Source organism: Actinotignum saccati (genome assembly GCF_051265055.1).
Taxonomy (GTDB): domain Bacteria; phylum Actinomycetota; class Actinomycetes; order Actinomycetales; family Actinomycetaceae; genus Actinotignum.
Map to the genome: position 1 here is coordinate 230,687 of NZ_JBOZCC010000001.1, position 56,985 is coordinate 287,671.

At 62.8% G+C, this 56,985-nt stretch carries 48 protein-coding genes, 3 tRNA genes and 1 other RNA gene (2 of these 52 only partly in view); 33 read left to right on the plus strand and 19 right to left on the minus strand.

From position 1 onward, the window contains the following. The 10 genes from ACRQEC_RS00925 to ACRQEC_RS00970 form a co-directional block, all read left to right on the plus strand. On the plus strand, positions 1-242 hold the 3' end of the coding sequence (locus ACRQEC_RS00925; protein ID WP_284889589.1) for an SDR family oxidoreductase. The gene continues 547 nt to the left of window position 1, outside the view; the window shows 242 of its 789 coding nt (coding positions 548-789); its start codon lies off the left edge, out of view; the stop codon is at positions 240-242. A 50-nt stretch (positions 243-292) separates the two neighbouring features. Further along, positions 293-1,078 (plus strand): amidohydrolase family protein, encoded by a 786-nt coding sequence (locus tag ACRQEC_RS00930; protein ID WP_284889588.1) that lies wholly within the window; start codon positions 293-295, stop codon positions 1,076-1,078. Positions 1,079-1,169: 91 nt separating this feature from the next. Further along, a tRNA-Ile gene (locus tag ACRQEC_RS00935) sits at positions 1,170-1,243 on the plus strand. A gap of 100 nt (positions 1,244-1,343) precedes the next feature. Next, positions 1,344-2,627, plus strand: a complete 1,284-nt coding sequence (locus ACRQEC_RS00940) for an enolase C-terminal domain-like protein (protein WP_284889586.1) — start codon at positions 1,344-1,346, stop codon at positions 2,625-2,627. Positions 2,628-2,766: 139 nt separating this feature from the next. Beyond that, positions 2,767-3,654, plus strand: coding sequence for a methyltransferase domain-containing protein (locus ACRQEC_RS00945; RefSeq protein ID WP_306471109.1), 888 nt, complete (start codon positions 2,767-2,769; stop codon positions 3,652-3,654). Between the two features lie 11 nt (positions 3,655-3,665). Beyond that, a complete protein-coding gene (locus tag ACRQEC_RS00950; protein WP_284889585.1) occupies positions 3,666-4,007 on the plus strand; it encodes a cupin domain-containing protein in 342 nt (113 codons plus the stop codon). Between the two features lie 9 nt (positions 4,008-4,016). Continuing rightward, positions 4,017-4,295 (plus strand): hypothetical protein, encoded by a 279-nt coding sequence (locus ACRQEC_RS00955; protein ID WP_284889584.1) that lies wholly within the window; start codon positions 4,017-4,019, stop codon positions 4,293-4,295. 150 nt (positions 4,296-4,445) lie between these two features. Beyond that, positions 4,446-4,517: transfer RNA gene (locus ACRQEC_RS00960), tRNA-Asn, on the plus strand. 136 nt (positions 4,518-4,653) lie between these two features. Then, complete coding sequence (gene def, locus ACRQEC_RS00965; RefSeq protein ID WP_284889583.1) at positions 4,654-5,166, plus strand: peptide deformylase; 513 nt, start codon at positions 4,654-4,656, stop codon at positions 5,164-5,166. A 55-nt stretch (positions 5,167-5,221) separates the two neighbouring features. Further along, positions 5,222-5,728: a DUF3145 domain-containing protein gene (locus tag ACRQEC_RS00970; RefSeq protein WP_026428785.1), complete on the plus strand. Its 507-nt coding sequence runs from the start codon at positions 5,222-5,224 to the stop codon at positions 5,726-5,728. 18 nt (positions 5,729-5,746) lie between these two features. Here the strand turns inward: ACRQEC_RS00970 and ACRQEC_RS00975 are convergent, their stop codons facing one another. Beyond that, entirely contained in the window at positions 5,747-6,196 is a 450-nt protein-coding gene (locus ACRQEC_RS00975) for a phosphopantetheine-binding protein (protein WP_284889582.1), read from the minus strand. 34 nt (positions 6,197-6,230) lie between these two features. Between ACRQEC_RS00975 and ACRQEC_RS00980 the strand changes: the two genes are divergently transcribed. The 4 genes from ACRQEC_RS00980 (at position 6,231) to ACRQEC_RS00995 (ending at position 8,811) form a co-directional block, all read left to right on the plus strand. Continuing rightward, entirely contained in the window at positions 6,231-6,845 is a 615-nt protein-coding gene (locus tag ACRQEC_RS00980; protein ID WP_284889581.1) for a hypothetical protein, read from the plus strand. A gap of 48 nt (positions 6,846-6,893) precedes the next feature. Continuing rightward, positions 6,894-7,508, plus strand: coding sequence for an L-threonylcarbamoyladenylate synthase (locus ACRQEC_RS00985; protein ID WP_284889580.1), 615 nt, complete (start codon positions 6,894-6,896; stop codon positions 7,506-7,508). Further along, on the plus strand, positions 7,505-8,167 hold the full coding sequence (locus ACRQEC_RS00990; protein WP_087070654.1) for an HAD hydrolase-like protein: 663 nt from the start codon (positions 7,505-7,507) through the stop codon (positions 8,165-8,167). Before ACRQEC_RS00985 ends, ACRQEC_RS00990 begins: the two co-directional genes overlap by 4 nt. A 176-nt stretch (positions 8,168-8,343) precedes the next feature. After that, on the plus strand, positions 8,344-8,811 hold the full coding sequence (locus ACRQEC_RS00995) for a hypothetical protein (protein ID WP_284889579.1): 468 nt from the start codon (positions 8,344-8,346) through the stop codon (positions 8,809-8,811). Positions 8,812-8,903: 92 nt separating this feature from the next. Here the strand turns inward: ACRQEC_RS00995 and ACRQEC_RS01000 are convergent, their stop codons facing one another. The 3 genes from ACRQEC_RS01000 to aceE all read right to left on the minus strand — a co-directional run bounded on the left by ACRQEC_RS01000 (position 8,904) and on the right by aceE (position 15,504). After that, a complete protein-coding gene (locus tag ACRQEC_RS01000) occupies positions 8,904-10,691 on the minus strand; it encodes an ABC transporter ATP-binding protein (RefSeq protein ID WP_284889578.1) in 1,788 nt (595 codons plus the stop codon). Then, a complete protein-coding gene (locus ACRQEC_RS01005; RefSeq protein ID WP_284889576.1) occupies positions 10,688-12,622 on the minus strand; it encodes an ABC transporter ATP-binding protein in 1,935 nt (644 codons plus the stop codon). Before ACRQEC_RS01005 ends, ACRQEC_RS01000 begins: the two co-directional genes overlap by 4 nt. 146 nt (positions 12,623-12,768) lie before the next feature. Next, complete coding sequence (gene aceE / locus ACRQEC_RS01010; protein WP_284889748.1) at positions 12,769-15,504, minus strand: pyruvate dehydrogenase (acetyl-transferring), homodimeric type; 2,736 nt, start codon at positions 15,502-15,504, stop codon at positions 12,769-12,771. A 337-nt stretch (positions 15,505-15,841) separates the two neighbouring features. On the opposite strand from aceE, the gene ACRQEC_RS01015 reads away from it, so the two are divergent. Then, positions 15,842-16,240 (plus strand): DUF3052 family protein, encoded by a 399-nt coding sequence (locus ACRQEC_RS01015; protein ID WP_026428793.1) that lies wholly within the window; start codon positions 15,842-15,844, stop codon positions 16,238-16,240. 88 nt (positions 16,241-16,328) lie between these two features. Continuing rightward, positions 16,329-16,402 (plus strand) — tRNA-Val (locus ACRQEC_RS01020). 97 nt (positions 16,403-16,499) lie between these two features. Here the strand turns inward: ACRQEC_RS01020 and ACRQEC_RS01025 are convergent. Beyond that, entirely contained in the window at positions 16,500-17,339 is an 840-nt protein-coding gene (locus ACRQEC_RS01025; protein ID WP_284889575.1) for an aldo/keto reductase, read from the minus strand. Positions 17,340-17,647: 308 nt separating this feature from the next. Here ACRQEC_RS01025 and ACRQEC_RS01030 point away from each other — a divergent pair, with 308 nt between their 5' ends. The 4 genes from ACRQEC_RS01030 (at position 17,648) to ACRQEC_RS01045 (ending at position 23,094) form a co-directional block, all read left to right on the plus strand. After that, a complete protein-coding gene (locus ACRQEC_RS01030; protein WP_284889573.1) occupies positions 17,648-19,222 on the plus strand; it encodes a peptide MFS transporter in 1,575 nt (524 codons plus the stop codon). A gap of 92 nt (positions 19,223-19,314) precedes the next feature. Beyond that, a complete protein-coding gene (locus ACRQEC_RS01035) occupies positions 19,315-21,369 on the plus strand; it encodes a CocE/NonD family hydrolase (RefSeq protein ID WP_284889572.1) in 2,055 nt (684 codons plus the stop codon). Positions 21,370-21,481: 112 nt separating this feature from the next. Next, positions 21,482-22,267, plus strand: coding sequence for a Nif3-like dinuclear metal center hexameric protein (locus ACRQEC_RS01040; RefSeq protein ID WP_284889571.1), 786 nt, complete (start codon positions 21,482-21,484; stop codon positions 22,265-22,267). Positions 22,268-22,353: 86 nt separating this feature from the next. After that, entirely contained in the window at positions 22,354-23,094 is a 741-nt protein-coding gene (locus ACRQEC_RS01045; RefSeq protein ID WP_284889570.1) for a zinc ribbon domain-containing protein, read from the plus strand. A 240-nt stretch (positions 23,095-23,334) separates the two neighbouring features. Here ACRQEC_RS01045 and ACRQEC_RS01050 read toward each other — a convergent pair whose 3' ends face one another. After that, positions 23,335-25,749, minus strand: a complete 2,415-nt coding sequence (locus ACRQEC_RS01050) for an LPXTG cell wall anchor domain-containing protein (RefSeq protein WP_284889569.1) — start codon at positions 25,747-25,749, stop codon at positions 23,335-23,337. Positions 25,750-26,461: 712 nt separating this feature from the next. Between ACRQEC_RS01050 and rnpB the strand changes: the two genes are divergently transcribed. Continuing rightward, positions 26,462-26,806, plus strand: an RNA gene (rnpB, locus tag ACRQEC_RS01055) — RNase P RNA component class A. Between the two features lie 56 nt (positions 26,807-26,862). On the opposite strand, the gene map is transcribed toward rnpB, so the two are convergent. Then, positions 26,863-27,774 (minus strand): type I methionyl aminopeptidase, encoded by a 912-nt coding sequence (gene map / locus ACRQEC_RS01060; protein WP_087070663.1) that lies wholly within the window; start codon positions 27,772-27,774, stop codon positions 26,863-26,865. Positions 27,775-27,783: 9 nt separating this feature from the next. After that, entirely contained in the window at positions 27,784-28,590 is an 807-nt protein-coding gene (gene panB, locus ACRQEC_RS01065) for a 3-methyl-2-oxobutanoate hydroxymethyltransferase (protein ID WP_026428802.1), read from the minus strand. 106 nt (positions 28,591-28,696) lie between these two features. On the opposite strand from panB, the gene ACRQEC_RS01070 reads away from it, so the two are divergent. From ACRQEC_RS01070 to ACRQEC_RS01080, 3 genes are all read left to right on the plus strand, one after another. After that, entirely contained in the window at positions 28,697-29,896 is a 1,200-nt protein-coding gene (locus ACRQEC_RS01070; protein ID WP_026428803.1) for a DUF2207 family protein, read from the plus strand. A 99-nt stretch (positions 29,897-29,995) separates the two neighbouring features. Further along, positions 29,996-31,333, plus strand: coding sequence for a glutamine synthetase family protein (locus ACRQEC_RS01075; RefSeq protein WP_284889568.1), 1,338 nt, complete (start codon positions 29,996-29,998; stop codon positions 31,331-31,333). A gap of 17 nt (positions 31,334-31,350) precedes the next feature. Continuing rightward, positions 31,351-34,377 (plus strand): bifunctional [glutamine synthetase] adenylyltransferase/[glutamine synthetase]-adenylyl-L-tyrosine phosphorylase, encoded by a 3,027-nt coding sequence (locus ACRQEC_RS01080; protein ID WP_284889567.1) that lies wholly within the window; start codon positions 31,351-31,353, stop codon positions 34,375-34,377. 18 nt (positions 34,378-34,395) lie between these two features. On the opposite strand, the gene glnA is transcribed toward ACRQEC_RS01080, so the two are convergent. Continuing rightward, complete coding sequence (glnA, locus tag ACRQEC_RS01085) at positions 34,396-35,820, minus strand: type I glutamate--ammonia ligase (RefSeq protein ID WP_284889566.1); 1,425 nt, start codon at positions 35,818-35,820, stop codon at positions 34,396-34,398. A 158-nt stretch (positions 35,821-35,978) separates the two neighbouring features. Continuing rightward, complete coding sequence (locus ACRQEC_RS01090) at positions 35,979-36,680, minus strand: DUF4191 domain-containing protein (protein WP_087070668.1); 702 nt, start codon at positions 36,678-36,680, stop codon at positions 35,979-35,981. 315 nt (positions 36,681-36,995) lie between these two features. Between ACRQEC_RS01090 and ACRQEC_RS01095 the strand changes: the two genes are divergently transcribed. Further along, complete coding sequence (locus ACRQEC_RS01095; RefSeq protein WP_284889565.1) at positions 36,996-37,667, plus strand: hypothetical protein; 672 nt, start codon at positions 36,996-36,998, stop codon at positions 37,665-37,667. Between the two features lie 1,002 nt (positions 37,668-38,669). Here ACRQEC_RS01095 and sucB read toward each other — a convergent pair. Together sucB and lpdA are read right to left on the minus strand one after the other, a co-directional pair. Next, positions 38,670-40,421 carry a 2-oxoglutarate dehydrogenase, E2 component, dihydrolipoamide succinyltransferase gene (gene sucB, locus ACRQEC_RS01100; RefSeq protein WP_284889564.1) on the minus strand — a complete coding sequence of 584 codons (1,752 nt, stop codon included), beginning with the start codon at positions 40,419-40,421 and terminating at the stop codon, positions 38,670-38,672. Positions 40,422-40,439: 18 nt separating this feature from the next. Beyond that, positions 40,440-41,813, minus strand: a complete 1,374-nt coding sequence (gene lpdA / locus ACRQEC_RS01105) for a dihydrolipoyl dehydrogenase (RefSeq protein ID WP_087070670.1) — start codon at positions 41,811-41,813, stop codon at positions 40,440-40,442. Between the two features lie 125 nt (positions 41,814-41,938). On the opposite strand from lpdA, the gene ACRQEC_RS01110 reads away from it, so the two are divergent. Both ACRQEC_RS01110 and ACRQEC_RS01115 read left to right on the plus strand, forming a co-directional pair. Then, positions 41,939-42,253 (plus strand): P-loop NTPase family protein, encoded by a 315-nt coding sequence (locus ACRQEC_RS01110; RefSeq protein WP_284889563.1) that lies wholly within the window; start codon positions 41,939-41,941, stop codon positions 42,251-42,253. 93 nt (positions 42,254-42,346) lie between these two features. Then, a complete protein-coding gene (locus tag ACRQEC_RS01115; RefSeq protein ID WP_234984493.1) occupies positions 42,347-42,760 on the plus strand; it encodes a hypothetical protein in 414 nt (137 codons plus the stop codon). Positions 42,761-42,778: 18 nt separating this feature from the next. On the opposite strand, the gene ACRQEC_RS01120 is transcribed toward ACRQEC_RS01115, so the two are convergent. Continuing rightward, complete coding sequence (locus ACRQEC_RS01120; RefSeq protein WP_284889562.1) at positions 42,779-43,474, minus strand: DUF3043 domain-containing protein; 696 nt, start codon at positions 43,472-43,474, stop codon at positions 42,779-42,781. Positions 43,475-43,662: 188 nt separating this feature from the next. Between ACRQEC_RS01120 and ACRQEC_RS01125 the strand changes: the two genes are divergently transcribed. Then, positions 43,663-45,018, plus strand: a complete 1,356-nt coding sequence (locus ACRQEC_RS01125; protein WP_026428814.1) for a dipeptidase — start codon at positions 43,663-43,665, stop codon at positions 45,016-45,018. A 65-nt stretch (positions 45,019-45,083) separates the two neighbouring features. Then, on the plus strand, positions 45,084-46,085 hold the full coding sequence (locus tag ACRQEC_RS01130) for an FKBP-type peptidyl-prolyl cis-trans isomerase (RefSeq protein WP_284889561.1): 1,002 nt from the start codon (positions 45,084-45,086) through the stop codon (positions 46,083-46,085). 154 nt (positions 46,086-46,239) lie between these two features. Here ACRQEC_RS01130 and ACRQEC_RS01135 read toward each other — a convergent pair whose 3' ends face one another. From ACRQEC_RS01135 to ACRQEC_RS01145, 3 genes are all read right to left on the minus strand, one after another. Then, on the minus strand, positions 46,240-46,866 hold the full coding sequence (locus tag ACRQEC_RS01135) for a superoxide dismutase (protein ID WP_284889747.1): 627 nt from the start codon (positions 46,864-46,866) through the stop codon (positions 46,240-46,242). 135 nt (positions 46,867-47,001) lie between these two features. Further along, entirely contained in the window at positions 47,002-48,885 is a 1,884-nt protein-coding gene (locus tag ACRQEC_RS01140) for a DEDD exonuclease domain-containing protein (RefSeq protein WP_284889560.1), read from the minus strand. A 52-nt stretch (positions 48,886-48,937) separates the two neighbouring features. After that, complete coding sequence (locus tag ACRQEC_RS01145) at positions 48,938-49,447, minus strand: SdpI family protein (RefSeq protein WP_284889559.1); 510 nt, start codon at positions 49,445-49,447, stop codon at positions 48,938-48,940. Between the two features lie 69 nt (positions 49,448-49,516). Between ACRQEC_RS01145 and ACRQEC_RS01150 the strand changes: the two genes are divergently transcribed. Beyond that, the gene (locus ACRQEC_RS01150) at positions 49,517-50,731 is read left to right on the plus strand and encodes a pyrophosphate--fructose-6-phosphate 1-phosphotransferase (RefSeq protein ID WP_284889558.1); all 1,215 of its coding nucleotides are present in this window, start codon (positions 49,517-49,519) and stop codon (positions 50,729-50,731) included. Between the two features lie 175 nt (positions 50,732-50,906). Beyond that, positions 50,907-52,265 (plus strand): class II 3-deoxy-7-phosphoheptulonate synthase, encoded by a 1,359-nt coding sequence (locus ACRQEC_RS01155; protein WP_026428820.1) that lies wholly within the window; start codon positions 50,907-50,909, stop codon positions 52,263-52,265. A gap of 99 nt (positions 52,266-52,364) precedes the next feature. Here ACRQEC_RS01155 and ACRQEC_RS01160 read toward each other — a convergent pair whose 3' ends face one another. Both ACRQEC_RS01160 and ACRQEC_RS01165 read right to left on the minus strand, forming a co-directional pair. After that, positions 52,365-54,041 (minus strand): protein kinase domain-containing protein, encoded by a 1,677-nt coding sequence (locus ACRQEC_RS01160; RefSeq protein ID WP_284889557.1) that lies wholly within the window; start codon positions 54,039-54,041, stop codon positions 52,365-52,367. Between the two features lie 36 nt (positions 54,042-54,077). Further along, positions 54,078-54,572, minus strand: coding sequence for a lytic transglycosylase domain-containing protein (locus ACRQEC_RS01165; RefSeq protein ID WP_284889556.1), 495 nt, complete (start codon positions 54,570-54,572; stop codon positions 54,078-54,080). Between the two features lie 202 nt (positions 54,573-54,774). Here ACRQEC_RS01165 and ACRQEC_RS01170 point away from each other — a divergent pair, with 202 nt between their 5' ends. Further along, positions 54,775-55,116, plus strand: coding sequence for an Rv2175c family DNA-binding protein (locus tag ACRQEC_RS01170; RefSeq protein ID WP_284889554.1), 342 nt, complete (start codon positions 54,775-54,777; stop codon positions 55,114-55,116). Here the strand turns inward: ACRQEC_RS01170 and ACRQEC_RS01175 are convergent. Then, a complete protein-coding gene (locus tag ACRQEC_RS01175) occupies positions 55,113-56,153 on the minus strand; it encodes a polyprenyl synthetase family protein (protein ID WP_284889552.1) in 1,041 nt (346 codons plus the stop codon). The genes ACRQEC_RS01170 and ACRQEC_RS01175 overlap by 4 nt on opposite strands. A 107-nt stretch (positions 56,154-56,260) precedes the next feature. Here ACRQEC_RS01175 and ACRQEC_RS01180 point away from each other — a divergent pair, with 107 nt between their 5' ends. Beyond that, on the plus strand, positions 56,261-56,985 hold the 5' portion of the coding sequence (locus tag ACRQEC_RS01180) for a hypothetical protein (protein WP_284889551.1). It continues 631 nt past the right edge of the window; 725 of the gene's 1,356 nt are visible here — the first part of the coding sequence; the start codon lies at positions 56,261-56,263; its stop codon lies off the right edge, out of view.

Here is a 56,985-nt window from a genome sequence, read left to right on the forward strand (position 1 = left end):
TGGTGGCCGAAGCCTGGACCCCGCTCTACGCCAAGTGGATCAAGACCTTCGGCGACGAAGAAGCCCAGAAGGCCCGCCTGGCCCTTATCGAGGATAAGATCCCGCTCGGTAAGCGCATGACCCGCGTGGAAGAAATCGGTGCGCTCGCGGCCTTCCTGCTCTCGGATCGCTCCAGCCACACCACCGGCCAGTGGCTCTTCCCGGATGGCGGCTACGTCCACCTCGACCGGGCCCTGAGCTAAATTCGCCGCGCAAAACGGAACGCTGACAGGAAGAGAGGAAGGTCAGGACCGTGCTAGAACTTATTGATACCCATTTCCACGTTTGGGATCTGGACACCCAGGATCTGCCGTGGTTGGCCACAACGGATGGGAGCATCACCCGCACGTGGACATTCGATCAACTCCTGGAGGCGTACCGGCAGCAGGAAGATATCAACTTCCGGGGCGCCGTCGTCGTCGAAGCAGATACGGCCGATGCCGCCCAAGAAGTTGAGCTCACCAAAGAGCGCCGGGCCGCCCATCCCGAGATCCTCGGGGCGGTGCTGCGCACCGATCTGACGGAGAATACCCAGCTCCCCGAAGGGATTGTGGGAATTCGCGAACCTCTGCATATCGATTCGCAGCCCCGCGGGCGTTGCCTGGAGGAGGGCTTCCTGGCCGGGCTCGCTCAGCTTGCCCAGCACGGACTCACCTTCGATGCGTGCATCCGTGTGGGAGAACTGAGCGATCTGTACCAGGCAGCCGCGCAGGTGCCCGAAGCCCGTATCGTCATCGACCACCTGGGGAATGTCGAAAGCCTCGATACCCCCTACCGGGACGCGATGACGCAACTCGCTTCGCTGCCCAATGTGTTCTGCAAGGTCTCCGGGCTGCCGAATACCGATAACACGGCAAACGAGGGTATTTTGAGTTTCGTCACCGAGCTGTTCGGAACAACGCGCCTCATGTACGCCTCGAATTGGCCGGTAGTTTCGCTGTACTCCAGTTTTGTGGAGAACCTCGCGCTCCTGCGTGGTTTTTATGGCGACGACGCCGACATCTTCCACCGCACCGCCCAACGCTGTTACGGACTCTAAGGACGGTGTGACAACGAAATAAACAATTTGCTGTTAACCGCTGTTCTCAAGGGTAGGAGCTGGCACGCGGCGCTGTTATGATAAAGCAGTTGCCCCCGTAGCTCAGCAGGTTAGAGCAGTGGACTCATAATCCATCGGTCGCGGGTTCAAGTCCTGCCGGGGGCACCGCTCGTCTGCGGCGCCGCCGCCGTCCCTACCGCCCTGTTTCAACGTATAGGTTTATCCATCGCGCTTGGCCCACGGGCCGGCACGTCAAGGAGCTTTCATGTCAAAAATTACCGGCGTAACAACGCATGATTTCCGTTTCCCCACCTCGAATACTCTCTCCGGTTCGGATGCCATGAACCCGGATCCGGATTACTCCTCGGCATACGTGGAAGTGAATACCGATGCCGATGACGGAATCATCGGTGTGGGCTTTGTTTTCACCATTGGCCGCGGCAATGACGTGGTGTGCAAGGCTATCGATTCTATGGCTCAGGCCCTCATCGGGCGCAATGTTGAGGAGCTCCTCGATAATATGCGCTTGGCCTGGGATCTGTTCGTCCACGATTCCCAGCTGCGCTGGCTCGGCCCGGAAAAGGGCGTGGAGCATATGGCCATCGGTGCCCTGCTCTCCGCACTCTGGGATATTAAGGCCAAGCGTGCGGGCAAGCCGCTATGGCGCCTCCTGGGTGAGATGGAACCCGAAGAACTCGTCTCTACCCTCGACTTCCGCTACATGACGGATGCGCTGCGTCCCGAAGAAGCTATCGAGATTCTGCGCGCCGGCCAGCGCGGTAAGGAAGAGCGCATCGCCAACCTCATCGCTAACGGTTATCCCGGGTACTCCACTGCGCCGGGCTGGTTGGGCTACTCCGATGAGAAGATGGTGGCCCTGGCCAAGGAAGAAACCGAGGTCAAGGGCTTCAAGCAGATCAAGCTCAAGGTGGGGCGCGATGTTGCCGAAGATATCCGCCGCCTCGGCCTGGCTCGCGACGCTATCGGCCCGGATGTCAAGCTTGCCGTGGACGCCAACCAGGTCTGGGATGTACCCCAGGCGATCTCCTGGATCAACGAATTCCACGAATTCGATCTGGCGTGGGTGGAAGAACCGACCTCACCGGACGATGTCCTCGGGCATGCCACCATCGCGCGGGCGATCAACCCGATTCCGGTGGCGACCGGCGAACAAATGCAGAGCCGTATTCTTTACAAGCAGTACCTGCAGATGAACGCTTTCGGCATTATGCAGATCGACGCGACGCGCGTGGCCGGCCCGCAGGAAATCGTTCTCGAATACCTGCTGGCGAAGAAGTTCAACAAGCCGGTGTGCCCGCACGCCGGCGGGGTGGGCCTGTGCGAAGCCGTGGCTCACTTCGCGATGTTCGACTACGTGGCCGTCTCGGGTACCACCGAGAACCGCGTAATCGAATACGTGGATAACCAGCACGAGCACTTCGTCCACCCGACCGTCATCAAGAACGGCAATTACATGCCGCAGATGGCACCGGGTAACGGCGCCGAAATGACGCTCGAAACTGCGCAGAAGTACACCTATCGCGGCTAGCATCGCAGCTAGGTTCTCAGCAGCATAAGGAAGCGGGGCGGCCATCATCATGGCCGCCCCGCTTTCGCGACACCTACAGCTTGAGCAATCATCGTGGACGCCTCTTTTCTTCGTGGAGCCGCGGGATTAAGGTGAATCCATGATCGATGACAATGCTCCACTTCCGCAATCTGATCGTCCCACCGCTACCGCCGCCGGGCACTGGGTACTCGCCCGCGCCGGCAAGCGGGTCTTGCGCCCCGGCGGGCTGCATTTGACGAAGGCCATGCTTGAGCATGCCCAGCTGGCCAGCGCGGACGTCGTGGAATTCGCCCCCGGCCTGGGCCGGACAGCGGAACTCATTATCTCCGAGCCCATTCACTCCTACACCGGAGTGGATCAAGACAAGAATGCGGTGACCCGCGTCAAGGGGATCGTGGAGAAAGTGGGCGGCGTCGTCGTTAATTCCACCGCGCAAAAATCTGGACTACCCGATGCCGGTGCCGATGTGGTCGTGGGCGAAGCGATGCTCACCATGCAGGGCGCGAGCTCCAAGGCCGCGATTGTGGGCGAGGCCTTCCGGCTGCTGCGCCCGGGCGGACGCTACGCCATCCACGAACTCAGCCTCACCCCGGATAGCATCGACCCGGCCATTGCCGATACCCTGCGCAAGGGCCTGGCGCAGACCATTCGCGTCAACGCGCGCCCGCTCACCCAGGCCGAATGGCGGCAGGTGCTCACCGATGCCGGTTTCGAGGTGGAATGGGTGGGGGATGCCCCCATGGCGCTGCTTTCCCTGCGCCGTAACCTGGCCGACGAAGGCCTGCGCGGGGTAGCGCGTATCCTCCGCAATGTGCTGCGCGATAAAGAGCTGCGGGCGCGAGTGTTGGCCATGCGCGCGCTCTTCCGCAAGTACCGCCACCACCTGGCCGGCGTGGCCATGGTGGCCCGCAAGCCTGTTGCATCTGCTGATGTTGCTGGCGCTGCCGAATCCACTGGCGCTGCCGGCTCCACCGATGCCGGCACTTCCGCTACCACCGCTAACTGAAAGGACAACCGATGAGTGAATACACCCCGCAACTTTCCTACCTGGAGGATCTGGGCGCCACGGTGGACTACGCCCCCGCCTCGACCGTTTCCACCACCGCGCTGCGCGTTGAAGGCGCGAATGTGGTGGTCTTCTCCTTCGATACCGGCGAGGAGCTCTCCGAGCACACCGCCGCCGTGCCCGTGCTCATCCAGGTGCTGGAAGGGGAAGTGGAGATGCGTACCGAGGGGCGCACGGTGCAGCTGCGCCCCGGCGGGCTCGTGCACCTGCCCACCCGCCTCCCGCACGCGGTGCGCGCCCTGGCTCCCACCAAGATGGTGCTGTTCATGCTCACCGGGCAGAGCGTGGGCTAGAGTAGCCCCATGTCAACACCCGAGAAACCGGAGCTGCCTGAAGGGCTCGAGGCGGCGGAAGGGCCCGAGGCGCAAGAATCCCGCGCCCTTGATGCCGCCCAGGCGGAAGAGATTCAGCGCATCGCACGCCGGCGTATGATCACCGCCGCGATTGTGGGAGTCATCCTGCTCATCGTCATGTTCTTCGCCGGGCGCGCCCTGCGCCAGCACCTGGCTGCGGCTGATGTCAGTACGGGGCAGCCGGTAGCTGCGGTGGTGGCGAACGGCGGCGGTGGTGACCAGCCCTAGCACGTGTAACAACGCCTGAGGCGCGCCTAGCAACGGCCGAGGTACCGCTGGGGCCCGGCGTAGCGGCGCTTTGAGGCGAGGGTGGCAGAGCGCACACCTCTCAAGTTGCTTCACGGCCCGCCATTGACTATTATCTTTTCTGTTGCAAATTCCCGCATAGCTCAATGGCAGAGCATTCGACTGTTAATCGAACGGTTGCTGGTTCGAGTCCAGCTGCGGGAGCGAACGAACGGCGGTGAGCGTAGGCTTACCGCCGTTCTGCTCTGTCCGGCACCCGCGGCGCGGCCCTGTAAGCCATAAGCCTAAACCGCGGCGCCTGGGCAATCCCAATGTGAGAAATCTTATAAAGGAGTTCACGATGGCATACCGGGAGATTCACGTGGTGGGGGACCCCGTCCTGCGCACCCCCTGCGATCCGATTCGGGAGATCACCCCGGGCATCGTGCGCCTGGTCGACGACCTCCTCGAAAACGTGAACGACGACGCCCGGGCGGGCCTAGCAGCCAACCAAATCGGGGTCTCCTTGCGCGCCTTCTCCTGGCATATCGACGGCGAGATCGATTACATCCTCAACCCCGTGATCGTGGCCCTCTCCGAAGATGAATACCAGGACGGCGATGAAGGCTGCCTGTCCGTCCCGGACCTGTACTACCCGACCAAGCGCGCCTGGTACGCCCGCGCAGAAGGTATCGACCTGGACGGCAAGAAGAAAATCGTGGAAGGGGAGGGGCTCCTCGGCCGCTGCATCCAGCACGAATGCGATCACCTGGACGGCCACCTCTACCTTGACCGCCTGGAGCGGGAGGTCCGTAAACAAGCGATGCGCGATATTCGCCAGCTGCGCGTCTCTTCTGCGCTACAATCGCTCTAGTAGTCCCTCCGCGTGGGTAGCACGGGGAAAGCCACCCAAGCGCAGGAGGAATGCTATGGCACACAAATACGCCACTCGCGGCGTCATATTCATTCACTCTGTTATGCCGGCCGTTCAACCCCACGTTGAATGGGCGGTTACAAGTGTGCTCGGATACGAACCGCATTTTGAGTGGACGAAACAACCCGCCGCCCCGCATATGAACCGGGCAGAAGCCTCGTGGACGGGAGAAGTGGGAACCGGAGCCATGCTAGCCTCCGCCCTCAACGGCTGGGAGCATTTGCGTTTTGAGATCACCGAGGATGCCAGCCCGGTATCCGAAGGAGGCCGCTGGTCCGCCACCCCCGGCCTCGGTATTTTCTACGCCCAAACAGATCTGACCGGCAATGTGGTGATTCCGGAAAACCGGGTGCGGGCCGCCCTGGAAAACGCGGGGAACGACGCCGCAGAAATGCGCCGGCTCCTCGATATTGCCCTCGGCCAAGCCTGGGATGATGAGCTCGAGCCCTTCCGCTATGCCGGTGCGGGCGCACCGGTGCGCTGGCTGCACCGCGTGGGCTAAAGCCCTAGAAAGGGCGGGTTAAAGCCCCAGCGCTGCCCGCAAATCCTCCGCGGACAGCGGGACGTTTTCATCCGGCGCATCCGGCACATCTGGCCGATTCGTCTCAGTCGGCGTCTCCGGCTTATCCCGCACATTCGTCTTATCCGACTGCTCCGGGCTAGGCCCCGCCGCCGCATTCGCGGTGGTGGCAGAAGCGGGGTGGGCCGCAGCTGCGCCGTCGTGCAGAGAAGAAGGGGCGAGGCTGAGGTCCATGCCCGGGCAGCTGAGCCGCACCAGCTCCCCGAGGGTGCGCGCCGCGCAGATCTCGCTATCGGGCACCACCACGCCGCTGGCGTCTTCCAAGGTGACCGCAATCGCCCAGCGTGTCACGCTATCCACGTGGCTCAGCTCGAAACTTTCGGTGGCATCCGGGTAGCCTTCGCGCTCCAGAACATCCGCGCCCAGCGACATGAGTTGCGCTACCTCCATCGCACGACCTCCCTATTTTCGGTACGCTCGCATCATGGCATTCCTCGATTTGATGCAGCAACTCTTCCAGCATACCCGGGCTCCGGAAGCCGGTACCGCCACCGCGCAGGCGCTGCGTGAGCGGCTTGCTGAGGACCCGAACGACGTCGAGGCTTTCACCCAGCTCGTCACCTTGGCACGCGAGGCCGAAGGTGAACTCCCGCCCGCCGATCCGCTCACCGCGGAGCTCACCGGAACCGGAAGCATCCTTTCCGCGGACCTGGCGATTTATGCCCTGGCCGAAGAACTCTCCAGCTCACCGGCTTCCTGGTACCCGCAGCTGCATATGGCTCGGCTCGCGGTGGACTCCGATCCCGAGCGGGCCCTGCGGCTCCTCACCACCGCCACGGATCGTAACCCGGATGGGCACATCCTCGCCCGGGCCATGGCAATTCTGCGCCAGGCCGGGCACCCAGATCAGGCCCTCAGTTTGGGGCTAGCCCATTGGGATCCGGCCACCCACAGTTTCGAGGCCGGGGAAGCGCTGGTGCGCACCGCACTGGCGGCCGGGCGCACCAACGAAGCCCGCGCCTACCTGCGAGAAATGGAACCCTACGCCAAGGCGGCCGAGCTCGCAGAGCTGCGGGAGGCGGTGAGCGCGGCGGAGTAGTCAAAACCGCCGCTTCTCCGTGTCGCGGCCTCGACTAGACTAGTGCCTATGGCTACCTTCATTGATATTCATCCTGAGGATCCGCAACCGCGGCTCGTCGCCAAAGTGGTGGAGCGGCTGCGCCGCGGTGAGGTGGTGGCCCTGCCCACCGATTCCGGTTACGCCATTGTGTGCCAGATGGGCAATAAGGAGGGCCTGGAGCGGATTCGCAGTATCCGGCAGGTGGGTGATAAACACCATTTCACTCTGCTGTGCCACGATTTCGCCCAGCTCGGCCAGCTCGTGATCGTAGATAATCCCGATTTTCGGCTCATCAAAAGCCTCACGCCCGGGCCCTACACCTTCATTCTCAAGGGCACCAAAGAAGTGCCGCGCATGACCCTCAACCCGAAGAAGCACACGGTGGGCGTGCGCATCCCCGACCACCGCATCACCCAAGCCGTGGTCACGGAAATGGGCGAACCGCTACTTTCCTCCACGCTTATTCTTCCCGGCGCGGAAGAACCCCTCGAAGAGGGCTGGATTGTAGAAGATGAACTGGGCCATGCCCTGGATGTGGTGGTGAACGGGCCCGTGGGGCGCGGTCCCACCACTGTACTTGACCTGGTAACTAACGAAATTGCGAGACAAGGAGCAGGCGATACCGCCGGACTTGACCTGTGAACCCTATCCTTATTGATCTGGACGGAACCTTCCACGATTCCGCCGCTATCGTCAAAGAAACTTTCCGGGCCACCCTGCGCGAAGAAATGGGGGAGGACCACCCCGAAGAATTCTTTGTGCAGTTCATTGGCCCGCCGCTCATCGATACCTTCACGAAGCTCGGCGCGGCCGACCCGGTAGAGATGGTGCGCCGCTACCGGGTGCGCTACGAACAGCGCATGCTCGATACTCCGATTTTCCCCGGGATGCGCGAATTGGTAGAGGAGCTGGATGCGGCCGGGGTGCCGCTGGCCATTGCGACGTCGAAAAACGAAAAGAATGCCCGCGCGATTCTGGAACACCAGGGCGTGGCGCAGCACTTCCGCTATATTGCCGGGGATCCCGAAGATATCCCCGGGTACGGAAAAGCCGAGGTGGTGGGGGCCGCGCTGCGCGAATTGCGGGCGCAGGGCATCGATACCTCGCGGGCCCTCATGGTGGGGGATCGTATTCACGATGTCGACGGCGCAGGCCAGCACGGCCTTCCCACGGTGCTCGTGGAGTGGGGGACTGCCCCGCGTTCCGAATGGGAGCTAGCTTGGCGGCACGTGGGAACCGCGCGCGAGCTCGGTGAGATCCTGTGGGATTTCGCCGGGGTGGAGCGGTCACAATCCCATTAACATCAGGCACGGGCATATTAACATAGGGTCACAGCAGTATTACCCCGGGATACAATTTGATTAAGATCTGAGCAGCGAGGCGTGCGGCCGTATACATCCACCCGAGGCGTCGTTAGACTCCCACATAAGATCGTCCCCACGGCGATTGACTATCTAGCTCAACGGAGGGATCTCATATGAACGCGTACACGGCTGGAAAGATCGCGGCGGGAGCTGCGGTTCTCGGCGGTTTTCTTGGTTATCCGCTCCTCTACATTAACGCCTTGGATATGTTGCAATGGGCCTCAGAATTTAGCCTCGCTATCTGGACCTGCACCTGTTTCGGCATGCTCTGGGTCGCGCTCGGCCAGGTTTATTTCCTAGGGGTCTACCAGTGGTTTGGGCTGCTGGAACAGCCCCGGCGCTCCGCACCGGCGTGGCTGCGCCCCACCATGCAGGCCATCCCGGTGATCGCGGCTGCCCTCGGAGTGATTCTCCTGGTCTTCCTCATTATTAAGGATGCCGGGCATCCGAGCATTCTCATTCTCATGGCTGCCCTGTGGGTGCTCAGCCTGGGCGCCAGCGCGGTAGCGCGGCTCATGTCCGAGTATCTTGCCAGCCGGGAAATCCCGGCGGAGGAGAAGCTCGCGGTCCCGGTCGCCTAGTCCCGCAGGTCTCAGGATCACGGTTAGCTTGGGCGCACCGCCGCTAGCATAGGCTCGCACCGGCGGCAGTATAGCCTCGCACCGCCAGTCGCTTAGGCCCACTGGCTTTCGTAGAGGCGGGCGTAGGCGCCGCCGGCGGCCAGCAGTTCCTCATGGGTGCCGCTTTCTACCACGTCCCCGGCTTCCATAACCAGGATCGTGGTGGCATTGCGGACGGTGGAGAGCCGGTGCGCAATAATGAAGGAGGTGCGCCCTTCGCGCAGCCGCTCCATCGCATCCTGGATAAGTGCCTCGGTGCGGGTATCCACCGAACTGGTGGCCTCGTCCAAAATAAGCACATCGGGATTGGCTAGGTAGGCCCGCGCGATGGTGATGAGCTGTTTCTCCCCGGCGGAAACATTCTCGCCCTCATCCCCAATATGGGTATCAAAACCGTGGGGGAGGGTCTCAAGAAGATCATCAATGCCCAGGGCGGCCGCGGCGGCAATGGCGTCGTCGCGCGTAGCACCGTCCTTCCCGAAAGCGATGTTTTCCCAGACCGTGCCGTCAAAAAGCCAGGTGTCTTGCAGGACCATCCCGAAATGTTCCCGCAGGGATTCCTTCGTGAAGGAATCGATGGGTGCGCCGTCCACGGTAATTGCCCCGCCGTCCACCTCATAGAAGCGCATGAGCAAATTGACGAGCGTGGTTTTCCCGGCGCCGGTGGGTCCCACAATCGCCACGGAATGCCCCGGCTCCACCCGCAGTGAGAGATCGCGGATCACCGGTGTCTCGGGCTCGTAGGCAAAACGCACGTGCGAGAATTCGATGGTGCCGCGCCGCGCCTCGGGGGCCACCACCTCGCGATAGCTGGAACTCGCATCCGGGGCCATTTCTTCTTGGGCCAGATAATCGAAAATACGCTCCGCGGAAGCCGCCGCCGATTGAATAAGATTCGCGGTGGAAGCCAGGGACTGAAGCGGATGGGAGAGCTGGCGAGTGTATTGCATCATCGCCTGCAGCCCGCCAATCGTCATGGTGCCGGCCATCGCCTGAATACTGCCCAGGAGCGTGACGATGGCAAAAGAACCGTTCTGCACCAGCATCATAAGCGGCTGGGACATTTGCGCGATCGCCTGCGCGCGGAAGGAAGCATCGTAGAGCTGCGCATTCGCGCTATCAAACTGCCCCTGGAATTCATCTTCCAGCCCGTAAGCGGCCACCACATCCAGCCCGGTGAAACTTTCCTCCACCACCGCGGACACATCACCGGTGAGGCGCCACTGGTCGCGGAAATAGGGGCGGGAGCGGCGCAGCAGCAGGAGGATCCCAATAATCCCCACCGGGATGACCACCAGCGAGGCAAGAGCCACCGACCAGGACAAATAGACCATCACCGCCACAATCCCGATGATCTGGTAGATCGCGGAGAGCACTTCGGAAAGGGTTTGCAGCAGGGACTGGGTCACGTTATCAACGTCGTTCGTGACCCGCGAGAGCACATCCCCGCGCTGCTGTTTATCCAGCACGGATAGCGGCATCCGATCAATTTTCTGCTGGCAATCCCGCCGCATCTCATAGCCGAGATCCTGAATAATAAGGCGAATAATATAGCCGAACCAGAAACGCAGCAGCGCCGAGAGAATATAGCACCCGGCCGCCAGGCTCAGCACCCGCGCCAACTCCGGGAAATCCACGCCGCCGGAGCGAATTCCATCCACCACCACATTGGTGCCCTGCCCGAGCAGGAAGGGAGCGGCCACCACCGCCGCGGTGGAGATAAGCGAAAGCAGCAGCACCGCCACGATCCGCCCCACGTAATGGCGTAGGTAGTGGCGAATAAGAGTGAGGAGCGCCCCGCGGATATCGCGGGCTTCGTCAATATTTCCGGCACCTCTCATGCCCGCGCCTCCTCACTCGTTGCGGCCGCCGTTCCGCTTCGTTCAGTCTCACTTGCCGCCGTACCGTTCGCTTCCGTGCCGCCTTCCGGCCCGCGCTCCTGGGAGCGCACAATCGAGCGGTACATCTCATTTGTTTCCATGAGCTGCGCGTGCGTGCCGCAGCCCACTACCTCGCCGCAATCCAGTACGACGACGCAATCAGCGCTGCGGGTCGTCGAAATACGTTGGGCAATGATGACCACCGCCGCATCCCGGATCCGCTCCTTGAGGTTGGCCCGCAGCTGGGCATCGGTGGCGTAATCGAGAGCGGAGAACGAATCATCGAAAACAACCAGATCAGCCCCGGCCCGCCCGGAACTATCGGGCAGGGCCCGGTAGAGGGCCCGCGCGATGGTCAGGCGCTGGCGCTGCCCGCCGGAAAGATTGGTGCCCCCGGTTTCCACCGGCATCTCCAGCCCGCCCCCGGCCTCCACGAAATCCCAGGCTTGGGCGCAGCGCAGCGCATCAATGACCCGCTCCTGGTCAATATCGCGGGTGGAACCGGCAACATTGCTGGCCACCGTGCCGCTGAACAAGAAAGCCCGCTGGGGCACGAGGGCCACCCGGCGGCGGAAATCAGCGAGTCGAATATCGCGCACATCCACTTCACCGGCCCCGGCCTCGCGCGTTCCAGCACCACGCGTTCCGGCACCGCCGGATTCCGTTTCACCGGCCTTGCCACCCGCGCCGGCCCCGCCGCTGCCTTCCACGGTGAAGCGCCCGGTACTCACATCCACGAGGCGCGGTAGTATTTTCACCAGCGATGATTTGCCCGAGCCCGAGGCGCCAATAATCGCCGTCGTCGTTCCAGGCCTGAAACACAAAGAAATGCCGCGCAAGGCAGGCTCGTCAGCATCCGCGTAAGTGAGGGAAATATCGCGCAAGCGGAAAGTAACCGGACCGGGCGGCATCTCCCGCGCATCCGGCGCGTCCGTGATGGAAGGAACGGTGGTATTGACCTCGATGACGCGCTCGGCGGAAACATTCCCGCGCGGAACCACCATAATAATCATGCCGAGCATCATGACCGCACCCAGAATCATCATGAGGTAGGTGATAAACGCGGCCAGCGCCCCCACCGGCATGGAGCCCCCGGCAATCCGATGCCCGCCAATCCACACGATCAGCGCGGAAGCCAGCCCGATCACCGCGCTCATGGCCGGCAGCAGCGCGGACCAAATCGTGCCGATCTGGAGCATAATCGAACGGAAATTGCGGTTATGAACCTCGAATTCCCCGGCCATGGCCTCCTCGCGGCGGAAAGCCCGAATCACCCGCACCCCGGAAAGCTGGGAGCGCAGCGCATCGTTAATGGCGTCCACGCGCCGCTGGAGAGTTTCGTAGCGTGTGGCGAGCATCGCGGTGCACACCAAAATAATTGCGGTGAGCACCGGAATAATGACGAGGAGGGTGAGGGAGAGCACCACGTCTTGCCCGATGGCCATAAGCACCCCGCCCACGCCCATAATCGGGGCCGTCACCATAATGGTGAGGGACATGAGGGTGACCATCTGGATTTGATTGACGTCGTTCGTGGTGCGGGTGACCAGGGTGGAGGCTCCGAAACGCTGCTGGTCCGCGGGGGAGAAGCGTTGCACATGCGCGAAAGTTTCGCGGCGCAGTTCCCGGCCCAGGTGGGTGGAGACCAGGGCCCCGTAATAGATTGCCCCGATAGCGCAGAGCACCTGCGCGAGGGTGAAGAGCCCCATGAGCAGCCCGCGTGACCAAATATAGGAGCTATTGCGTTCCAGAATGCCGTAATCGATAACGTTAGCGCCCAGCGCGGGGAGGGTGAGCCCGAGGAGCACCTGCGCGATCTGTAGCACAGCAATCGCGAGGAGCTGGAATTTGCGGTCGCGCAGATGCCTCCACGCCAGTCGATAAACGGTCAATCACTAGCCTCCATATATGTGTGGCGGCCCGAAAGCTCAACTCGCGATAATTATTCGCGGGTGAGAAAGGACCGCCACACTATGCTACGTGTGAGAGCACGGATGCTCAAACACTATTCAATTAGTTACGACGACACCGGGCCGCTTTACTCCGGGTCGTTATCGGGAACCGGTTCGGCGGCTGCCGGGTTATGCAGATCGTACTTCTCGATTGCCTGGCGGACAACCGAGCGGTCGATCTTGCCGGCTTTGGCCAGCGCGTACAGGGCCCGCACCACCATGGTGGCGTCGTCGATCTTGAAGTAGCGCCGGGCGGCCGGGCGAGTATCGGAAATACCAATACCCTTGGCGCCAAGCGTCTCATAATCGCCGGGGATCCATTCGCGGATGGAATCCTGGACCTGGTGCTCGAAATCGGAGGTGGCGATGAAGGGGCCTTCTTCGCCTTCCAGCTTCGCGGTCACGTAGGCCTTGCGCGGTTCTTCCTCCGGGTGGAGGTAGTTGTATTCGTTGGTGGCCAAGCCGTCTTTACGCAGCTCATACCAGGAGGTCACCGAGTAGACAGTGGCATCCACGCCCCAGTCATCGCGCAGCATGCGCTTGGCTTCGCGGGCCCAGCGCACCCCCACGCCCGAGGAGAGCAGATTGACACGCGGGCCGCCCAGACCATCGGCCTCATCGAGCTTGTAGATACCGCGGATAATGCCGTCCACATCCACATTCTCCGGTTCGGCGGGCTGGTGGATGGGCTCGTTGTAGACCGTGAGGTAGTACATGACGTTCTGCTCACGCCCGTCCGAGCCATCCCCGTACATACGCTTCAGGCCATCCTTGAAGATATGGCCGAGTTCATAAGCGTAGGCCGCATCGTAAATAACCATGCCCGGGTTGGTGGAGGCGAGGACGGGGGAATGCCCGTCCATATGCTGGGAGCCCTCACCCGTGAGGGTGGTGCGCCCGGCGGTGCCACCAATAACGAAGCCGCGGGCCAGCTGATCGTAGGCCGCCCAGAACTGATCCCCGGTGCGCTGGAACCCGAACATCGAGTAGAAGATGTAGAAGGGCACCATCGGGGTGTTATGGGTGGCATACGAGGTTCCGGCCGCCACGAAAGCGGAGAGGGAACCGGCTTCGGTAATACCGGTGTGGAGCAGCTGGCCCTGGGTGGATTCCTTGTAGGACAGCAACATATCGTGGTCCACCGCGGTGTACTGCTGGCCCTGGGTATTGAAGATCTTGGCGGAGGGGAACATGGAATCCATGCCGAAGGTACGCGCTTCGTCCGGAACGATCGGCACCATGCGGAAGCCGAATTCCTTATCGCGCATAATGTCCTTGAGCAGGCGAACCAGGGCCATGGTGGTGGCCACCTTCTGTTTGCCCGAACCCTTCTTCATGGACTGGAACGGCTTATCGGCCGGCAGGGCGATCCCACCCTGGTGGGTGCGGCGCTGGGGCAGGTAGCCGCCCAGCGCTTCGCGCCGCTCGCGCATATGCTTCATGGCCGGGTGATCTTCAGCCGGCTTGTAGTACGGCGCGTTATAGGGATCTTCCAGCTGGGAATCATCAATGGGGATGCGCAGGGTATCGCGCAGCAGCTTGAGATCGTTGCTATTGAGCTTCTTCATCTGGTGGGTGGCATTGCGCCCGGCGAAGTTCGAGCCGAGGTCATAACCCTTGACGGTTTGCGCCAGAATCACGGTGGGCTGGCCCTTATGGGCCAGGGCCGCCCGGTAGGCGGCGTAGATCTTGTGGTGATCGTGGCCGCCGCGGCGCAGCGCCCAAATCTCATCATCGGACCAATCTTCCACCATGGCCTTCGTGCGCGGATCACGCCCGAAGAAATTATTGCGCACGTAGGAACCGTCATTCGCCTTGAAGCCCTGGTAGTCGCCGTCCGGGGTGGAGGTCATGAGATCCACGAGGGCGTGGTCCTTATCCTGGGCGAGGAGCTTATCCCAGCCCGAACCCCACAGCACCTTGATGACATTCCAGCCCGCGCCCTTAAAGAAGGATTCGAGTTCCTGCACGATATTGCCGTTGCCGCGCACCGGGCCGTCCAGGCGCTGGAGGTTGCAATTGACCACCCAGGTGAGGTTATCCAGCTTCTGGGAGGCGGCCAGCTGGAGCATGCCGCGCGATTCGGGTTCGTCCATTTCGCCATCGCCCAGGAAGGCCCATACGTGCGAATCCGAGGTGTCCTTAATACCGCGTTCGCTCAGGTAGCGATTGAACCAAGCCTGGTAGATGGAGTTCGTGGCGCCCAGCCCCAAGGACACGGTGGGGAACTGCCAGAAGTCCGGCATCTGGTGGGGATGCGGGTAGGAGGGCAGGCCGCGACCGCCGGAAATATGGGAGGCTTCCTGGCGGAAGGAATCCAGATCCGCTTCCGTGAGGCGCCCTTCCAGGTAGGCACGGGCGTAATTACCGGGGGAGGAGTGGCCCTGGAAGAAGATTTGATCCCCGCCACCGGGAGCATCCGGGCCGCGGAAGAAGTGGTTGAAGCCCACTTCGTAAAGGGTGGCCTGGGCAGCGTAGGAGGAAATATGGCCGCCTACCCCCACGCCGGGGCGCTGGGCGCGCGTGACCATCACGGCCGCGTTCCACCGGGTCCAGCTGCGGAATTGGTGTTCGAGTTCCTCTTCTTCCGGGGTGCCCGGGTACGGAGGTTCTTCTTCCGCCGGAATCGTATTGATATAGGGCGTGACGAGATCAGGGGAGACCGAAACTCCCTTGGCGCGTGCGTGCTCATCCACGCTGGCGAGGATAAACCGCGCCCGATCCGCACCATTTGTTTCAATCAGATCATCCACGGACGCGAGCCATTCGCGGGTTTCTTCCGGATCAACATCCGGGATCTGGCTGAGCTGGCCGGACACCATGCGATCATCAGAATCTTGTGAAGCCACGGAATCTCCTCCATTGCTTGAGTGGTTGTAGTTCATAGGGACGTGTCAAGGCTACCCGTTCGCGGCTTTAGTCCCAGAACGGCTGTGGTACCTCTTACACATGCACTCTTATATTACCGCGTTGTTGAGAGCCATCGCACAGGCATGAGCGGAATTAAGCTGAGCGGTGGACGGGGCGCATGGAGGGTGGCTTTCGCGGCGCCCGGGAACCGGGCGGCGCGCGTCGTCGTACGGTAATGATCACCAAAATCACGGGCGACGCGGCTGAGATTAACTTGAAAAAATGCCGGCGATCAGATGAGCTTAAGCCATGAGTTCGTTTGGTTTCCAGAAAGGGAACATCATCCAAGAATTTGGCTACGACGACGACGTAGCCGCCCAGGTCCGCGCGCAGATCGAAGAAACTATCGGAAGCGCGCTGGTGGACGAAGATTCGCGCGATATCGTGGACGGCGCCATCGCCTGGTGGCGCGCGGACGACGGCGACGTCGATGACCTCACCGATTTGCTCCTGGATATCAAGGCTAATTTCGACGACGAAAATGCTATCTGCTGGCTCTTCGTGCCCACCGGGCGGGTGTCGAATGCGGTGCCGCATAACGATATTGAAGAGGCTGCTGATACCGCGGGCATGCAACCAACCACATCCGTGGCCCTCGGGGAGTCCTGGACGGGCGTGCGCCTCACCAATAAGGGCCTGCGCTACTAGAGCCGCCGGGGGGGCTCCGCCGGTATTTTCGGCGGGAAGGTGCGCGCGGGCCGCGCATCGGGTAGGATCATCCGAGTGCGCAGCGCGCGGGCCCGTAGCTCAGTTGGTCAGAGCACCTGGTTTACACCCAGGGTGTCATCGGTTCGAATCCGGTCGGGCCCACTCTTTATGCCGGTTATGCGGAGCGGGGCTGATTCCCGTTGCGCCGTGGCGGCGCGCCACTCAAAATTTGCGCCATGGTGGGCGCCGCGAAATTCCGCTACCACTCTTCGTGCGTGCGCGCATCCCATACATGCAGGTCACCGGTGTCCAGCGCGGCCAAATCGCGCATATCCGAGTCGTCCAGGGTGAAGTTGAAGATATTGGCATTTGCCCGCCAGCGCTCGCGTTGGGACGACGACGGAATCACCACAATGCCGTGCTGGACACACCAGCGCAGCACAATCTGCCCGGCACTCACCCCGTGCTTGGCAGCCAGGCGCTTCACCACGATTTGATCCAGCAGCTTTTCCGGCCCGCCGAGCGGCCGCCACGCCTGGGTGACAATACCGTGGCGCTCATGGAAAGCGCGCAGATCGGTGCGCGGGAGGGCAACCGAGAGCTGGATCTGGTTGAGCACCGGCCACACCCCGGTGGCCTCATGCAGGCGGGTGAGATGTTCGGGCAAGAAATTAGAGACTCCCACGTGGCGCACCAGGCCCTCCGCCTGCGCCGCGAGCATCTCCTCCCAAGTTTCCACGTACAGGCCGCGGGAGGGATTGGGCCAGTGGATGAGGAGAGCGTCAAGGTAATCGGTATCCAGTCGGCGTAGCGAATCCTCAATACTGCGCCGGGTGTAGCACTTCCCCTGTTCTCCGCCGGCCACCTTCGAGGTGATGAATACCTCCGTGCGGGGCACCCCGGAGCGTTTCACCGCTTCTCCTACGGCCGTTTCATTGGCGTACTGCTGGGCGGTATCGATAAGGCGGTAACCATCGGCAATGATCTGGCCGAGCGTGGTGGCAAGCTCGTTGCCTTTGGCTAGCAGGGAGCCGATTCCAACCAGGGGAATCTGCCCGCCGTCGGCAAGGGGAATGGTGGGAATATCGCATGTGGTCATGCCCTACAGCCTATCAATGTGACCGATGTCATGTCTATTCGAGTTTTTCCTACGGGCTCAGGGCTTGCGGCGAGTGGGCGCCGGGGTGAAAACGATAAAAAAGTACTCAAATCGCGGTTATGTCGGAGGTGCTTGTTACGCTGGAAAGCGGATAGCAGGGCTGAAAAAAGCCCCTGCTGTGCTTGGAAAAGCCGGGGATGTGCGCCCGTTGCACTGCCCCGGGAGGACGCACGCGCGCGCCTAGAGAAAGGAGGAAGCGGCCGCGATAGCGGGGTCAGACGGTCCCGTTTTTCGAGAAGGAGTACCACGTGACTGACCTACCCACCCACGCGCAGATTGCCGCGCAGGTCCCCGATAACGTCGAGAATCCCAAAAAGTACATAAAGGAACACAAGGAAGCCCTGCGCCGCGACCGGCGCGCCCGCGCCACCCGTTCCTTTATGGGCCAACCCACCGGCCTGTATTCCCTTTTCGGCTTGGAACTCTGGGAGCGTTTCTCCTACCTGGGATTCCAGGCCATTCTGGTCCTCTACTTCACCGATGCCATCGCGAGTGGCGGGCTAGGCTACGCGGAGGACGTGGGATCCTCCATCGTGGCCGCCTACGGTGCCCTCGTCTACCTGCTTTCCATCGCGGGAGCCTGGATCGCGGATCGAATCTCGGGCACCTACCGCACGGTGCTCTGGGGTGGCATTGTTATTGCCGCGGGTCATATTGCCATGGGTATCCCCACCGAATTCTTCACCTGGGTGGGCCTGGGCCTCATCGTGGTGGGAACCGGGCTCCTCAAACCGAATGTTTCCACCATGGTGGGTGAACTCTACGCACCCGGGGATAGCCGCCGCGATGCCGGATTCTCCATCTACTACGCCGGTATTAATATCGGGGCGTTCCTCGGGCCGCTGGTGGCCGGATTCCTCGGCCAACGGGTGCATTGGCACGCCGGTTTCGCTTCCGCCGCGGTGGGAATGATCCTCGGCCTCATCGCCTACGTGGCAACCGGGAAAAACCTATCCGGGCGAGCCAAAGCGCATCGCATCCGCGCCAGTTTCGTGGCGGACCGCTCCTTCTGGATGCTTGTGGGACTGGTTGGGGGAGTAGTCGCGGTAGCCACGCTTTTCGCCACCTTCTCCTCCGCCACGCTCAGCGACGTCGTCAACGGCATCTCCGTGATCACCTGGATCGTGCCGGTGTTCTTCTTCCTGTGGATGTACCGCTCCCCGAAGGTCACCCCGGTAGAACGGCGCAATCTCATCCCTTACGCGCTGCTGCTCATTGCCCTCATCCTCTACAATCTGCTCTATTTCCAAACCGGGAATACCCTCAACCTCGTGGCCCTCAACGCCACCGATAACACCATCGGCTCCCTGAGCTACCCCTCCTCCTATTACATTTCCCTCACCGCCATCGTGGAAATCATTATGGGGCCGGTACTCGCCTGGATCTGGCTGAAAATGGGCAAACGCCAACCCCACGTGGCCGCAAAAGTGGGGCTGGGCGCGGTGCTCGGCGGGATCGCTTTCGTCATTGTGGCGCTCGCGGGCATCCTCACCCCGCGCGGGGCTCTTCTTATGCCGCTGTGGCTGGTGGGATGCTATATCTTCCTCGGTCTGGGGGACCTGGTGCTGCAAACCGCGGGGATGTCCGCTACCACGAAACTCGCCCCGCGAGCTTTCGCCTCCCAAACCATGGCTTTGTGGTTCGCGGCCATGGCCTGCGCCCAGGGCATCCAAGCCCAGGTGGTGAAATTCTTCGATTACGAAAATATGGCCGCGTCTATCCCCGCCTACTTCGGGGTGCAAGGACTGGTGGTCATCGGTTACGGCGTGCTGCTCATGGCGCTTACCCCGTGGATGCGTTCGCGTATGAAAGTCGTCGCGTAAAGCTGGCGGCGTCGTCGTACCTCAACGCGCCCCACGAAAACCGCAGCAAACGAACAGAAGCAACACAGCACAGACGCACAGGAAGGAGAACAATGGAGTACATCACAGATTTTCCCTACGAGACTGAGATTCGCGAGGGGTGGATTCCGCTCTCGGACGGCACCCGGCTGTGGATGAAAGCCTGGATGCCGCGCACGGAAGAAAAAGTGCCGGCGATCCTGGAATATCTGCCCTACCGCAGCGGGGACTGGACCGCGCCGCGCGATCACGAACGCCACCCGTATTACGCCGGGCACGGCTACGCCTCCATCCGGGTCGATATCCGCGGGCACGGCAATTCCGAGGGCATCCCGGGCGATGAATACGATGCGCAGGAACACCAAGACGGCCTGGAAGTCATCGAGTGGATTGCTTCGCAGGAATGGTGCACGGGCAGCGTGGGCATGTTCGGGATTTCCTGGGGCGGTTTCAATTCGCTCCAGCTTGCCTCCTACCAGCCGGAAGCCCTTAAAGCGATCGTCACCACCTGCTCCACCGATGACCGCTACGACAATGACGTGCATTATTTCGGCGGCTCGATGCTCGCGGTGGATATGCACGCCTGGGGCGCCACCATGCTCGCCTTCGAATCCCGGCCCCCGGACCCGCGCGCCGTGGGGGAGAAGTGGAAGTCCATGTGGCTGGAGCGTCTCAATAATATGGAGCCCTACGTAGATACCTGGATGAGCCACCAGACCCGCGATGCCTACTGGAAACATGGCTCGGTGAGTGAGGATTATTCGAAACTCGATGCGGCGGTGCTCGCGGTGGGCGGCTGGTTCGATCCGTACCGCGATACCGTGCTGCGCCTGGTGGAGAATCTCTCCGCGCTGGGGAAGAACGTGCGCGGGCTGCTCGGGCCGTGGAGCCACCAGTACCCGGATCGCGATCTACGCCCGGGACCGCATATTGATTTCCTCGGGGAAACGCTGCGCTGGTGGGATAGGTGGCTCAAGGGCGTGGATAACGGCGCGATGGATGAGCCGCTGCTGCGCACCTGGATCAGCGACCCGATGCGCCCGGCCTCGGTGTACGAGGAAATCGAGGGGCGCTGGGTGGCGGAACGCGCCTGGCCCTCCCCGGATATTGAGCCGCTGCGTTTTGAATTGGGGCAGGCGAGCGTATCGCCGGGTTCGGTGTGTGGTGGCACGATTCTTGTGAAGTCGCCGCAAGACATCGGCTCGGATGCCGGGCGGTACTTCCCGTACGGGAACGACGCCGATTTGCCGGTCGATCAGCGCGCTGACGATGGCCGCGCGGTGACCTGCGATTTTTACCTGGGGGAATCGGTGGAGATTCTTGGCAATGCCAGGGCGTTGCTGCGGCTGCGCAATGGCGGGGAACGCGGGCATATGTATGTGCGCCTGGAAGATGTGGCCCCGGACGGTGCCTCCACGCTTATCACCCGCGGGAACCTCAACCTGAGCGCCCGCGAGGGGCGCGAGCGGATCGTGGAGATGCCCGCGGGGCAGTGGGTGGATGTGGAGATTCCGTTTACCGGTATTGGCTACCATTTCGCGGCCGGGCACACGTTGCGGGTGGCGCTGTCCAGCGCTTACTGGCCGTGGATTTGGCCGGCGCGGGACAACGCCGGGGTGGAAGTGGATCTGGGGGCTTCCGCGCTGGTGGTGCCCGCCCGCCCGATCCGCCCCGGGGGAGAGCGCGATGCCCTCGATGATGCGGTGCGTTTCGCCGGGCCGGTCCAGCCCGTTGGCTTGGACGTGACGTACCCGGAAGCGGGGGCTGCCGGGGCGCGCCGCCCCGAACGCCTCATCGCCCGCGATGTGGTGAAGAAAGAGACGTTTATCCAGGTGGATCCGGCCTACGGGGGAACTCGGGTCTACCCGGACGGCCTCCACTATGACGAAGATTCCGTGGAACGCTACTGGATTTCCTGGGATGACCCGCTTTCGGCACGCACCGAAGCGGAATGGAAAATCGGGCTGGCCCGCCCGGATATCGGTTGGGAGGTTCGCCTGGAAGCCGATACCCGCATTCGCTGCGATGCGGAGAACTTCTACGTGCAATCGGTGGTCACCGCCTTCGATCACGAGGAAGAAATCTTCCACAAGGAGTGGAAGAGCACCGTGGAGCGCACGGCGGCCTAGAGCGGCGCGGTGCGCTTGCGTTCGCGCGGTGCGGTTGTGTTCGGGGCGTCGCCGTGGTGCAGGGGCGACGGCGCAGTTTCGCTTCGCCACGCGCCCCGGGTAGGGTGGATTCATGACCTATACAGTGGCGGATATCACCGCGGCCATGGACGAATTCTTCCCACCCGCATACGCGGAAAGCTGGGACCGGGTCGGCCTGGTGGCCGGCCTGCCCAGCGACGAGGTGCGCAGCATCGGTTTCGCCGTCGACCCGTGTGAAGCAACCGTGCAAGAAGCCTGCGAACGCGGGGCCGACCTCCTCATCACCCACCATCCCCTCTTTTTGCGCGGAACCTCCACCGTGGCGGGAACGTTCGCCAAGGGAAGGTGGGTCACGCAGCTGGTGCGCGGGCGGGTCGCGCTTTTTAGCGCCCACACCAATGCGGATGTAGTGGCCTCCACCGCCGCGCTCGCGCGGCTTCTGGACGTGGAGATTGAAGCGCCGCTGGATCCCGAATCCGGAATCGGCGGAGTGGGCAGCATCGCAGCCGTGCCTTTCGAGCAGCTGGTGGAGCGGGTCGCGCAGGTGCTGCCACATACTCCGGCCGGCGTGCTCGGAGCGGGTGATCCGCAGCGAGTGGTGCGGCGCTTAGCCATCTGTTCCGGTTCGGGGGATTCGCTATTGGCGGCCGCGAAAGCCGCGGGCGCGGATGCGTATCTCACCGCAGATTTGCGCCACCACCCGGCTACCGACCATATTTGGGACGGCGGCTGCGCGCTCATCTGCGCCACCCACTGGGCTAGCGAATGGCCGGTACTGGGTGAGATGGAGCAGCGTTTACGCGAGCGTTTCCCGCAGCTGGATACGTATATTTCTGAGATTCCCACGGACGCTTGGAATATTGCGGTGCGCGGGTGAGCTCGCTGCGCGGGGCCGGTTCTCCCGCATAGAATAGGAGAAGGCGCGCCGTGCGCCTTTCGTGCGAGTCGAAGGAGATCCACCCGATGAAAGCACCCCGTGCCGATCAACTTATCTTGCTTCAGGTTGCCGACTTGGACGCGCAGCTCAACCGCCTCGAGCGGGAAAATACCCAGCATCCGCTGCGAGCTTCCTTGGGTAAACTCCTCAACGCGATTGCCGCGCGCGGGCGGGAAAAAACCGCGGCGGAAACGCAACTGGAGCAGGCACGGGCGGATTTGGCGAGCGTGGAGAAGGCCAGCGCGGATTTGGCTCGCCAGGTAGCGGATAAAGAAGAAAAATATAATGCCGGCACCGGGCTGACCTCCCGCGATTTGCTCGTTCTGGAAGACGAAATGGCGGCGCTGCGCACCACCCTGGAAGAAACGTCGGAAAAGGAATTCGCTGCGCTTGAAGCTGTTGAAAGCGGCGAAGAGCGAGTGCGGGAATTGGGCGCAGCTATTGAGTCACTCCAAGAAAAAGTACTGGCCCAGCGCTCCGAACTGGAGGACGTGGTCGCGGACATCACCGCCTCCCAAGAAAAAATCCGCGCCCAGCGCGAGGAACTCTACGAGCCGCTGGCGCCCTCGCTCAAAAAAGTTTACGAACACTCGGTTGCCACCGGAGGGTACGCGGTCATGACCATGACACCCAATGGCGCTACCGGGGCAGGAATTACGCTCTCCCCGGTGGAAGTGGCACAAATCAAGGCGACCCCGGAAGATGAGATTTATCTTTCTGAGGATTACGACTGCATTATCGTCCCGGTTGATTACGACGAAGCCTAGGCGGGCTTTCTTTTTCACGCCTGTACTTCGCATGTACGACAGATGCAGTACAGCCCGGAAAAACAACCCGTCCCCGCCAGAGCAATCGCCCGGCGGGGACGTACGAAGTGCGCATTCCAAACCATGAGAGCTACCGAGTGCGCATTCGAAACCATGAGAGCCACAGAGTGCGCATAAGAAACATGAAATCAGCTGAAAATGGTGTTCTTATGCGCACTCTGTGTCTTGCGGCAGTCGGTGTTAGCGCGTGGCGCGCTTACGGGAAGCGTAAGCCACCGCGCCCGTTCCGGCGAGCATCAGCAGCAGAGCCGTACCCGCAATACCGCTGCTCTCCGCACCGGTGCTCGGCAGCTGCGCCGCGGGCGCGGCATGCTTGGCAACCGACTGCTGAGCGCGGGCGACCGGTGCAGAAGGATCGGCATGCTTGCCGCCCTGCGCTGAAGGATTCTGCGCCGAAGCGCCTTGTGCCGGTGTACTCGGAGCGTTCGGAGCCGCGGTCCCGCTGCCGGGCTGCTCTGGATTAGCCGGTTGTTCCGGTTGCGTCGGAGTTTCAGGAGCGCCCGGGGTACCGGGCCGCTCCGCTTCCTCAGCGGCGCACTTCTCCAGGAAAGTCCGCAGCGCCGCGATACGCGCATCAACCGCGGCAAGATCATCCGCGGAACGCTTGACCGCCGCATGCGCCTCCGCGGCCTTCGCCGTCGCGTCCGCAAGTGCCGTGCCAGCGGCCGTATCCTGCTCGCGAGCCGCAGCAGCATCCGCCTCCGCGAGCGCCCCCGCCGCGGCCAAGGTGTCATATTCGGCCTGCAAGCCGTCCAGCTTCGCGCCGGCCGCTTCCAGATCCTTCACCTTCTGGCGTGCGGCGTCACGTTCACCTTCAGCGGACGTAACCGCCGCGGCGCTCTTCTCCGCCGCAGCCTTCGCCTTCTCAAGCTCCTGATCCGCTGCGCCCTTCGCGGCCTCCGCCTCCGCGAGCGCCCCGGCAGCTTGGGTCTGCTCCTGCTGTGCATCTTCACGCTTGAGGCGCAGATCATTCCACTTGGGTACGTGCACGGTCATAATCTGCTCGGAAAGTGCGGCGTGCTCGGCGGCTAGCTGCGTGGCTTTCTCCTGCTCGGCGGCGGTTTCCCGCTGGGCTGCGGCCAGGGCCTCATCCACCGGGCGGGTTGCGTCCGCGGCGGCCGCTTCCGCTGCGGCGAGGGCAGCCTTCGTGGTTTCTACCTGCTGCTGGGCCGTGGTGAGTGCCGCGTCCTTCTCCGTGAGAGCCGCGCGCTTCGTCTTCTCGGTTTCCACCGCGGTGGCCAGCTTCGCGGCGCTCTCCTGCGCGGCCTGCTGATTCGCGGCGTGAGCTGCCTCCAGCACGGTCTTCTCGGTCTGCGCGGCATCGCGCTCCGCTTCCTTCGCCGGGACCTGGGTGGCCAGCTGATCCTTTTCTGCAAGCTTGGCAGTATAGACCTCATTGGCCTGCGTGAAAGCCGCCTTCTTCGGGGCAGTTTCCGCCTTCTTCGCCTCCCATTCCTGCCGGTACTGCTCTACATCCTCCTCGGTGAAATTCTTCTTATCTCCGGCAGCGGCCTCGTACCATTCCTTTGCCTCGTCCTCGGCTGCCTGGGCTTCGTTGTAGGCAGCCTCGGCGTTATTCTTCGCCTGCTCCAGCCCGGGCAGCGCGGCCTCTACCTCGGCCTGACGGTTCTTCAGGTCGGTCACGGCGTTCTCAAGATCGCCGAGTTTCTGCGTGGCCTGCGCCAGCTTCGCCTCCGAGTCCTTGACCTTCGCCTGGGCGGCTTCGTCCTCGCCGCGCTTGACGGTCACATCGTTAGCGGCGGCGGTGGCTGCCTGCTGCGCTTCCTCCTTCGCGGCCTGAGCGGAGGGAAGGGCGGCAACAGCGTCGTCGTACCCGCGCTGCGCGGCGGCGACCTTTTCCGCTTCCCGCGCAACTACCTCGGAACGGGCATCCTGCGCCGCGCGTTCCTTCGCCTGCGCCGCAGCGAGATCCGCATCCGCCTGCGCCTTCTTCTCGGTCACCTCACGCAGCTGCGCGGCGAGCTTCTCGCGTTCGGCATTGCCCGCGGCCTCGGCGGCCTGCGCCGCCTCCAGCTTCGCGCGCGCATCCTTCTCTGCCTGCGTCTTTGCGGCGAGATCCGCGGTCTTTTCCTCAAGAACGCGCTGCGCTTTCGTTACCGCCGCGCTGTCCTTGTCTTTTTGCGACGACGCCGCGCCTACCCGGCCCTCCGCCTCCTCGAGGGCGGTGCGGGCCGCGGGAAGCGCATCTTTCGCAGCCTGACCTTCCGCCTGGAAAGCATCGAGGGCGGCCTTGGCGCCGTCGCGTGCCTCCACGGCGGCCTGAGCGGCCTTTTCCGACTCGCTCAATTTCGCGGCGGCGGCATCTTTGACGGCCTGCGCCGCAGTTGCCGCTTCCTGAGCGGCGGCGAGCTCCTGCTGTGCCGTTTCCGAGGCCTTGAGCAGTTCCTCGCGTTCGGCCTTTGCTTCATCCGCCGCGGCTTTCGCCTTGGGGGAATCCGTGCAGGAGGTAAAGGAGGCGCCCGGGGCGGGGGAGCCGGCGGCCGGCTGAGCGTGGGCGGCCACGGTGCCCGCCATGGTAAGGGCGAGGGTGGTCACGGTAAGAGTACTGGCGAGTCGGGAAATGCGCTGTGTCATGGGGATCCTTCGCGAAGACGTGCAGTACTACCCGGAACGGCTAATCTGCAACTTTTGACCGTTTATAAAACAGCTAAAGTCTACGGGGATAACTGTATATTCGTACATGACCTTTGGATAAATGTGGTGAGCCTCTATGGCGGGGCATGTCCGTGGCTTGTGGGGTATCCGCGTTGTGTAGCATATCCGCGGCGCATGGCAGGTATTTGTGGCGTTCGGCAGCTCGTGGTGTATTCGCGCAGCGTTGCGGAGAGAGGTGCGGGAGCCGACCCTCACGCAAAGTCGGCCCCCGCAGCCATTACCTACTAACAGAGAAAACGCGCGAAACGTCGCTGTTTTGCCTGTTGCTTGGATTCTAAGCAGGTTTAATATTTACGGGCAAGGGATCCTCAAAGACTTAACAATCGCCGCTGTGGCGGTGGGAACGGCTTGCCTTACTTTCCCGCGCATTCGGACTTTCGTATGTGAGTAAGGAAACAGTATTGCATAATTACTCGTGGTAATCGATGGGGGAGATACATTCAGAAACGGCATTCTTAGATGCTGCTGAAACCCCGATTAGAATCCTGATCGGAATCCAGGGGTGACCGCCGCGCACTGTATAGCGGCACCCGCGCCCCGCAGGGTTGCCCACCGCGCGCCCGTAGGTCTGCTACCCACGTGCCAGTAGGTCTGCGCCCGCGCGCCCGCCAGGCTGGTAGCATAAACGGGTCATGTTGGCCGGGCGGCCGCGCGGCGCGTATGCGCCTCGAGGAACGTCCGGGCTCCGTAGAGGACGGTGGTGGGTAACGCCCACCCGGGGTGACCCGCGGGAAAGCGCAACAGAAAGTAAACCGCCGCAAGGTAAGGGTGAAAGGGTGGTGTAAGAGACCACCGCGTGCCGGGTGACCGGCATGGCACGGCAAGCCCCACCGGGAGCAAGATCAGACAGTGCCCCGCAAGGCTCCTCGTCTAGGGCACGGGTGGATTGCTAGAGTGCGTCAGCAATGGCGCACGTAGATGGATGGTCGCCGCCGCGCAAGCGGTACAGAACCCGGCGTATAGGCCAAGATGACAGCGGGGGCGGATTTTCGGATCCGCCCCCGCGTTGTACATCAGCTCGTGTCTACCCGCCTAGAGCCGCAGCCCGAGATTCGGATCGGAGGGCAGCGTAAGGATTTCGGGCCCGCTTTCCCGCACCACGATGGTGTGCTCGAATTGGGCGGTGCGCCCGCGATCCTTGGTCACAACGGTCCAGTCATCATCCCAGATCTCATAGTCGATTGTTCCCAGGGTCACCATGGGCTCGACCGTAAAGACCATATTCTCTTCAATAGTTTCCCCGTGCAAAGGTGCGGCGTCGTAATGAGGAATAATAAGGCCGGAGTGGAAAGCTTCGCCTACACCGTGCCCGGTGAAATCGCGGACGTCCCCGTAATCGAAACGCTTGGTGTAAGACTCGATGACCCGCCCGATCACATTGACCTGGCGCCCGGGGCGTGCCGCTTTAATACCGCGCAGGGTAGCGGTGGCGGTGCGTTCGATGAGGAGGCGGGATTCTTCGTCGATCTCGCCCACGCCGAAGGTGGCATTGGTATCCCCGTGCACGCCGTCCTTATAGGCCGTGACATCCAGATTAATAATGTCGCCCTCGCGTAGTACCTGGTCATCGGGAATGCCGTGGCAGATAACCTCGTTCACGGAGGTGCAGATCGACTTGGGGAAGCCCATATAGCCCAGGCAAGAAGGGTAGGCCCCGTTATCGATCATGTACTCGTGCGCGATGCGATCCAATTCATCGGTGCTGACGCCCGGGCGGATCGCTTTGGCGGCCTCGTACATGGCATCCGCGGCAATGGTTCCCGCCACCCGAATCCGCTCAATCGTTTCCTCGGTTTTCACATCCGAGGCGGTGATCACTTCCGGCCCGTCATGGAACATGTATTCGGGGCGTTCAATGGAAGCCGGAACTTTACGGCGCGGAGAAATCTTTCCGGGACGCGCCGTACCGAGCGGCGCACGTGCTGCAAGACTCATAGCCACCATTGTAATGGCTTAGAAACTGTGCTCCTTATCGGGGAATTCCCGGCCCTTGACGGCCGTGCGGAAAGCGGTGACCGCGTTGCTCAGCGCCGCACCCACCTCGCCGAAACGCTTGGCGTAGGAGGGCTGCCATTCGGTCATCCCGGCCATATCCGGCCAGACCAGCAACTGCCCGGAGGTGCGATACCCGGCCCCGATTCCGAGGGTGGGAACCGAAAGAATCTCGGTAATTTTTGCTCCGAGTTTCCCGGGTACCATTTCGACGACGACGGCAATAGCTCCGGCCTTCTCCAGCGAGACCGCGTCATCAATAATGGCCTCGCTTTCTTCTTCATCCCGGCCCTGGACCCGCGGGCCACCCAGGGCGGCATCCGCGTGGGGGCGATAACCCACGTGGGCCACCACGTTAATCCCGGCTTTGGTGAGGGCTTCGACGGTGGGGGCGAAAGCTTCCCCGCCTTCCAGTTTCACCGCGTCCGCCCCGGCCCGCACCAGGCGGATAGCGGTGCGGATAGCCTGCGCGGGGCTTTCTTCGTAAGTGCCCATGGGCATATCGGCAATAATAAAAGCCCGGGTGGTGCCGCGCATGACGGCGCTGGTGGCTCGCTCAATATCTTCCAGGGTGACCTGGATCGTGGAGGAGAATCCCAGGGCGGTATTGCCAATGGAATCACCCACCACCAAAATATCGATTCCGGCCGCGTCCAAGATCCGCGCTGTTAGAGCGTCATAGCAGGTGAGTGCCGTGAGCACCTCTCCGTTAGCGACCATCTCATTCAGGTGCTGCACCCGAATTCGTGCCGGTGAGAACTCCGTCATGATTACCTCCCGATATCTATGGCTTAGAGTACTAGGTCACGCGCGCCGGTGCATCATCGCGCCCGCGGTGGAACATGGACGGTACGCTAGGTGCGAGGAGGTGACTGTGGAACCCTTGCTTGAGCTGGTGTCCATGAACGCACTGGAATTCTGGTTGGCCTTAGGGATCGGGGTGACCGCCCTGGTCATTATGTGCTTGGCGCTCATCCCCAGTCGGGAATACGCCGATCTGCCGCGCGGGGTATATCCGCGTGAACCTGCCGGGGTGACCGGCCATAATTACCGGCGGCGCCGCCCGCATACCCGCCCGCCGGTACGCACCATTCCACCGGAGATGCCCGCCGCCCTCGGGGCTTTTATGCACCGCCACTACGCCGCGGACGATGCCGCCATCACCACTCTCCTCGACCTGGCCGCCCGTGGATTCCTCACTATTGACTTCTTCCGGGATCCGGCCCTGCGCGGGCAGATGATCACCATCTCCCTCACCGAGGCCGATACCTCCACCCTCGAACCTTTTGAGGCGCGCTTCCTGGCCGCCCTGGCCTCCCCGGAAAGTGCTGAATCAGCAGCATTCCGGGAATCCGAGCCCTTTGATGATCGCTCGTATCGCACCGCGATGGAAAACGCCGGGCTGCCGGCCGCCTCCCGCCCGGTGCTGCGGGTGCAGGGATTCTCCACCCGCCTCGCCCTCGCCATCGCGCGCGATAGCAAAGCGGAAGTGGTCTCCCGGCGCGGCTGGTACCACCACGGGCGCGAATTGGTGGGCTCGCTGGCCGCCGTGCTCTTCTTCGGAGGTATCGCGCTCACGGGCCTGGCTTTTATCGGGGCCCTGGCTTTCCAGCTGTCTTGGTACTGGCTCATCGTGGGTGGCTGGCTGGTGTTCTGCGGATTCGTCGGTCTCCTCAACTTTTCTTCCCTCACCCCGAACGGGGTGGTGGCCTCCGACCAGGTAGAAGGCTTCCGGCGCTTCCTCACCGCGGCGCCCCGCTTCGCCGGGGTGAGCGCGGAGGTCCTCGCCTCCTACGTGGGCTGGGCCTACGGCCTGGAATGTGCCGATGAATGGGTTCGTTCTCTCGAGCGAATTAACTCGCGGGATATGCGCGACGTCGGCGCTGCTCTCCCGTGGCTGCACCTTGCCGGAGAAGACATCACAAACTGGTACCAGCTACGCGAAGCCCTCAGCGTTTTGGAAACCCGTTTCCGTTCCCACCCGCTCGCCCACGATCTTCCGCACGCGCGGCGGCGCCACCTGCGGCGCTTCGTACGCGGATTACTCCCCGTTTCCACTCGCACGCACACATAACGGGCATCGCCCGGACATAACGGACCGCGCCCGAACGCATAACCGAATTCGCCGGAACTAACGGACCCTCCCCGAAAAAACACGGAAAGATGAAGCGCCATGGATGACCAGCAAGAACACGTCCTTCGCACCATAAGCGACCGCGGTATCCGCTACGTGCGGCTGTGGTTCACCGATATCGTCGGCACCCTCAAATCCGTGGCGGTGGCTCCCGTGGAGCTCGATAATGCTTTTGCGGAGGGCGTCGGCTTCGACGGCTCGGCTATCCAAGGCCTCACGCGCGTGTATGAATCCGATATGATTGCGCGCCCGGATGCCTCGACCTTTGCGGTCTTGCGTGGCGTGGATGGGAACGACGACGCCGCCTTCATGTTCTGCGACATCCTCACCCGCGAAGGTGAACCGGCCCGCTCCGACCCGCGGGCTATCCTCCAGCGCACCCTACGCCGCTGCGAGGACCTGGGCTTCACCGCCTACGCCCACCCGGAAGTGGAGTTCTACCTCTTCCAGCCGGGAGCCAGCGACGATGAAGAACCCACCCCGATTGATTCGGCCTCTTATTTCGATTACGTGACCCGCTCGGTGGCTCATAATTTCCGGCGGGATGTGATCCTTTCCCTGGAAGACGTGGGCATCAGCGTGGAATTTTCCCACCACGAAATCGGCCCGGGCCAGCAGGAAGTGGATCTGCGCTACGCCGACTGCCTCACGATGGCCGATAGCATTATGGCCGCCCGCGTCATTATTAAAGAAGTGGCGCTGCGCCACGGGGTGGAAGCATCCTTCATGCCCAAGCCCCTGGCGCACTGGCCCGGTTCTGCCATGCACACCCACTTCTCACTTTTCGAAGGCGAAACGAATGCTTTCCACGACCCGCGCGGGCAATTCGGGATGTCGGTAACAGCGCGGCGCTTCCTGGCCGGGCTCATGCGTCACGCCCGCGAAATCACCGCGGTGACCAACCAGCATGTTAATTCCTATAAGCGGCTGTGGGGCGGCGGGGAAGCCCCGCCCTACGTGTGCTGGGGGCCGCGCAACCAATCGGCCCTCGTGCGGGTACCCGAATATAAACCCACCAAACCGCAATCCGCGCGCCTGGAATACCGCGCCCTGGATACCGCCGCCAATCCCTACCTGGCTTTCGCGGCCGTGCTGGGCGCGGGCCTGGCCGGAATCGAAGGAAAATACGATCTTTCCGACCCGGCCGATACGGATGTCCTCCTCCTCACCGATATGGAACGCTCCGTGCTCGGTATCGAATCCCTGCCCGGGAGCCTGGATAGCGCGCTCAAACTCATGGAAAGCTCCGACCTGGTTGCCGAGATCCTGGGCGAGGATGCCTTCGATTACTTCCTGCGTGATAAACGCGCCGAATGGGCCGAATACCGCGCCCAGGTCACCCCGCTGGAACGCGCGCGTTTCCGGGCTGACCGCTAGGGCCGCGGGGAGCGGGTATGCGACGTCTCACCCTCGCCCAGCGGGCCCGGCGCTGCGGATTCACGGCCCCCGAACGCGCCGCCGCGGAGCTGGAGGCCGGCGCCTGGCAGCCGGAGGATTTCGCGCACGTCGCGGATCCGGACCGGGCGCTTGCGGCCTGCGCGCGGCTCGGCTTAAACCGGCGGGAGGGTGTAGGGAACGACGACGCAGCCCGGCCACGCCTGCTCGCCGTGCTCGGGCTCTCCACCGCGCTGGCCGATCACCTGGCGCGCCACCCCCAAGCCGCCCGGGAACTATGCGGGACCGCCGAAGAAGCCGAAGCACGCGCCCTGCTGAGCGAGGCGGATGAACGGGCGGCCATGTGCGCCGCCCTGGCCCCTTGGCTCGCGGGTGCCGTGGAAGGTACCGGGACGAGTCCTGTGACCGGTGCCGGGCCGGAGGCTGGAATGGCGGCTGGAAGCGACTCGCGGGAGAACCGCAGTGACCTCCAGGATGCTATTGCCGCGCTGCGCGCCCACTACTACACCCGCATCCTCACCCTGGCCGGCTGGGACCTCACCCTGCCTGATCCCGCTGCTCGCCTGCCCGAAGTGGCCGCCACTCTCTCCAACCTGGCCTGCGCCACCCTGGAAGGTGCCCTCCAGCTCGCCCGCACCCGGGTACCCGATGCTCACGATGTTGATTTCACGATTATCGCGCTCGGGAAAACCGGGGGAGGGGAACTCAATTACGCCTCCGATGTGGACGTCGTTTATATCACCGAACCACGCCCGGGAGTCAGCGAAGCACGAGCCCTGGAGATCGGCACCGCGCTGGCGACTACACTCGCCGGATATATCAGCGCACCCGGCCCCGAAAGCGCCCTGTGGACCATCGACACCGCGCTGCGCCCCGAAGGCGGAACCGGCCCCCTGGTGCGTACCCTCGCCTCCCACCTGGACTACTACGCCACCTGGGCACAAAGCTGGGAATTCCAAGCCCTCCTCAAAGCCCGCGTGGCCGCCGGCAACCGCGAACTCGGCGATAACTACCTGCGCGCCACCGCCCCGCTCGTCTGGAATGCCGCCTCCCGGGACAACTTCGTGACCGACGCCCGGGCCATGCGCGCCCGCGTGGAAGCCCATATCCCCACCGCCCAACGCGAACGCCATATCAAATTAGGGGCAGGCGGCCTGCGTGACGTGGAATTCACCGTCCAGCTCCTCCAGCTCGTGCATGGGCGCGTAGACACCACCATCCGCTCGGCCACCACCACCACGGCGCTCGCGAGCCTCTCGGAAGGCGGATATATCTCCCGCCCCGATGCCGCTCGCCTCGACCACCACTACCGCTGGTTGCGCTGCCTGGAACACCGCGCCCAACTGGTGCGGCTGCGCCGGGCCGCCGTGCTTCCCACCCGCGAAGACGACCTGCGCCGCCTATCCCGCTCCCTCGGCCTGCCCGACGCCGCGGCCCTCACCGACACCTTCGCGCAGGTACGCCGGGAGGTGCGCGAACTCCACCAAGATATTTTCTACCGGCCCCTCCTTCCCGCCGCCGCGCAGCTAGCCGCCGACGATATTTCCCTGGCCCCCGAAGCCGCCCGCATCCGCCTGGCCAGTATCGGCTACCGCGACCCGGCCGGCGCACTACGCCATATCAGCGCCCTCACGGAAGGCACCAGCCGGCGCGCGGCCATCGCCCGCCAGCTCCTGCCCGTCATGCTCGGGTGGTTCGCCGAAGGCCCCGAACCGGATGCCGGGCTGCTCGCTTTCCGGGTGCTCTCCGAAAAAATGGGGACCACCTCCTGGTATATGCGCACCCTGCGCGACGGCGGGCCCGTCGCCCACCGCCTCGCCCTCATTCTGTCCCGTTCGCGTTTCCTGGCCCGCGATATCCCCGAACTACCCGAATCCATTGCGTGGTTGGGCGACGACGCCGAGCTGGCCCCGCGCAGCGCCGGGGCGCTGCGCGGGGAGCTGGACGCGCTCCTCGAGCGACGCAGCCGGCCGGAGGAGATCGCCGGGGCGGGCCGGTGGTTGCGCTGGCGGGAAGTGCTGCGCACCGCCATGGCCCAGGCTCTCGGACTGCTCGGGCCCGAAGATGTGGCGGGCGCGGTGAGTAACGCCGTGGAATGCGCGGTGGAAGCGGGGGTACGCGCCGCCAGGTGCGCCGTCGTCGCCGAAAAAAACGAGGTGGATAGCCCGCATCCCGATTTTTCTTTTGCGGTGATCGGGCTGGGAAGCTTGGGCGGGCGCGAATGCGGCTATACCTCCGATGCGGATGTGATGTTCGTGTGGGACGGGCCGGAGGAAGCTGCCGGGGATGCCGATGCACTGGCGCGTGCTTTTATGCGCCTGGAGCAGGAGGTGGGCGGGGCGCCGCCGCTGGCCGTGGATGCTGATATGCGCCCCGAGGGCCGCAGCGGGGTGCTCGCGCGCAGCCTGGATTCCTACGGGGAGTATTACCGCAACTGGGCCGAGCCCTGGGAATTCCAGGCGCTGCTGCGGGCCCGCGCGGTGGGCGGGGACCGCGAACTCGGGGAGCGTTTCCTTGAGCTCATCGCCCCGCTGCGCTACCCGGCGCACTGGGATGAGGCGCGGTGCACCGCCATCCGGCTCATGAAAATCCGGGTGGAAAAAGAGCGGATTCCCGGGGGAGTGGCCCCGGCCTCCCACCTCAAGCTCGGGCCGGGCGGAAGCGCGGATGTGGAGTGGACCGCGCAGCTCCTCCAGCTCGAGCACGCCGCGGCCTACCCGCAACTCCGGGTCACCGGAACGGGGGAGGCACTGCGGGCGGCCGGCGCTGCCGGGCTGATCACCGCGGATGAGGAACACGCCCTCGTGGAGGGCTGGCAGGCTGCCAGCGCGCTGCGCCAGGCCGCTTTTGTGGCGACGGGCCGCACCGGGAGCGCCGCCCAGGTCATTCCGCGTGATCCACGCGAGCGCGAACGCATGGCCGCGATCCTGGGCGCCGAGCACGCCAGCGATATCCTCGACCGGCGCGCCCGGGCCGCGCGGCATGCCCGCGCCGCCGTGGAGCATGTTTTTTACGGGCGCGACTAGCCCGCGCCTCGCGCCTGGTTAGAGCGTGTAGTACAGCTCGAATTCGTACGGGTGGGGGCGGGCCCGCAGCGGGGTCACTTCCGCATCCATCTTGTATTTAATCCAGGTGGCGATGAAGTCCTCGGTGAACACATCCCCCTCGAGGAGGAAATCGTGATCGGCTTCCAGCTCGGCCAAAGCCGCATCGAGGGAGGCCGGAATCGTCTCGATATCCGCGTATTCTTCCGGCGGCAGCTCGTAAATATCCTTATCGATGGGGGCCGGCGGCTCAATCCGGTTGCGGATGCCGTCCAGGCCCGCCATGAGCTCCGCGGAGAAAGCCAGGTAGGGATTGGCGGTCGGGTCGGGAACCCGGAATTCAATACGTTTGGCCGCCGGGGAATTCCCGCTCAGCGGAATCCGGATCGCGGCCGAACGGTTACGCGCCGAATACACTAAATTGATCGGCGCCTCAAAACCGGGAACCAGGCGGCGGTAGGAATTCACGGACGGATTAGTGAAGGCCGCGAGCGCCTTCCCGTGGGCCAGCAAACCGCCCACGTACCAGCGCGCCAGGTCCGATAGCTGCCCGTAGCCGCGCGGATCGTGGAAAAGCGGCTGGCCATCCTTCCACAGCGACATATGGCAGTGCATCCCCGAGCCGGCCGAATTGAAAAGCGGCTTGGGCATAAAAGTGGCAGTTTTCCCGCACACATCGGCAGCTCGGCGAATGACGTACTTGAATTTCATGAGGTCGTCCGCCGCGGCGCGCAAAGAATTGAAGCGATAATTGATTTCTTGCTGGCCGCCCGAGCCCACTTCGTGGTGGGCACGTTCTACATCCAGACCCACCTGCGCCAAATACTGGCACATGAGGTCACGCACATCCTCGTTCGCGTCCACCGGCGCCACCGGGAAATAGCCCTGCTGGTGGGGAATCTTGTAGCCGGTATTCCCGCCCGGCTCCAAGCGGCTCGAATTCCACGAGCCCTCATTGGAATCAATCACGTACATGGAATGATTGACCGTGGTGTCATAGCGCACGTCGTCGAATAAATAAAACTCGGCTTCCGCACCCACCGAAATCGTGTCCGCAATACCCGTGGAACGCAAGTACGCCTCGGCGCGTTCGGCAACGTTGCGCGGATCGCGCGCGAAAGGCTCATCGGTATACGGATCCACCACATTGAAATTCATGACGAGGGTGGGTTCGGAACGGAACGGATCCACAAAAGCGGTGGAAACATCCGGAAGCAGTTTCATATCCGATTCATGAATCGAGGTAAAACCGCGGATCGAGGAGCCATCAAACATATAGCCCTCGTTCATTTTTTCGGCGGTTGCCTGGGTGGCGGGTACCGTGAAATGCTGCATCACGCCAGGCAGGTCACAGAAGCGAATATCAAGAAATTCGATCTCGTTTTCCGCGATAAACTCGGCAGCTTCGGCGACACTTGTGAACATGCGGACTCCTCCCGGCGCGCGGCGCGGCTAGCGGTGCGGTTACCCCATGTAGTTTAGCGTGCTGCCCCGGCTCCAAAAACCTCCGGGCGTGCCTCCGCCCGGAGAACTCACGTGGAATTCCCCGGGCGGATACGAAATATATACGACGACGGCGCGGCCTACTGGCCGCGCAGGGCCCGCCGATTAGCGCGAATATTAGTGGGATCAATTCCCTTGGGGATATTGAGTGCCTTATTCCCCAAAGCTTCGAGGCGCTGGGCCAGGGCAGAAACTTCCTGGGCGGAAATTTCCTTCTTCAGCTTCTTAATAGCCTTTTCAATCTTGGCCAGCGGAACCTGGCCTTCGCCATTGCCCATGAAAATGGCGTGCACCGGGGCATTCGGGGCTACCCGGCGGATAGCCCGGCGCTCATCATCAACGAGCTTGCGGGTACGTGAGATGGGGCCTTCGGCAACCAGAACCACGCCGGGGCGCCCGATGAGGCGGAAAACGAAATCCTGGTGGCGGGCGTTGAAACGCACCGGTTCAGTTTGCTTGACCCACGAGCCGCGCAGCGAATCGAGAATCGCGGAGGTGGCTCCCGGCATGCCATCCAGCTGCGCGTAGCTAGCCGAGCGCACCGCCCGGGTGAGAAGCAGCATGGGAAGCAGGAGCATGAGGAGGATCCCGAAAACGGTCCACGCGATCCAGCTCTTGGTGAGGAAACCGAGGAGAATGCCAATTCCCAGGCCCGCGAGCCCGGCCAGGGCAAGCCACCAGCCCAGATGCTTGTAGGTGCGCTTCGCGATGGTGAATGCGTCACGTAGAGTCTTGAAAAAGCCCGGCTTCTTCTTCGCGCCCTTGTTCTTATCCTGTGCCATCTGATTCCTTTTAGATCCTTCTCGATAGTCCCCGTCGATTCTAGACGATAGCGCCGGTTTTGTTGAGCGCCTGGCCCAATCTCACGCTGGCGGACCGTTCGGGGTGGAGGTATGGATCCTGCGGTGACCTCGGCATCGAGGGCAAGCGTGGTGATGTGCTCGAGAACTCTGCGGGAGGCGGGAGGTGGGAGGCGTGCGGCTGCGGCGTGCGGCGTCAGGTGTGCGGCGCGAGCGGCTTGTGGATAACGACGCAGTGGCGGGCCTTCCTGTGGATGGCTTCTGGACGAGATGGGCCGGCGGTGGTGAAGTACGCCTATGGCAGGCACAGTGATGAATCGGCGCGGGGCACGCGGGGCATGTGGCGTAGGCGGGGTAAGCGGAGCTAGCGACGGGCGGGTGGCTATGTTGGTGCGCCTGTGCGTCCTCGGGATGGTGGCAGGTGTACTGGTAGGAATGGCGCTGGGCGCGCTGGTACCCACGGTGAACAAGGCCCCCGCGGATCCGGTGCGGGGAGAAGACTCGGGGTATGGCGATGGCGCGGTGCCTGGCGAGGGCCCGGGGTACGGTGACAGCCCGGGGCCTGGCGACCGTTCGGTACCCGGCCAGAGCCCGGTGTCAGGCGCTGGTGCAGATCTCGCGTCGGAGCCGGATGCTGTGGCGGTGGCTCGCCAGCTGGTGGCGGCGCGCGATGCCGCTATTAGCGCGGGTGATATAGCAGCGCTGAGCGCCTTGAGCGTGCCGGAAGGTGAAGCAGCGGCAGCCGATGCGAAGTTGCGTAGCGTGCTGGAGAACACTCCGGTAGCGCATGTGGAAACCGAGGTGCGGGAAGCTTTCTGGGTGGGGGAGAACCTTCTTGAAGTTGTCACGGTGCAGCGCAGTCTCGTTCTCGCCAGCGGGGAAACTATCGGGCCGCAACCGGAGCGGTGTGCGCGCTGGCAGCTGAGCCCGCAGCCGTGGAGGATCGTGGCGGTTCATCCGTGCCCGTAACGGCGGCCGCCGGCGAGGGCCCATCAACCGAGGTTCCATCAACCGAACCTCAGGAGTCACACCAGCACCTGGGGAGGGGCTATATGTTTTCCGGGATGTACTTCGCATGTACGACATCGGCAGTACATCCCGGAAAAACACCCTGCCCCGCCGGCCACGGGGCAGCGATGCTCCAGCGAGGCAACAAAACGGGCATTCTGGACACTGCGTCCCACAGAATGGGCATAAGGAACATAAAACCGGCTGAAAACGGTGCTCTCACACCCACTTTGTTTTCCGGGCCAAGCGGGCGGCCTAAGCAGGGCGCAAACCGTAACCATTATATCTCTACATGTTATAGTAGCTATATTTTTCACAACTACTTGACACCGACCGCCTGACAATAAAGCAGGGAAAAACTGTCACCCACGTACACTCTGTTGGCCCACGCAATTCCTACTTGCCCCCAGGGGTATACAAGCATAGACCGGTCCGCGAAGGTGCTCGCAAAATGCAACCTCCCGGTGTTGGCACCGGCAAATAGCAACACCACAACGCCAGGGTTCACAGAATGTAACCTCTCGGCGCGGAAGCTCTCAAAAAGCAACGCCTCGACACGGAGGAGCGACAGGATGCAACGCCCAGAGCCAGGAGCGCACAAAAAGCAACACCAGTGCACGATTCGGAAAAGTTAATGTAGCTGTGGTTGCTTTTTGTGGACAGTACGCGCCGAAGCCCACCGCGCCGGTCGCCCGTACACTCTGTTTTCGGGTCCGGTTCGTTGCGGTACCGGGTCGGACCCGCGCCACCGGCACGCCGTCATTAGCAACTATTTTTGGCTATTACCCCGGCTATTAACCCGAAAACTCCCCGGTATCCGGAATGCCAGATAGCACTACCGGAACCGGGGAGCTTCCCGTTCGCGCGATCACGCGCGCGACTGAGGTTGTGTCACCGAGTTACGTAGCATCCTAGGTGTACTGCGTAACCCAGAGGAACCAAGGTTCTTAGTTCTTTAGTTCCTTAGAACGCACCCTCGAAATCGGCTTCTTCCAGGCGGGCCTTGAATTCCTTGAGGAACCGGCCAGCATCTGCGCCGTCGACCAAACGGTGATCGTAGGTGATCGCCGGGTAGAGATAGGAACGAATACCGATGGATTCATTGCCGTCCGCGTCCTTGACGATGCCGGGTTCGCGCATAATCGCGCCGATACCCAGGATGGCTACCTCGGGCTGGTTGATGACCGGGGTGTCAAACATGACGCCGTTCGAGCCGGTATTTGTAATGGTGAAGGTACCGCCGGTGAGGTCATCGACAGCTGCTTCGCCATTGCGTACCTTGGCCGCGCCGGTGTTGATCGCCCGGGCCAGGCCGGCGATATTGAGATCGCCCGCGTTCTTGATAACCGGAACGAACAGGCCCTTCGGGGTATCCACCGCGATGCCGATATTCTCGTAATCGAAGTACTTCACCTCATTGTCCTTGATGGTGGCATTGAGCTTCGGGTGGTTCTTCAGGGTATCGATGGCGGCCTTGACGAAGAAGGGCAGGTAGGTCAGCTTGGTGCCTTCACGTTCGGCGAAAGCAGCCTTATTGGCTTCCCGGAGCTTGACGATCTTCGTGACATCCACCTTGATCACGGTGGTCAGCTGCGCCGAAATCTGGAGGGATTCCACCATGCGCTTGGCGATCGTCTGGCGCAGGCGCGTCATCTTCGCGGTGGTACCGCGCAGCTGAGCTGCCTCAGCGGACGGTGCGCTCGGCACGGACTTCTTCGCCGCGGCGGGCGCGGGTGCAGCTGCCGGGGCCGGCTGGGAAGCAGCGGCCTGGGCACGCGCGGCTTCTTCCGCAGCCTTCTTCGCGGCCGCGGCTGCCGCTTCCACATCCTGGCGGCGAATACGCCCGCCCACGCCGGAGCCCTTGACTCCGGACAGGTCCACATCCAAGTCCTTGGCGAGCTTGCGCACAATCGGAGTGATATAAGCATCCGGTTCGGAGAACCCGGTACCGGCATCAGCCGTATCCAGATTCGGCGTGTTCGCCTGGTTTTCCTGCTGGGCCGGGGTGCCGTGCTGCGGGGTCCCGGAAGCCGGTTCCTGGACCGCTGCCACACTGGCCGGTGCTTCAGCCGAGGCCGCACCGGCGGCGGGAGCCGCGGGGGCGGGCGCGGCTGCGCCGTCGCCGATATAAGCGATGACGGTGCCCACCGCAACCGTTTCATCTTCCTGGACCACAATCTTCTGGATGATGCCGGCGGCCGGGGCTGGGACTTCCGAATCGACCTTGTCCGTGGAGACCTCCACGATGGGCTGGTCGGCTTCGACTTCGTCGCCTTCGGCTATCAGCCAGGAGGTAACAGTTCCCTCATTGACCGATTCGCCCAGAGCGGGCATCTTCACTTCCACACCGGTGGCAGCCGAGCCACCCTGCTGCGGAGCCGGCGCGGCGGGTGCGGCAGGTGCGGCAGCTGCAGCCGGAGCCGCTTCTTCGGCGTGCGCCGCATTGCTGGCGGGAGCTGCCGGAGCAGCCACGCCGGAGCCATCACCGATATAGGCGAGGATGGCACCCACCTCAACTTCTTCATCTTCCTGGACGAGGATCTGTTCGATCACGCCTTCCGCGGGGGAGGGGACTTCCGAATCGACCTTGTCTGTGGAGACTTCCACAATCGGCTCGTCGAGCGAAACAGTATCGCCCACCTGCTTGAGCCAGGCGGTCACGGTACCGGTGGTGACGGATTCGCCCAGGGCGGGCATCTTCAACGGTTCAGACATAGAGTTATCTCCCTCGATTTAGTGGTTGTGGAGCGGCTTGCCCGCGAGGACCAGTGCCGCTTCGCCGATTGCTTCGTTCTGGGTGGGGTGGGCGTGGATAAGACCATCGAAGTCCTGCGCGTAGGCTTCCCAGGCCACCATGAGTTCACCTTCGCCAATCTGTTCGGACATGCGCGCCCCGATGGCGTGGAAGCCCACAATGGGGCCATCCTTGACCGCAACCAGCTTGACGAAACCGGCCGCGCCCAGCATCTGGGACTTGCCGTTCCCGGTGAGGTTGAAGGTGGCAGTGGTGATATTTTCCTTGCCGTATTCTTCCTCAGCCTTATCCTGATTGAGGCCCACGGAGGCGATTTCCGGGGTGCAGAACGTGACGCGCGGGATCTTCGTTTCGTCAATCACCTTGGGGTTGAGGCCCGCAATATCTTCAGCAACGAAAATACCCTGGAGGAAACCACGGTGTGCCAGCTGGAGGCCGGGCACAATATCGCCCACCGCGTAGATTCCATCAACGTTCGTGCGCAGGCGCTCATCGGTGAGCACGAAACCGCGATCCATCTTCACCCCGACTTCTTCGTAGCCGAGGTTCGCGGTCGCCGGACCGCGCCCGATAGCGATGAGCAGGTAATCCGCCTCGAATTCCTTGCCGTCCTGGGTGAAAACCTTGACGGAATGATCAGTTTGTTCGAGGTGATCAAACATGGTTCCGGTGGCGAATTTAATACCGCGCTTGCGGAACTGGCGTTCCAGATTCTTGGACACTTCCGCATCCTCATTGGGGACCAGGCGCGGCAGGCCCTCAATAATCTGGACTTCCGCACCGTAGGAGCGCCACGCGGAGGCGAATTCCACCCCGATGACCCCGCCGCCCAGCACGATCACGGATCCGGGGGCCTCACCCAGCTCCAGCGCTTCGGTGGAGGTGAGGACGCGGCCGGTGATCTCCTGGCCGATGGTCTTCGAGTAGGAACCGGAGGCCAGCACAACGTGCTTGCCGCGGTAGTGCACGCCATTAGCTTCGATGGTGTCCTTCGCGACGAGCTTGCCCCAGCCCTGCACAATTTCTACTCCACGCGAGGAGACCAGGCCGGTCAGGCCCTTGAACATCTTCTCGATCACGCCGTTTTTGTAGGCCTGCAAGGTGGGCATATCAATGCCCTCAAAGGAACCCTTCACGCCGATGGACGGGCCTTCGCGCATTTCATCAGCAACATCAGCGGCGTGCAGCAATGCTTTGGTGGGGATGCACCCGCGGTGCAAACAGGTACCGCCGAGCTTGTCAGCCTCAATAAGAGCAACGGTCAGGCCGAGCTGACCGGCACGAAGCGCGGCCGCGTAGCCGCCGCTGCCGCCACCGAGGATGACGACGTCGTACTCTTTCGTTTCTGCCACAGGATTTCCCTTCGCAATACAACATTTTGGAATGCGGTACAAGAGCCGCTATACCTATATTCTGCCATGCCGAGGTGTTATCTGGGACGCATCACGCTCCCAGCGAGGGTCGCTAAAATCACCGTATGGGTCTTTTTTCGCGTCGCTCCCGTTCCCGTGCTGCTCACGGCGGTGCTCGCCGTTCGGCGACGGCGAAACACTTCGCCGATTTCATCGAGACTCGCGCGGGGGTGGAAGCTTATTTTGAGGTGGAAACTCCGCGTGAGTCGGCGGCTCTTCTTCTCGTTGCTCGCAGCGGGGAGTGGACCCGCCGGCGGGTGCCCGATCTGGCAGCCGGAGCACAACTTGCCCGTGAACTGGGCATACCTTTCTACGAAATTAATCGCACCGGCTATCCCGAGTCGGTGCGCCGTTGGAACGCGGAGCACCGGCGCGCTTAAAGGTTTATGATGGTACGTCGTCTCCGCGGTCAGCTCCGCGAGGGGGGCGCGCAGCCAGTGCAGGATTCTGGGAGGAGCCAGGTGAATAGTGAAATGATCCGAGACGAGAGGCGCACCGCCGTGGGCTGGCCTCTCTTCCTCCTCATTGCGCTGAGCCTGGGGGCCGCCATTTTTGTGTGGCGGGCCATTGTTGCGGGCACCGAAGATTTTCAGCTGGGCTATCCCGGGCGCATGACCACCACCCTGGTGGCGGCGCTTGTGTGGGTGCTGGCCTGCGCCGGTTCGCTCCATAATGGGCGGCGGATGCGCTGGGTGGCCACCACCTGCTGGAGCGCCAATATTGTGATGGCCGTGGTGGGCGTGGTCATCCCTGATCTTTTCCACCAGGTGAGTCCCTGGTATCAGGCCGGAGCCACCTATTATTACCTTCCCACCCTCGGGGCCATTGCCGGGCTGGCCTGGATTATGTGGTCCCGGCCAGCTAGCATCGCCCAGCGCAATCTGTAATCTCGCTAGCCCTTCGCTTTAGCCCTTTGCGGCCCGCTTCATTTCTTTCTTCGCTTCCCGCGCCTTCTTGAGATCCGCGGGAGTGCCGCCCTCGGGGTACTCACCGAATTTCACCATGGGGCGGGGCATGCGCCAGCGCCGCGGGGTGAAACCGCGCGACATCATCTGCCCGACCAGGCGATCCGGAGTCTTATCCTCCCCGTATTTGTATTCGACCAGGGTGCGCACCTGGCGGGCCCGCCACCACGATTCCAGGGCCATGAGCACCAGGATCGCGTAGCAGGTAATAACAAACACATTGAAGACCAACGGGAAGCGGGTGAGAGTGAAAACACCCGCGATCATAATGACGGCCAGGAAAAGCATGAGCGAGGAGAACTGGAAGCGCGAATCAAGAGCATCGCGCGCGAAAGCCCGCTGCACACCCGCGTGAGCGAGGGGCATATTCCGAATATCCCCCGTTTTCATCGCGGTTTGTTCGCGTTCCCAACGCTCGGAAGAACGGGCGCGTTCCTCGGCCTTGCGGGCCTTCTTTTCCTCGCGGGTCATCGAGGATTTATCAGAAATAATCGGCCGGCGGTGGCGCGCTTCCACGTCCTTACGCTTCGGGGTAGGGGCTCCCTTGCCCGGGGTATATCCCTTGGGATGAGTGGGGGCGGGGGCTGCCTGTTCTTGCGCCTTTTCTAATGCCTCTTTCTTGCGGCCGAATGCCATCTCAACTCCTGCGTCGTCGCCAACTATGCCTTGAACGAGAATAGTCTAACCGTTCGCGCGCGGCCGCCCTGTCCATTACCCGCGCACACTACCGCAGCTCTTCACGTAAAGCCGGCCACCCGCGGCCTGTGCCGTCGTTGTTCAGCACCCGCCGCGCCCGCGGGCGCGAACCCGGTACCCTAGGACGTATGAGTAGTGATCTTGTTGCGCGCGTGGATGAGGCCCTGCCCGTCCATCGTGCTTTGCTTGAGGACCTTGTCCGTATTCCTTCCGTTTCCGCCGATGCATTTGACCAGGCGAAAGTGCGTGAATCCGCAGAATTCGTGGCGCGCATGGCCCGCGAACGCGGTTTCGACGTCGATATTATTGAATTGGAAACGCCCCAGGGGAAGGGCCGCCCGGCGATTCTCGCCCATAAGCACGTCGGCGATGATAAGCCCACCATTCTTCTTTACGCGCATCACGATGTGCAGCCGCAGGGCACCCTGGACGGCTGGGAATCCGATCCTTTCGAGCCGGTGGAAAAGAACGGGCGCCTGTACGGGCGCGGCACCGCCGATGATAAGGCGGGCGTGCTCGTCCATATGGCCGCGATCTCGGCCCTCGGCGATGACCTGGCCGTGAACGTCACCCTCTTCATCGAAGGCGAAGAAGAAATCGGTTCGCCTACCTTCCACGCTTTCCTGGAAACCTACCGGGATCGCCTCGAGGCTGATGCCATCGTGGTGGCTGATTCGGGTAACTGGAAGGTGGGGGTGCCCTCCTTGACCACGTCGCTGCGCGGCGTTGTGCGCCTGGGGGTGGAAGTGTCCACTCTCACCCACGGCGTGCATTCGGGCCAGTACGGTGGGCCCACTCTCGATGCGGTGACCGCCCTAGCGCGGATTATCGCCACCTTGCACGACGAGAACGGTGACGTTGCGGTTCCCGGCCTGGATGCGTGGGATGATGCCGACGTCGATTACGAAGAAGAGCACCTGCGCCGCGATGCCGCGATTTTGCCCGGCATGCAGCTCCTGGGCACCGGCTCCTTCAATTCGCGCATGTGGACGAAACCCTCCATCGCCGTGATCGGCATGGACGTGACCTCCACCGCGGAAGCTTCCAATACCGTGATTCCCTCCGCGCGGGCTTTCCTCTCCATGCGGGTGGCTCCCGGTCAGGATCCCCAGCGCGCCGGCGAACTGCTGGCCGAATACATTGAGGCGCAGGCGCCGTTCGGGGCCACCGTGGTTACCGAAGTTGCGGAAGCGGGTTCCGGTTTCAAGGCCGGGGAGGATACCCCCATCATGCATCTGGCTCGCGAGGCCCTCAGCGAAGCCTTCGGTCACGAATCGGTAGACATCGGCACCGGCGGGTCCATTCCCTTCATTTCCGACCTCGCGGAAGTCTTCCCGGAGGCGGAGATTCTGGTGACCGGCGTGGAAGATCCGGACGCCCGCGCTCACGCTCATAACGAATCCCTGCACCTGGGCGATTGGCGTAACGCTATTCTGGCGGAGGCGCTGCTCCTGGAGAAACTGGGCGCGGGCGAAAGCCGCTAAAGCGCGGATACGCGAAGGCCGCGGCGCACTCGCGCGGCGTGAACGGGATGAAGAAAGTGACATTGATGGGAAAGAAAATTCTTGCGGGCTGCACGGCGGCCTTGCTTGCGTGCAGCCTCGCGGCATGTTCGGGTGGGAACGACGGCGCAGCTAGCTCAACACCAGCTGCTTCCGAATCCGCAAGTGCTGAGGCAAGCGGCGCGGTGGAAAGCCCCGCCCCCGGGGAAGTCCCCGAAATCGTGTACTCGGAGGAGGGCATGCCGTCCCTGGGTGGCACGGCGCAGGCACCGCTGCTGGAGTTCCCGAAGGGGGATGCTCCCGCGGATGTGCGGGTGCGGGTGCTCGAACAGGGCAGCGGCGCGGAACTTGGCGCCGATGCGGTGGCCAAGGTCAATTACGTGGGCCAAGTGTGGGGGAAGAACGAGCCTTTCGATTCTTCCTATTCGCGTAATGCTCCGGCCACATTCCCGCTCGCCCAGGTGATCCCGGGCTGGAGCCACACCCTGGCCAAGGCCCACGTGGGGGACAAGTTGATTTTGTCCATCCCGGCGAAGTGGGGGTACGGACCTTCGGGCGGTACCCAGGATGGCTCCATCGGGGCCACGGATACCATCGCGTTCTACGTGGAAATTCTGGATGCCTGGAACGCGAAGAGCGCGGGTGAGGCCGGTGCCACGGTGGAAACCGCGGCTGATGCGCTCCCGGTGGACTACAAGGGGGACTTGGGTCAGCCCATTACCGAGATCCGGGTGAAAGAGGGCGCGGAAGCTCCCGCGGAGCTCAAGGCCACGGTGATTGCCCGCGGCAGCGGGGCTCCCCTCCCGGAGAAGGGCACCTATGTGCTCCAGTTCGCGGCCGCGCAGTGGGATAACGCCCACGCGGAAAACACCTGGGTTCCCACAACCGCGAATTACCCGGCCGGGCCGCGTTCGGTTCCGTCCACCCAGCAGATTTTCGCGCCCCTGGCCGGGGTGCCGGTGGGCTCCCGGGTTTTGCTGAGCGTGCCCAGTAAGGATAATCCGGCCCAGGCCATCGCCGTGGTGGTTGATATTCTCTCCGCGGTGTAGTTGCCAGGTAGTTACTGGGTAGCTACCGGGTAGCTTCCGGCGGTTTCGGATAGGGCCAAAATTGGCCAGGATAACGTGAAGGGCGAGGTGCCTCTGCGAGGAGCCTCGCCCTTCGTGCTATCACTGAATAGCGCTAAATCGATTCGCGCCCGACTTATTTGCGAATGAGGAGGCCGGCGGCCTGCTCCTGGGCGGTGGCCAAACGCCGCCCGGCTTCTTCCCAATTGACGATATTCCAGATCGCCTTGACGTAATCGGCCTTGACGTTGAGGTAGTCAAGATAGAAGGCGTGCTCCCACATATCGAGCTGGAAAACGGGCAGCACCCCGGCGGGCACATTATTGGCCTGGTCATACATCTGGTAGATCACCAGTTTGCCGGCCACGGAATCGTAGCCGAGCACCGCCCAGCCCGAGCCTTGAATGCCGGTGGCCACAGCCGTGAACTGCTTCTGGAAGGTAGCGAAATCACCGAAGGAATCCTTGATGGCTTCGGCAAGTTCGCCTTCCGGCTGCCCTCCGCCGTTGGGGGAGAGCAGGGTCCAGAAAATCGAGTGGTTAATATGACCGCCCAGATTGAAAGAAAAATCCTTCGTGTACTGGTTCACCGCCGCGAAATCACCCTTCTCGCGAGCCTCGCTAAGGTTCTCCAGGGCTTTATTGGCGCCGTCTACATAGGTCTTGTGGTGTTTATCGTGGTGGAGCTCCATGATCTTTCCGGAAATATGCGGTTCGAGTGCCGCGTAATCGTAGGGAAGATCGGGGAGGGTGTAGGTTGCCATTCTCATACTCCAATTCTGGGCGGTATCGCGGTGCCGCCCTGTTGAGATATGTTCGGAATCTCCGAACAGTAATTGAATGCGAACACCATCAGTATATGTGGTGTCCGGCACATAGGTGGCGAGAATGGGGGAGGTTTAGCGCTCAGCCAAGCCGGGCGATTCTTCGGCGCCCGGGAAGGAAGCGGCGAAGCGGTGGGCGGAGGCGAGGGGGACCGCGAGGGGAACCTCGCCCTCAATGGCGAGTACTCGCGAACGTGGATCAGCTAGCCATGCGGCCAGGAGTTGGGTTTCCTCCGGGTGGGCGTGCTCGGCGGCGCGGGCGGGAGCCGCGAGCAGGGGAGTTGCGTGGCGGAGCGTTGCGGCATGTTCGGGAACATCGCGGGCTTCGCTGACCGTCGCGGTAGCAAGCAGCCTGCCGTAACTTGCGAGGATGATTTCCCAGTGGTCCTCTCGTTTAGATGCGGCGACGACGCAGCTTGCTTGCCACAGCGGAATCAGCAATTCCCGCCGGTGTGCGGCGGTGAGGAGTGCCGAAAGCCGGTCGCGTTCCACTCCGGCTTCTTCGAAACGCTCCGCACCGGCCAGGCGAGCAATGCGGGCCATCTGGTGATCCCATACTTCGGCAAGGGAGCCGGCCAGCAGCCGCCGGGCGCGGGAGATCGCCACCGGGGCGGTGTTCACGGTGCCGCGCGGGGGAAGATAGCAGGGCGCGTGGGAAGCAAAATGGCACGGGCAATCGCTCAGATCCGCCTGGCGGGGCACGTTGAGGCCGGCGGGGTTGAGCCCGGCTTCATCCCCGATGAGTTCAGCGGCACGCCGGGCAGCGGTGCGGGAACCGAAAGGCCCGAGGGAGTTCGCGACCTCCATTGCTGAACAGCTGCGTGTAATTTTCAGGCGCGCCACGGGCGTGGTGTCCAAGCTGATCCAGGTGCGAGTTTGCGGGCGGCGCGAGCGGCGATTATAGGGCGGGTCGAAGCGGGTAATATCGCGCAGCTCCACCACCCGTGCCTCCAGCAGAGTGGCGGTGGGCGTGGTTTCTACCCGGGTGGCCAGCTCTACCATTTCTGCCATGCGGCGGCGTTTTTCCGCGGCGGTGAAATATTGGCGCACCCTTCGGTACATATTCCCGGAGCTGCCCACGTAGAGTACCTCATCATTCGGGCCGATAAAACGGTAGCTACCCGGGCCGTGTGGCACGTGGTCGGCGAGCACGGCGCGGCGGCGCCGGCGGGCCGGAACCGGATTGGATGCGGTGAGCAGGTCCTCAATATGGGTGACTCCCAGCGGACCGAGCCGCCCGATCATTGCGTGGAGCACATCTACGGTGGCCCGCGCATCATCGAGGGCACGATGGCTTGGCTGCACCGCGGCGCGGCAGTAGCCAGCCAGGGTGCTCAATTTATGGTTGGGGACTTCATCGCGGGTGAAAATACGCCGCGCCAGCCCGAGGGTATCGAGGACACGCAGCCGCGGCCACGCCACATCTATCGCTTCGCACGCCCCGCGCAAATGGGACATATCAAAGCGGGCGTTATGAGCCACGAGCACCGGTGGCTCCGCTGCCCGGTTTCGGGCCGGCACTCTACTGCTTGGAACGGGAGTCCCACCGCCGGGAACAGGTGCGCCACCGTCAAGCGCTGGGGCATTAGGCTCTAGAAAATTGAGAAAAGCAGGGAGAACCTCGCTGAGCGGGGGAGCGCCCATCGCCATCGCGGTGGTGATTCCGGTGAGCACGGTGATCTGGGCCGGGATGGGCACCCCGGGATTAATGAGAGAAGAGAACTCCTGCACCACTTCCCCGCCGCACACTTTCACCGCCCCTATTTCGGTAAGTGAATGCGCCCCGGGCCTCCCTCCGGTGGTTTCCACGTCGACCACCACGAAGGTCACTTCCTCCAGGGGAGTACCGAGATCCGCGAATTCCAGTTGGCGGGGCAGCAACGGGCGGCCGGATCGATACACCTCAATAGGTTCAGTATCGATCCGGGTGCCGGGCCGCGGAATATGCCGTGCTGTCATGCTTTTTACCCTAGCGCGGAGCTACGACATAAATTCGCGCGGAAGTAGCGTGCTACAGGCGGGCGCCGTCGTCGTACGGATCGGTATCTTCGCGGGCGGGTGCCGTCAAAATAATGGCGACCACCACGCCCACCAGCGCCCCACCGGCCAGGATCCAGGCTGTTAGGCGCGGCGCGGGCAGCAGCCCGATAAACATGAGCGCGCTGATGAGGACCAGCACCCCGGTGGCCACCCAGGCGAGACTGGCGTAGCGGTGGGCGGGGGCTTGGGGAACGTAGTATTCTTCGCGAGAGGCCGGGTCAAAAGTGGCGTCGTCGTCAGAAAAATCTGAATCTTCCGGGGCTGGGGACCAATCGCGCGGGCCGGCCGCGCGCCCACCACTCAGCGCCCACGCGGCATCGGTGTAACGCGGGGAAGTATCCACCGGAGGTAGCGCCACCCCGCCACCGCGGGCGCTATCGATATTCGCGCCCACGCCTTCGGCTTCTAGTTCGCGCGCGATCTTGTCCCACTGCGCATCGAAGCTATTATCGGGGCGCTCGCCCGTAGGTCCTTCTCCCATGAAAGACACTATAGCGGCGGGTATAATCAACAGCGGAATAATCCCCCAATCAGAAACGGAAGGTTAACGATGACTGTCCGCCGCGTTGCGCTCTTGACCGCCGGAGGTTTCGCCCCGTGTTTGTCCTCGGCCGTGGGTGGCCTCATTGAGCGCTATACGGAAATTGCGCCCGATGTGGAAATTATTGCCTACCAGCATGGCTACCACGGGCTGCTCACCGGGAATTACATCACCATCGATAAGGAAGGGCGCGAACAGGCCCATATCCTGCACCGTTTCGGCGGTTCGCCCATCGGTAACTCCCGCGTCAAGCTGACCAATACCGCGGATCTGGTCAAGCGTGGCCTCGTGGAAGAAGGCGTGAATCCGCTGGAATTCGCTGCCCAGCGCCTCGTGGAAGATGGCGTGGATGTGCTCCACACCATCGGCGGTGATGATACGAATACCACCGCCGCGGATCTGGCTGCCTACCTGGAAGAAAACGGGCATCACCTCGTGGTGGTGGGCCTGCCCAAGACCATCGATAATGACATTATTCCGGTGCGCCAGTCCCTGGGTGCCTGGACCGCCGCGGAAGAAGCCTCGCTTTACGCCCAGCATATTATTGGCGAGCATCGCTCCAACCCGCGCATGCTCATCGTGCACGAAGTGATGGGGCGCAATTGCGGGTACCTCACCGCGCAGGCCTCCAAGTACTACCACGATTGGGTTCAGGAGCAGGAATGGGCTCCGGCGCTGGGCCTGACCAAGGAACGCTGGGATGTACACGCCGTGTTCCTGCCCGAAATGGCGCTGGATATCAACGGCGAAGCCGAGCGCCTGAAGAAGATTATGGATGAGATTGGCAACGTCAATATCTTCCTTTCCGAAGGTGCGGGCGTGGATGAAATCGTGGCCGAAATGGAAGCCGCCGGCCAGGAAGTGCCGCGCGATCCCTTCGGGCACGTCCAGCTCGATAAGGTCAATCCGGGCCGTTGGTTCGCGGAGCAATTCGCGCAGAAGCTCGGCGCGGAAAAGGTCATGGTGCAGAAGTCCGGATACTTCTCACGCGCCTGGCACGCCAATGCTGAGGACCTGCGCCTCATCAAGGGCATGGTGGATCTGGCTGTGCAGTGCGCCCTGGAAGGCAAGCCCGGCCTCATCGGCCACGATGAGGAAAACGGTAACGTCCTCACCAATATTGCTTTCCCGCGGGTGAAGGGCCACAAGGCTTTCGATATCACCCAGGATTGGTTCGTGGAGACCATGAAGGCCATCGGCCAGGAGGTCCGCCCGCACGCCTAAGCGGTGGGTAAGCCGCGGCTCTTGCTAGCTAGGCTGTACACCTGATTGCTCGCCCCGTACCGGTTGACCTGGTGCGGGGCGAGTTTTTTGTGCGGGGCGAGTTTTCGTGCCGCGCGCGTCTCATTGCATCGACGCAATTCCGCCCGCGCGCTCGTTCCGGGCTAAAATTTCGATTATGTTTGAGGACGATACTCATAAAATTGCCGCGCTGGCCCACACCTGGCGCGAGAAGCCCGCTCTGCACCAACCTCATTACGAGGATGAAGCAGAGCTCGCTGCGGTTATGCAGCGCTTGGCGAAAATGCCGCCCCTGGTTTTTGCGGGCGAATGCGATCGGCTGCGCGAAAGTATCGCGGCCGCGCAACGCGGCGAAGCTTTTGTCCTCATGGGTGGGGATTGCGCCGAATCTTTCGAGCAAATCACCGCGGATCGCATCCGTGCCAAGGTGCGCACCCTCCTGCAAATGTCGGTTATTTTGACGTACGGGGCTTCGGTGCCGGTGGTGAAAATCGGGCGGATGGCCGGCCAGTACTCCAAGCCGCGCTCCCAAGCCACCGAAACTATTGGGGACACCACCCTGCCCTCCTACCTGGGCGATTCCATCAACGGGCACGAATTCACGGCCGCGGCGCGCCGCCACGATCCGCACCGTTTGGAGGAGGCCTACCTGTACTCGGTGGCCACTCTCAACCTCATGCGGGCTTTCACGCGCGGCGGTTTCGCCGACCTGCGTTCCGTGCACGATTGGAACCGCGGTTTTATTGCCAACCCGGCCTACGTGCGGTACGAAAAAACCGCGAGCGAAATTGATCGCGCCATGCGTTTCGTGACCGCGGCCGGGGTCGACGGCGCCCAGCTGGCAGAAACACAACTGTATTCCTCCCACGAGGGCCTGGTGCTGCCCTTCGAGGAAATTATGATGCGCATCGACTCGCGCACTCACGAGCCCTACCTCACCTCCGCCCACTTCCTGTGGATCGGGGAACGCACCCGTGATGTTAATGGCGCCCACGTGGAAATGTTCTCCCACGCACGTAACCCGATCGGGGTGAAATTAGGTCCGACGACGACGCCAGATACCGCTCTCGCCCTTATCGATAAGCTCAATCCGGAAGGTGAACCGGGCCGACTCACCTTCATTACCCGCATGGGAGCCGGGCGGGTGGAAGAAGCCCTGCCGCCCCTGGTGGAAGCGGTGCAGCGTGATGGCCGCCCGGTTACCTGGGTCTCGGATCCCATGCACGGAAATACCATCAAGGCTTCCAATGGAATTAAGACCCGCCGGCTGAGCGATATTATGGCGGAAATCCGCGGGTTCTTTGCGGTTCATGAAGCTCTCGGTAGCCACCCGGGCGGTATTCACGTGGAACTGACCGGGGATGACGTGACGGAGGTGCTGGGCGGCTCCGAAGAAATCTTCGAAGAGACCCTCACCGAACGTTACGAATCGCTGGTCGATCCGCGCCTGAACCACCAGCAGTCCCTCGAGCTGGCCTATCAGCTGGCCGAAATGCTGCGCGACGTGCACCTGTAAAACGAGGGCTGGGCGCGCGGCCTGGCGTTGCCGCGGCCCTGCTTGGGTGCGTTCGCGGCCGGGTGCCGGGGCGAGCGTGCCCGGGCGAGTGTGGCCTGGCTACCGCGCCGCAATAATAAGGGTGACCTTCTGCCCGGGTGCAGTGCTGATGCTGGGGCCAGGATCCTGGCGCAGCACGGTGCCCGGCGCGGCAGCCCGGGTTTCCCGATAGCGCACCTGCACCTGGAAGCCCGCTTTTTCAAGCACGGCGCGTGCCTCCGCTTCCGCCATATCCGCCACATCGGGAACGGTACAGTCCAGGGCCGCTCCGGCAATGAGAAGCTCAACCGTGCTCCCCGGGCGCACCCGGCTCCCCGCCTCCGGATCGCTGCCCAGCACGGTGCCCGGTGCCGCACCGTTCCCGCTGCGCACTTCCGTTTCCACAGTGAGCCCGAGCGCCTCCATCTGGCTGCGTGCCTGGGTGAGACCGGTGGCAAGTTCAGGCACCGTTACCCGCGCCCACGGGCCGGCCGTGAGGGCCCACGTGGCACCGCCTGCCCCAGCAAGCAGCGCAATTGCGCATACCCAGGCGGCAATCCGCCACGCGCGGGCGCGCCGCCGCCCAGCGGTGTGCTGCCCCGATGTTCCCGCACCGCGCTGCGAGCGCGCCGTATCTTGCTGCGAGCTTGCCGGTCGCGCCGTAAGTTTCCGGGTGGGGCGGAGGACGGACGGGGCACGGTGCGCCGGGGCGCGCACCGGAACTGTCGCATCCGCTCCAGCATTGAGCGTGGTGGCGTGCTCCGTTCTTGCTCCAGCCGCGGTCTCCAGCTCGGCGCCGCCATTACCGCCCGACACATCTTCACGGTGCACCGGCTGCGGGCGGCGCGGCGTGACCGGAATACGCCGCAGCGCGGCATCATCAGCGACGCTAGCCCGCAGCGGGCGCAGCAACTCACGGGCCTCCACGGCACTCGCCGGGCGATCCGCCGGATTTTTCGCGGTGAGCACCCCAATAAAAGAATCGACCTGCGCCGGCAGCCACGGATTTTCCCCGGCCAGGCGCGGCAGATCTTCCCGGGCCTGGGCCGCCGCGAGCTGCGCGGCTGAATACCCGGCCCAGGGCAGGCGCCCGGCAAGTAACTCAAAAAGCACCAGGCCGGTGGCATAAATATCACAGGCCGGGCTCACCGCTCGCTGCTCCAAAACTTCCGGAGCGGTATAGGCAAGAGTTCCCCAACGCGGTAGCGCCCCCGAGGAAGCACTTACCGCGTGGGCCAAGCCGAAATCGGTCACCGTCACCGCGAGCTGTGGAAGGCGGACGGGGGAGGGAGGCGGGCAGGCGTCGTCGAATAAAATATTTTCCGGCTTGATATCCCGGTGAATAATGCCGGCCCGGTGGGCAGCGGCCAGGCCCTGGAGTACCTGGTCGCAGATGTTGAGTGCGGTGCCGAGCTGGAAAGAACCCAGGCGCTCCAGCTCGTGGCGTAGCGTGGGGCCGGGCACGTATTCCATGACGAGGTACGCGCGCTCAGCTGCGCCGTCGTTCCACACCCCGCGGTCATAAATAGTGACGATATGCGGGCTGCTCAGCGCGGCAACCGCCCGCGCCTCCCGCTGAAAAAGCCGCGTGAAATCATCGAGGGCGGCCAAATCGGGGTGCATAATTTTGATCGCCACCACGCGATCCAGCTTCGTATCGTAGCCGCGGTACACCGTGGCCATCCCGCCGCGCGCCACCGGGGCGTCGAGACGGTAGCGGCCCTCAAGCCACCCGGCCGGCAGGGAAGGAATAGTCACACACCTAGGGTAGCGCGCCGCTTCGCAACGCCGCGTTTAGAAACTCTTGGCCGCGCGCAAGACCCGCAGCACATATTTTTGGGTAGAGGGATACGGCCCCGCCTCCCGCAGTCGCGCCAGGCCCTGATAGTAGGCGGCAATCGCCTCGTGAGTACTGGAGGTGTGGCGCTGCAAATAGCGGATAATCGCGATGCCCGCGGTGATATTATCCGCGGGAATGAGCCAGTCCAGATCCCGACCGACCATCCGCCCCGCCCACCGCGAAGCCGCGGGAATCAGCTGCATCACACCCGCCGCCCCGCTGGGGGAAAGCGCCCGGGAATTGAAACCGGATTCAATATAGGCATGCGCCATTGCAAGCCGAGGATTGACGCCCATAAGCGCCGCCGTATCACGCACCATCTTCTGCGTTTCCGCCCGGCTCGGGGCGATAATCGCATTCAAACGCGCCGCGATTTCCGCGTGCGAAAGCTCGTAGCGCGGGGCCGGTGCCTGCGCCCGCAAACGCGCCAGATTCGCCTTCGATCCCACCGTTTCTCACTTCCTGGCCGGTGCGGGGGACATCTCAATTGCGCCCCGGCCGCTGTTCCACTTGTGACAATAGTGCACTGTTGTGAAAATGTCACCAGATTGTGACGATTTTGTAATGGCGACGACGCCGCGCCCTTGCCCACCTGCGCGCCTGAGCGGGCGCGGCATTAAGATGGGAAGCGTGGAAAAAGAGAATACAACTGTGACGTGGTTGAGCCTTCCGGAGCTGGCCGATTACCTCGAGATCGATCTGCGTACGGTACGCTCCCAGCTGCGCGACGCCCGTTTCCTGGCGGTGCGGCGCGGGGAAAATAACGCGCTCTATGCAGATGCGGGGCAATTCGTGGTGAAAGATGGGCGGCGCGTACCCCTGCCCTCGCTGCGCGGCACCATTATCTCCTTGCGTGATGCCGGATATAACGACGACGAAGCCCAGGAATGGCTACGCCGCTTCGAACCGGAACTACGTGACACCCCATTGGGCGCACTGATTGGCGGGCACACCCACGCGGTCCGGCGCGTTATCGCCGGCCTGGCTTTTTAGTGGGTGCGCGAACGCAGGCGCTGGAGGAGCTCCCCTAAGCTCTCGCGGGCGGCCTCGTTCAGGCGCGGCAAGATAGCCCGCGCACTATCTTCACGTTGGCGAATCATCTTTTCCACGTGAGCCCGCGCTCCGGAGTCCTCCATGAGGGCCTGAGCGCGAACGACGTCGTCGCCCTTCAGGCGCTTCCCACGCAAAGACCGCAGCCATCGGGCATCCACCTCGCTGACCCGCTCCAAAGTTTCGAGGAAGAGGAAGGTGTTTTTCCCTTCGGTGAGGTCATCACCGGCGGGTTTGCCGGTGACGGCCGGGTCGCCAAAAATCCCGAGGATATCGTCGCGCAATTGGAAGGCCTCACCGAAAGGCGTGGCGAAAGCCCGCAAATCTGCGATTGTTTCCGGGGCGGGCTGGGTGGCGAGCGCCGCTCCGATAAGCAGGGGGAAGAGCGCGGAATACGAGACCGTTTTATGGGTGATAATCGCGCTGATATCTTCCCGGGTAGCCGCGCGGGTGTATTCGCAGCGGATATCGAGGAACTGGCCGATACCAACGTCCTCACACATGGTGAAAAACGGCTCGAGGGGGGCACTGCGCCCGGCGCTCACCGCTTCCTGGGAAGCCAGTGCTAGCACGGCATCACCCACAATCAAACCGGCACGGAAACCGTAGCGTTCTGGGGAACCATCCCAGCCCGATGCGCGGTGATAATTCGCCAGCTCGGCATGCACCGTGGGGACCCCGCGGCGCGTGGCAGAGGCGTCAATAATATCGTCGTGAATAAGGGCCGCGAGCTGGAAAAGCTCCACGGCCGCGCCCAAACGTACCGCCGCCACCATATCCGCGCAGGTAGGATCCGGGAGAGTAGCGAGCATCCCAGCCCGCACCAGCCGCGCCCGGGTCCGCTTACCACCGGACGCCAGCGCGGTAACCGTATCGATGAAATCCTCCACCTCGGGCTGATTCCAACGGCGCAGCGAATCCAAACGCGCCTCAATACGGCTATCAACCCCGTTGGTGAAATCGCGAGTGCTCCACTCCATTGCTCGTGCTCCGCTTCTTTTATCCACAGATTCGTGAGGTGCGCGCCCCATCCACAGGGTACCGGCACTCGCGAGCACGCGCTTGCCGAAGCTGGTTATCTAGCCCTATGGACACAATCACACTTCATCATCCGCGCGATGCCCTCGCTGTTATTCCCCATCTGCTGGGCTATTACCCGCGCCACCACTTCGTACTCTTCGGGGGAAGCCCGGAAATACACCGGGCTTTGGGCCCGGATGGGGAGGAACTACCGCAATGGCTCGGTTCTCTGGAATCTTCCGAGCCGCCGGAAGTTGCCGTGGCCGGGGGTGAAACGCCGCTTATCCGGGTGGATCTGCGTGCCGGCCCTATCTCACCCTATGTTGCGCGGCAGATAACAGACGCGGTAGCTGCCTGCCGCATGTTCAGCTGCGTGGCGGTGGTGTACTGCCCAAGTTTTGTTCGCTTCGCGCACACCCGCGAATTTGCTTCGGTCCTGGCCCTCCTGGAGCTGCTCTGCGCCGCTCTTTCCCGGCTCTGGGATGGCGACCCGGGCACTCGCGATGCGTGGAGTTGTGATTTTTTCATTGCCGATAACGAAGGATTTATGGATATGGGAGAAGAAACATTTTGCCGCTGGGAAGAATTGGAATCCACCGAGGCGGCGGCTGCTCTTGTATATAAGGGTTCGGCTCCGCTGGATCAAGAACCGAGCCGCAATATCGTCAAAGCCAGCCCCACCCGGATGCGTAATACCGCGGCGGCGATGGAGGAAGCACGCGGGGAGGAGGTTACGGCCCTGGAAGAGCATTGGGATATGCTCCTTTCCCGGGTGGTGCGCCGCCGCAAAGC

What these genes read in the sequence shown, in the direction of transcription:
- ACRQEC_RS00955 (WP_284889584.1), top strand. Translation starts at nt 4,017, where the DNA reads ATGTCAACACCCGAGAAACCGGAGCTGCCTGAAGGGCTCGAGGCGGCG.
- ACRQEC_RS01140 (WP_284889560.1), bottom strand. Translation starts at nt 48,885, where the DNA reads ATGACAGCACGGCATATTCCGCGGCCCGGCACCCGGATCGATACTGAA.
- ACRQEC_RS01150 (WP_284889558.1), top strand. Translation starts at nt 49,517, where the DNA reads ATGACTGTCCGCCGCGTTGCGCTCTTGACCGCCGGAGGTTTCGCCCCG.
- ACRQEC_RS00975 (WP_284889582.1), bottom strand. Translation starts at nt 6,196, where the DNA reads ATGGAGGTAGCGCAACTCATGTCGCTGGGCGCGGATGTTCTGGAGCGC.
- ACRQEC_RS01115 (WP_234984493.1), top strand. Translation starts at nt 42,347, where the DNA reads ATGATCCGAGACGAGAGGCGCACCGCCGTGGGCTGGCCTCTCTTCCTC.
- aceE (WP_284889748.1), bottom strand. Translation starts at nt 15,504, where the DNA reads ATGGTGTCCGGCCAGCTCAGCCAGATCCCGGATGTTGATCCGGAAGAA.
- ACRQEC_RS01145 (WP_284889559.1), bottom strand. Translation starts at nt 49,447, where the DNA reads ATGGGAGAAGGACCTACGGGCGAGCGCCCCGATAATAGCTTCGATGCG.
- ACRQEC_RS00945 (WP_306471109.1), top strand. Translation starts at nt 2,767, where the DNA reads ATGATCGATGACAATGCTCCACTTCCGCAATCTGATCGTCCCACCGCT.
- sucB (WP_284889564.1), bottom strand. Translation starts at nt 40,421, where the DNA reads ATGTCTGAACCGTTGAAGATGCCCGCCCTGGGCGAATCCGTCACCACC.
- panB (WP_026428802.1), bottom strand. Translation starts at nt 28,590, where the DNA reads ATGACGGAGTTCTCACCGGCACGAATTCGGGTGCAGCACCTGAATGAG.
- def (WP_284889583.1), top strand. Translation starts at nt 4,654, where the DNA reads ATGGCATACCGGGAGATTCACGTGGTGGGGGACCCCGTCCTGCGCACC.
- ACRQEC_RS01130 (WP_284889561.1), top strand. Translation starts at nt 45,084, where the DNA reads ATGGGAAAGAAAATTCTTGCGGGCTGCACGGCGGCCTTGCTTGCGTGC.
- ACRQEC_RS01050 (WP_284889569.1), bottom strand. Translation starts at nt 25,749, where the DNA reads ATGACACAGCGCATTTCCCGACTCGCCAGTACTCTTACCGTGACCACC.
- ACRQEC_RS01000 (WP_284889578.1), bottom strand. Translation starts at nt 10,691, where the DNA reads ATGAGAGGTGCCGGAAATATTGACGAAGCCCGCGATATCCGCGGGGCG.
- ACRQEC_RS01035 (WP_284889572.1), top strand. Translation starts at nt 19,315, where the DNA reads ATGGAGTACATCACAGATTTTCCCTACGAGACTGAGATTCGCGAGGGG.
- ACRQEC_RS00970 (WP_026428785.1), top strand. Translation starts at nt 5,222, where the DNA reads ATGGCACACAAATACGCCACTCGCGGCGTCATATTCATTCACTCTGTT.
- ACRQEC_RS00980 (WP_284889581.1), top strand. Translation starts at nt 6,231, where the DNA reads ATGGCATTCCTCGATTTGATGCAGCAACTCTTCCAGCATACCCGGGCT.
- ACRQEC_RS00950 (WP_284889585.1), top strand. Translation starts at nt 3,666, where the DNA reads ATGAGTGAATACACCCCGCAACTTTCCTACCTGGAGGATCTGGGCGCC.
- ACRQEC_RS01120 (WP_284889562.1), bottom strand. Translation starts at nt 43,474, where the DNA reads ATGGCATTCGGCCGCAAGAAAGAGGCATTAGAAAAGGCGCAAGAACAG.
- ACRQEC_RS00995 (WP_284889579.1), top strand. Translation starts at nt 8,344, where the DNA reads ATGAACGCGTACACGGCTGGAAAGATCGCGGCGGGAGCTGCGGTTCTC.
- ACRQEC_RS01075 (WP_284889568.1), top strand. Translation starts at nt 29,996, where the DNA reads ATGGATGACCAGCAAGAACACGTCCTTCGCACCATAAGCGACCGCGGT.
- ACRQEC_RS00940 (WP_284889586.1), top strand. Translation starts at nt 1,344, where the DNA reads ATGTCAAAAATTACCGGCGTAACAACGCATGATTTCCGTTTCCCCACC.
- ACRQEC_RS01080 (WP_284889567.1), top strand. Translation starts at nt 31,351, where the DNA reads ATGCGACGTCTCACCCTCGCCCAGCGGGCCCGGCGCTGCGGATTCACG.
- ACRQEC_RS01155 (WP_026428820.1), top strand. Translation starts at nt 50,907, where the DNA reads ATGTTTGAGGACGATACTCATAAAATTGCCGCGCTGGCCCACACCTGG.
- ACRQEC_RS01095 (WP_284889565.1), top strand. Translation starts at nt 36,996, where the DNA reads ATGGCAGGCACAGTGATGAATCGGCGCGGGGCACGCGGGGCATGTGGC.
- ACRQEC_RS01015 (WP_026428793.1), top strand. Translation starts at nt 15,842, where the DNA reads ATGAGTTCGTTTGGTTTCCAGAAAGGGAACATCATCCAAGAATTTGGC.
- ACRQEC_RS01045 (WP_284889570.1), top strand. Translation starts at nt 22,354, where the DNA reads ATGAAAGCACCCCGTGCCGATCAACTTATCTTGCTTCAGGTTGCCGAC.
- ACRQEC_RS01110 (WP_284889563.1), top strand. Translation starts at nt 41,939, where the DNA reads ATGGGTCTTTTTTCGCGTCGCTCCCGTTCCCGTGCTGCTCACGGCGGT.
- glnA (WP_284889566.1), bottom strand. Translation starts at nt 35,820, where the DNA reads ATGTTCACAAGTGTCGCCGAAGCTGCCGAGTTTATCGCGGAAAACGAG.
- map (WP_087070663.1), bottom strand. Translation starts at nt 27,774, where the DNA reads ATGGTGGCTATGAGTCTTGCAGCACGTGCGCCGCTCGGTACGGCGCGT.
- ACRQEC_RS01175 (WP_284889552.1), bottom strand. Translation starts at nt 56,153, where the DNA reads ATGGAGTGGAGCACTCGCGATTTCACCAACGGGGTTGATAGCCGTATT.
- ACRQEC_RS00985 (WP_284889580.1), top strand. Translation starts at nt 6,894, where the DNA reads ATGGCTACCTTCATTGATATTCATCCTGAGGATCCGCAACCGCGGCTC.
- ACRQEC_RS01040 (WP_284889571.1), top strand. Translation starts at nt 21,482, where the DNA reads ATGACCTATACAGTGGCGGATATCACCGCGGCCATGGACGAATTCTTC.
- ACRQEC_RS01135 (WP_284889747.1), bottom strand. Translation starts at nt 46,866, where the DNA reads ATGGCAACCTACACCCTCCCCGATCTTCCCTACGATTACGCGGCACTC.
- ACRQEC_RS01090 (WP_087070668.1), bottom strand. Translation starts at nt 36,680, where the DNA reads ATGGCACAGGATAAGAACAAGGGCGCGAAGAAGAAGCCGGGCTTTTTC.
- ACRQEC_RS01125 (WP_026428814.1), top strand. Translation starts at nt 43,663, where the DNA reads ATGAGTAGTGATCTTGTTGCGCGCGTGGATGAGGCCCTGCCCGTCCAT.
- ACRQEC_RS01025 (WP_284889575.1), bottom strand. Translation starts at nt 17,339, where the DNA reads ATGACCACATGCGATATTCCCACCATTCCCCTTGCCGACGGCGGGCAG.